Source organism: Niallia yueguangensis (genome assembly GCF_052663115.1).
On sequence record NZ_JBQTCX010000002.1, the window covers coordinates 1 to 57671 of the forward strand.

Annotated in this window: 57 protein-coding genes and 1 pseudogene; 43 read left to right on the forward strand and 15 right to left on the reverse strand. The window is 34.8% G+C overall.

The features are described from left to right. Positions 1–488 precede the first annotated feature (488 nt). Positions 489–764 carry a non-specific DNA-binding protein Hbs gene (gene hbs / locus ACTYA4_RS01655; RefSeq protein WP_443482560.1) on the reverse strand — a complete coding sequence of 92 codons (276 nt, stop codon included), beginning with the start codon at positions 762–764 and terminating at the stop codon, positions 489–491. 755 nt (positions 765–1519) lie between these two features. On the opposite strand from hbs, the gene ACTYA4_RS01660 reads away from it, so the two are divergent. Further along, positions 1520–1900 (forward strand): winged helix-turn-helix transcriptional regulator, encoded by a 381-nt coding sequence (locus ACTYA4_RS01660; RefSeq protein ID WP_443482561.1) that lies wholly within the window; start codon positions 1520–1522, stop codon positions 1898–1900. 39 nt (positions 1901–1939) lie between these two features. Here ACTYA4_RS01660 and ACTYA4_RS01665 read toward each other — a convergent pair whose 3' ends face one another. Next, the gene (locus ACTYA4_RS01665) at positions 1940–3010 is read right to left on the reverse strand and encodes an SDR family oxidoreductase (RefSeq protein ID WP_443482562.1); all 1071 of its coding nucleotides are present in this window, start codon (positions 3008–3010) and stop codon (positions 1940–1942) included. Between the two features lie 397 nt (positions 3011–3407). Further along, positions 3408–4079 carry a hypothetical protein gene (locus ACTYA4_RS01670; RefSeq protein ID WP_443482563.1) on the reverse strand — a complete coding sequence of 224 codons (672 nt, stop codon included), beginning with the start codon at positions 4077–4079 and terminating at the stop codon, positions 3408–3410. A 374-nt stretch (positions 4080–4453) separates the two neighbouring features. Here ACTYA4_RS01670 and ACTYA4_RS01675 point away from each other — a divergent pair, with 374 nt between their 5' ends. Together ACTYA4_RS01675 and ACTYA4_RS01680 are read left to right on the forward strand one after the other, a co-directional pair. After that, positions 4454–5188 (forward strand): DUF2087 domain-containing protein, encoded by a 735-nt coding sequence (locus ACTYA4_RS01675; protein WP_443482564.1) that lies wholly within the window; start codon positions 4454–4456, stop codon positions 5186–5188. Positions 5189–5206: 18 nt separating this feature from the next. Continuing rightward, positions 5207–5548: a GIY-YIG nuclease family protein gene (locus ACTYA4_RS01680; protein ID WP_443482565.1), complete on the forward strand. Its 342-nt coding sequence runs from the start codon at positions 5207–5209 to the stop codon at positions 5546–5548. Positions 5549–5595: 47 nt separating this feature from the next. Here ACTYA4_RS01680 and ACTYA4_RS01685 read toward each other — a convergent pair whose 3' ends face one another. After that, positions 5596–5970, reverse strand: a complete 375-nt coding sequence (locus ACTYA4_RS01685) for a hypothetical protein (protein WP_443482566.1) — start codon at positions 5968–5970, stop codon at positions 5596–5598. A gap of 228 nt (positions 5971–6198) precedes the next feature. On the opposite strand from ACTYA4_RS01685, the gene ACTYA4_RS01690 reads away from it, so the two are divergent. The 3 genes from ACTYA4_RS01690 (at position 6199) to ACTYA4_RS01700 (ending at position 8061) form a co-directional block, all read left to right on the forward strand. Beyond that, entirely contained in the window at positions 6199–6720 is a 522-nt protein-coding gene (locus tag ACTYA4_RS01690; RefSeq protein WP_443482567.1) for a DinB family protein, read from the forward strand. 14 nt (positions 6721–6734) lie between these two features. Next, positions 6735–7313: a GNAT family N-acetyltransferase gene (locus ACTYA4_RS01695; protein WP_443482568.1), complete on the forward strand. Its 579-nt coding sequence runs from the start codon at positions 6735–6737 to the stop codon at positions 7311–7313. A gap of 466 nt (positions 7314–7779) precedes the next feature. Then, entirely contained in the window at positions 7780–8061 is a 282-nt protein-coding gene (locus ACTYA4_RS01700) for a hypothetical protein (RefSeq protein WP_443482569.1), read from the forward strand. A 152-nt stretch (positions 8062–8213) separates the two neighbouring features. On the opposite strand, the gene ACTYA4_RS01705 is transcribed toward ACTYA4_RS01700, so the two are convergent. After that, on the reverse strand, positions 8214–8489 hold the full coding sequence (locus tag ACTYA4_RS01705; RefSeq protein WP_443482570.1) for a hypothetical protein: 276 nt from the start codon (positions 8487–8489) through the stop codon (positions 8214–8216). A 229-nt stretch (positions 8490–8718) separates the two neighbouring features. On the opposite strand from ACTYA4_RS01705, the gene ACTYA4_RS01710 reads away from it, so the two are divergent. The 6 genes from ACTYA4_RS01710 (at position 8719) to ACTYA4_RS01735 (ending at position 12068) form a co-directional block, all read left to right on the forward strand. Further along, a complete protein-coding gene (locus tag ACTYA4_RS01710; RefSeq protein WP_443482571.1) occupies positions 8719–8949 on the forward strand; it encodes a DUF3600 domain-containing protein in 231 nt (76 codons plus the stop codon). A gap of 148 nt (positions 8950–9097) precedes the next feature. Further along, complete coding sequence (locus tag ACTYA4_RS01715; protein WP_443482572.1) at positions 9098–9520, forward strand: aminotransferase yhxA; 423 nt, start codon at positions 9098–9100, stop codon at positions 9518–9520. A 17-nt stretch (positions 9521–9537) separates the two neighbouring features. Beyond that, the gene (locus ACTYA4_RS01720) at positions 9538–9936 is read left to right on the forward strand and encodes a DUF350 domain-containing protein (RefSeq protein WP_443482573.1); all 399 of its coding nucleotides are present in this window, start codon (positions 9538–9540) and stop codon (positions 9934–9936) included. A gap of 75 nt (positions 9937–10011) precedes the next feature. Next, the gene (locus ACTYA4_RS01725) at positions 10012–10470 is read left to right on the forward strand and encodes an RNA helicase (RefSeq protein WP_443482574.1); all 459 of its coding nucleotides are present in this window, start codon (positions 10012–10014) and stop codon (positions 10468–10470) included. Continuing rightward, positions 10470–11684, forward strand: coding sequence for a glutathionylspermidine synthase family protein (locus ACTYA4_RS01730; protein ID WP_443482575.1), 1215 nt, complete (start codon positions 10470–10472; stop codon positions 11682–11684). Before ACTYA4_RS01725 ends, ACTYA4_RS01730 begins: the two co-directional genes overlap by 1 nt. Positions 11685–11732: 48 nt before the next feature. Continuing rightward, complete coding sequence (locus ACTYA4_RS01735) at positions 11733–12068, forward strand: hypothetical protein (protein ID WP_443482576.1); 336 nt, start codon at positions 11733–11735, stop codon at positions 12066–12068. Between the two features lie 77 nt (positions 12069–12145). Here ACTYA4_RS01735 and ACTYA4_RS01740 read toward each other — a convergent pair whose 3' ends face one another. After that, positions 12146–13258, reverse strand: a complete 1113-nt coding sequence (locus ACTYA4_RS01740) for an alpha/beta hydrolase fold domain-containing protein (protein WP_443482577.1) — start codon at positions 13256–13258, stop codon at positions 12146–12148. Between the two features lie 472 nt (positions 13259–13730). Beyond that, positions 13731–14111 (reverse strand): hypothetical protein, encoded by a 381-nt coding sequence (locus ACTYA4_RS01745; RefSeq protein WP_443482578.1) that lies wholly within the window; start codon positions 14109–14111, stop codon positions 13731–13733. Between the two features lie 395 nt (positions 14112–14506). Between ACTYA4_RS01745 and galU (ACTYA4_RS01750) the strand changes: the two genes are divergently transcribed. After that, positions 14507–15403, forward strand: coding sequence for a UTP--glucose-1-phosphate uridylyltransferase GalU (gene galU, locus ACTYA4_RS01750; protein WP_443482579.1), 897 nt, complete (start codon positions 14507–14509; stop codon positions 15401–15403). 104 nt (positions 15404–15507) lie between these two features. Further along, on the forward strand, positions 15508–17328 hold the full coding sequence (locus ACTYA4_RS01755) for an SEC-C metal-binding domain-containing protein (protein WP_443482580.1): 1821 nt from the start codon (positions 15508–15510) through the stop codon (positions 17326–17328). 1026 nt (positions 17329–18354) lie between these two features. Here ACTYA4_RS01755 and ACTYA4_RS01760 read toward each other — a convergent pair. Continuing rightward, positions 18355–20067 carry a methyl-accepting chemotaxis protein gene (locus ACTYA4_RS01760; protein WP_443482581.1) on the reverse strand — a complete coding sequence of 571 codons (1713 nt, stop codon included), beginning with the start codon at positions 20065–20067 and terminating at the stop codon, positions 18355–18357. A gap of 210 nt (positions 20068–20277) precedes the next feature. On the opposite strand from ACTYA4_RS01760, the gene ACTYA4_RS01765 reads away from it, so the two are divergent. Both ACTYA4_RS01765 and ACTYA4_RS01770 read left to right on the forward strand, forming a co-directional pair. Further along, positions 20278–20901, forward strand: a complete 624-nt coding sequence (locus tag ACTYA4_RS01765) for a class I SAM-dependent methyltransferase (RefSeq protein WP_443482582.1) — start codon at positions 20278–20280, stop codon at positions 20899–20901. A gap of 330 nt (positions 20902–21231) precedes the next feature. After that, positions 21232–21615, forward strand: coding sequence for a DUF4064 domain-containing protein (locus ACTYA4_RS01770; protein WP_443482583.1), 384 nt, complete (start codon positions 21232–21234; stop codon positions 21613–21615). Between the two features lie 149 nt (positions 21616–21764). Here the strand turns inward: ACTYA4_RS01770 and ACTYA4_RS01775 are convergent, their stop codons facing one another. Together ACTYA4_RS01775 and ACTYA4_RS01780 are read right to left on the reverse strand one after the other, a co-directional pair. Continuing rightward, positions 21765–22676, reverse strand: coding sequence for a DMT family transporter (locus ACTYA4_RS01775; protein WP_443482584.1), 912 nt, complete (start codon positions 22674–22676; stop codon positions 21765–21767). Then, a complete protein-coding gene (locus ACTYA4_RS01780) occupies positions 22673–23083 on the reverse strand; it encodes a MerR family transcriptional regulator (RefSeq protein ID WP_443482585.1) in 411 nt (136 codons plus the stop codon). Before ACTYA4_RS01780 ends, ACTYA4_RS01775 begins: the two co-directional genes overlap by 4 nt. Positions 23084–23343: 260 nt before the next feature. Between ACTYA4_RS01780 and ACTYA4_RS01785 the strand changes: the two are divergent. The 3 genes and pseudogenes from ACTYA4_RS01785 to ACTYA4_RS01795 all read left to right on the forward strand — a co-directional run. Continuing rightward, positions 23344–23691, forward strand: a pseudogene (locus ACTYA4_RS01785) (LCP family glycopolymer transferase); the annotation flags it as partial. Between the two features lie 127 nt (positions 23692–23818). Further along, on the forward strand, positions 23819–24718 hold the full coding sequence (locus ACTYA4_RS01790; RefSeq protein ID WP_443482586.1) for an ABC transporter ATP-binding protein: 900 nt from the start codon (positions 23819–23821) through the stop codon (positions 24716–24718). Further along, positions 24711–25538: an ABC transporter permease subunit gene (locus ACTYA4_RS01795; protein WP_443482587.1), complete on the forward strand. Its 828-nt coding sequence runs from the start codon at positions 24711–24713 to the stop codon at positions 25536–25538. The genes ACTYA4_RS01790 and ACTYA4_RS01795 overlap by 8 nt, the downstream gene beginning before the upstream one ends. A gap of 71 nt (positions 25539–25609) precedes the next feature. Here ACTYA4_RS01795 and ACTYA4_RS01800 read toward each other — a convergent pair whose 3' ends face one another. After that, the gene (locus tag ACTYA4_RS01800; protein WP_445505417.1) at positions 25610–26689 is read right to left on the reverse strand and encodes a glycoside hydrolase family 55 protein; all 1080 of its coding nucleotides are present in this window, start codon (positions 26687–26689) and stop codon (positions 25610–25612) included. Positions 26690–27168: 479 nt separating this feature from the next. Here ACTYA4_RS01800 and ACTYA4_RS01805 point away from each other — a divergent pair, with 479 nt between their 5' ends. The 15 genes from ACTYA4_RS01805 (at position 27169) to ACTYA4_RS01875 (ending at position 43916) form a co-directional block, all read left to right on the forward strand. After that, positions 27169–27957, forward strand: coding sequence for a YveK family protein (locus tag ACTYA4_RS01805; protein ID WP_443482589.1), 789 nt, complete (start codon positions 27169–27171; stop codon positions 27955–27957). Further along, positions 27938–28651 carry a CpsD/CapB family tyrosine-protein kinase gene (locus tag ACTYA4_RS01810; RefSeq protein ID WP_443482590.1) on the forward strand — a complete coding sequence of 238 codons (714 nt, stop codon included), beginning with the start codon at positions 27938–27940 and terminating at the stop codon, positions 28649–28651. Before ACTYA4_RS01805 ends, ACTYA4_RS01810 begins: the two co-directional genes overlap by 20 nt. Positions 28652–28925: 274 nt before the next feature. Continuing rightward, on the forward strand, positions 28926–29822 hold the full coding sequence (gene galU / locus ACTYA4_RS01815) for a UTP--glucose-1-phosphate uridylyltransferase GalU (RefSeq protein WP_443482591.1): 897 nt from the start codon (positions 28926–28928) through the stop codon (positions 29820–29822). A gap of 8 nt (positions 29823–29830) precedes the next feature. Next, entirely contained in the window at positions 29831–30499 is a 669-nt protein-coding gene (locus ACTYA4_RS01820; protein ID WP_443482592.1) for a sugar transferase, read from the forward strand. Positions 30500–30520: 21 nt separating this feature from the next. After that, complete coding sequence (fcl, locus tag ACTYA4_RS01825) at positions 30521–31462, forward strand: GDP-L-fucose synthase (protein WP_443482663.1); 942 nt, start codon at positions 30521–30523, stop codon at positions 31460–31462. Between the two features lie 18 nt (positions 31463–31480). After that, the gene (gmd, locus tag ACTYA4_RS01830; protein WP_443482593.1) at positions 31481–32458 is read left to right on the forward strand and encodes a GDP-mannose 4,6-dehydratase; all 978 of its coding nucleotides are present in this window, start codon (positions 31481–31483) and stop codon (positions 32456–32458) included. A 107-nt stretch (positions 32459–32565) separates the two neighbouring features. Then, positions 32566–33672 carry a glycosyltransferase gene (locus tag ACTYA4_RS01835; RefSeq protein ID WP_443482594.1) on the forward strand — a complete coding sequence of 369 codons (1107 nt, stop codon included), beginning with the start codon at positions 32566–32568 and terminating at the stop codon, positions 33670–33672. Positions 33673–33676: 4 nt separating this feature from the next. Next, positions 33677–34957, forward strand: a complete 1281-nt coding sequence (locus tag ACTYA4_RS01840; RefSeq protein ID WP_443482595.1) for a glycosyltransferase family 4 protein — start codon at positions 33677–33679, stop codon at positions 34955–34957. Positions 34958–35026: 69 nt separating this feature from the next. Then, a complete protein-coding gene (locus tag ACTYA4_RS01845) occupies positions 35027–36415 on the forward strand; it encodes a sugar phosphate nucleotidyltransferase (protein WP_443482596.1) in 1389 nt (462 codons plus the stop codon). A gap of 66 nt (positions 36416–36481) precedes the next feature. Beyond that, positions 36482–37816 (forward strand): O-antigen ligase family protein, encoded by a 1335-nt coding sequence (locus ACTYA4_RS01850; protein ID WP_445505418.1) that lies wholly within the window; start codon positions 36482–36484, stop codon positions 37814–37816. A gap of 55 nt (positions 37817–37871) precedes the next feature. Further along, a complete protein-coding gene (locus ACTYA4_RS01855) occupies positions 37872–39137 on the forward strand; it encodes a lipopolysaccharide biosynthesis protein (protein ID WP_443482598.1) in 1266 nt (421 codons plus the stop codon). A gap of 44 nt (positions 39138–39181) precedes the next feature. Next, positions 39182–40129, forward strand: a complete 948-nt coding sequence (locus ACTYA4_RS01860; protein WP_445505419.1) for a glycosyltransferase family 2 protein — start codon at positions 39182–39184, stop codon at positions 40127–40129. Positions 40130–40225: 96 nt separating this feature from the next. After that, the gene (locus tag ACTYA4_RS01865) at positions 40226–41320 is read left to right on the forward strand and encodes a glycosyltransferase family 4 protein (protein WP_443482600.1); all 1095 of its coding nucleotides are present in this window, start codon (positions 40226–40228) and stop codon (positions 41318–41320) included. Between the two features lie 42 nt (positions 41321–41362). Beyond that, a complete protein-coding gene (locus ACTYA4_RS01870) occupies positions 41363–42442 on the forward strand; it encodes a polysaccharide pyruvyl transferase family protein (protein WP_443482601.1) in 1080 nt (359 codons plus the stop codon). Between the two features lie 55 nt (positions 42443–42497). Then, the gene (locus ACTYA4_RS01875) at positions 42498–43916 is read left to right on the forward strand and encodes an oligosaccharide flippase family protein (RefSeq protein WP_443482602.1); all 1419 of its coding nucleotides are present in this window, start codon (positions 42498–42500) and stop codon (positions 43914–43916) included. Positions 43917–44084: 168 nt separating this feature from the next. Here the strand turns inward: ACTYA4_RS01875 and ACTYA4_RS01880 are convergent, their stop codons facing one another. Continuing rightward, positions 44085–45899 (reverse strand): ABC transporter ATP-binding protein, encoded by a 1815-nt coding sequence (locus ACTYA4_RS01880; protein WP_445505420.1) that lies wholly within the window; start codon positions 45897–45899, stop codon positions 44085–44087. Between the two features lie 272 nt (positions 45900–46171). Here ACTYA4_RS01880 and ACTYA4_RS01885 point away from each other — a divergent pair, with 272 nt between their 5' ends. From ACTYA4_RS01885 to ACTYA4_RS01920, 8 genes are all read left to right on the forward strand, one after another. Next, positions 46172–48115 (forward strand): asparagine synthase-related protein, encoded by a 1944-nt coding sequence (locus tag ACTYA4_RS01885; RefSeq protein ID WP_443482604.1) that lies wholly within the window; start codon positions 46172–46174, stop codon positions 48113–48115. Between the two features lie 15 nt (positions 48116–48130). Beyond that, positions 48131–48256: a paeninodin family lasso peptide gene (locus tag ACTYA4_RS01890; protein WP_443482664.1), complete on the forward strand. Its 126-nt coding sequence runs from the start codon at positions 48131–48133 to the stop codon at positions 48254–48256. A 172-nt stretch (positions 48257–48428) separates the two neighbouring features. After that, positions 48429–49358: an aldolase gene (locus ACTYA4_RS01895; protein ID WP_445505421.1), complete on the forward strand. Its 930-nt coding sequence runs from the start codon at positions 48429–48431 to the stop codon at positions 49356–49358. A gap of 3 nt (positions 49359–49361) precedes the next feature. Continuing rightward, entirely contained in the window at positions 49362–49658 is a 297-nt protein-coding gene (locus ACTYA4_RS01900) for a lasso peptide biosynthesis PqqD family chaperone (RefSeq protein WP_443482606.1), read from the forward strand. Between the two features lie 30 nt (positions 49659–49688). After that, on the forward strand, positions 49689–50144 hold the full coding sequence (locus tag ACTYA4_RS01905) for a lasso peptide biosynthesis B2 protein (RefSeq protein WP_443482607.1): 456 nt from the start codon (positions 49689–49691) through the stop codon (positions 50142–50144). An 18-nt stretch (positions 50145–50162) separates the two neighbouring features. After that, a complete protein-coding gene (locus ACTYA4_RS01910; protein WP_443482608.1) occupies positions 50163–51335 on the forward strand; it encodes a nucleotidyltransferase domain-containing protein in 1173 nt (390 codons plus the stop codon). A 120-nt stretch (positions 51336–51455) separates the two neighbouring features. Beyond that, the gene (locus tag ACTYA4_RS01915; protein WP_443482609.1) at positions 51456–53006 is read left to right on the forward strand and encodes a glycosyl hydrolase family 28-related protein; all 1551 of its coding nucleotides are present in this window, start codon (positions 51456–51458) and stop codon (positions 53004–53006) included. A 162-nt stretch (positions 53007–53168) separates the two neighbouring features. Further along, entirely contained in the window at positions 53169–53408 is a 240-nt protein-coding gene (locus tag ACTYA4_RS01920) for a helix-turn-helix domain-containing protein (RefSeq protein ID WP_443482610.1), read from the forward strand. A 319-nt stretch (positions 53409–53727) separates the two neighbouring features. Here the strand turns inward: ACTYA4_RS01920 and ACTYA4_RS01925 are convergent, their stop codons facing one another. After that, positions 53728–54537 (reverse strand): glycosyl hydrolase family 28-related protein, encoded by an 810-nt coding sequence (locus tag ACTYA4_RS01925; RefSeq protein WP_445505422.1) that lies wholly within the window; start codon positions 54535–54537, stop codon positions 53728–53730. A 185-nt stretch (positions 54538–54722) separates the two neighbouring features. Here ACTYA4_RS01925 and ACTYA4_RS01930 point away from each other — a divergent pair, with 185 nt between their 5' ends. After that, positions 54723–54947: a helix-turn-helix domain-containing protein gene (locus tag ACTYA4_RS01930; protein WP_443482612.1), complete on the forward strand. Its 225-nt coding sequence runs from the start codon at positions 54723–54725 to the stop codon at positions 54945–54947. Between the two features lie 127 nt (positions 54948–55074). On the opposite strand, the gene ACTYA4_RS01935 is transcribed toward ACTYA4_RS01930, so the two are convergent. Both ACTYA4_RS01935 and ACTYA4_RS01940 read right to left on the reverse strand, forming a co-directional pair. Then, positions 55075–55209, reverse strand: a complete 135-nt coding sequence (locus ACTYA4_RS01935) for an anti-repressor SinI family protein (RefSeq protein ID WP_443482613.1) — start codon at positions 55207–55209, stop codon at positions 55075–55077. A 467-nt stretch (positions 55210–55676) separates the two neighbouring features. Then, on the reverse strand, positions 55677–57452 hold the full coding sequence (locus tag ACTYA4_RS01940; RefSeq protein ID WP_445505423.1) for a glycoside hydrolase family 66 protein: 1776 nt from the start codon (positions 57450–57452) through the stop codon (positions 55677–55679). Positions 57453–57671 lie beyond the last annotated feature (219 nt).

Below are 57671 nucleotides of genomic sequence, written 5' to 3' on the forward strand. Positions count from 1 at the left end.
TTATATGCTTGATTTTCACTATCTATATTTCATAGCATCCACTTTTTCAGTGACCTCAGCACAGCGACGAGGAGGCTCGGCACTCGTCCGCGGAAAGCAAAGTGTATTCATGCTGCGGGTTAAATAACAATTAGGCCTAGGGCTTGGTATTCTTACAATCCGTTAAAACAATATTCTTGTTCCAATGGTTGCTCATTCTCTATGGAATCTGCTTAACACCTTTTATTATTTCTAGTTTTTTCAACAAATAGTTGATAACGTTTTATAAGTAATTTATTCTCCAACTAAACCGGTGCTTTGCTTCCATCATGGAGCAAGACATTTTTTCAGTAAATAAAGTGTGAAGATCAAAGAATCACAATAAATAATTATTCAATATCCTTGAGATAAAGCAGATACATGTCAATTTAGATGCTTGTGAATGAAAGTGGGAGAGCATATAAAAAAGCGCTAAAGATGAAAAGAGTTTCCTTAGCGCTTTTTGTTCGTTATTGTTTAACAGCTTCTTTTAGTTCTTTCCCAGGTTTAAAAGCAGGAACTTTAGAAGCAGCAATCTGAATTTCTTCCCCTGTTTGAGGGTTGCGGCCTGTTCGGGCTGCGCGGTCACGTACTTCAAACGTACCAAATCCAATTAACTGGATCTTTTCTTCTTTAGCAAGAGTAGTAGAGATAGTTTCAAATAATGAATCTATCGTTTTTGAAACATCTTTTTTTGTTAATTCTGTTTGTGCAGCGACAGCATTGATCAATTCTGTTTTATTCATATTAACACACCTCAATTTTAAATTGTTTGTAGAAATGATAGCATAACACAACTAATAGCAGGATTTCCAATTTGATTGATTACTATACATTAATTTAAAAGAAATAGACCTAAACCCTTAAATTTAAATTGCTGCATGTATTGCATGGAAGGATTGAGAAGAAGGGTGATTGTATAGACAAGTTTGATAGATAACTATCACCTATTTTTCCACAGGTTTCTTCCCGCTAATATCACAAAAGATGGTTGGAAATTAGCGAATCTTAAGCAGAATAACGATTAAAATTTAAATTTAAGATTAATAAACCTAACATAAGGAAAGCGCATAAGATATAACTTGGATGGGTATTAAATAGTTAAACAACAAGATGGAACATCATGCAAGCCCCTTACTTTTAAGAAAGAAAGGGGCTATGTTCTTAATCAAATTGGAAATCAAATCACTTGGAGAGATATATTTAATGGGAAATAGAACCAGTAGGAGTACTAAAAGTATCATTCATTTTTATATAGGAATTAGTTAAATTAACGATATTTTAATAAGATGTTAGCCAACATTTTGATGAATAAAACAGCAGCTTCAATATAACAATAACTGAACGAACAAACGTTGTTTTCTTCTTTTGTTTTTTAAATACTTCATCTTTCCGGATTTCTTTAATTTATTTATAGTATGTTATAAATAAAAGTAACATAATCATTAAAGGGAAAACAAAGGAGGACATATGCAAGATTTTGACCAAAGGAGGGAGTACAATGAAGAATTCTTATAAGATTTACAACACTGGAGTGGAGGCTACTTTGGAAGTAATCGGGGGAAAGTGGAAACCTGTGATTCTCTTTCATTTAACATTTGGAAAGAAAAGAAACAGTGAATTGAAAAGCTTGATACCAGCAATAACTCAAAAAATGTTAACACAGCACCTGCGTGAGCTTGAAGATGAAGGGGTCATTTTGCGCATTTCTTATAATCAAGTTCCACCAAAAGTGGAGTATGAGTTGACAGAATACGGATGGAGCTTAAAGGAGGTTCTGCATCTAATGTGTAGATGGGGAGATACGCATATAGAGAGGAAGTATGAGGGGAGAGCTACCATTTTGGCGAATTCACATCTTAAAGACGTAGAAAACATATAAGAAGCCGACCAATTGTATACGAAGGTCGGCTTTTTAATTTTAGGGGATGACTTTGCGTTTGCGGAAATCGTTGAAGATATTAATAAACATTGCTTCGGTATCAACGTATTCGTGAAAACCAAAGCGGCGGGCCTTTGTTCCGTCTGCAAAGAAATCATAATCCCAAGAGAAAACAAAATCACCGAATTGCCAGGAAGATACTTCTTTATACGAATGCCTGGTAAGCCCATGATTCTCGATCATTTTGTTCCAAAGTTGATCTTTGTCGGCCATAACTACATCAAGTGACATCTGTAATGGAGGAGCTATTTCCAATCCAAAGTAGTGAGCGATCTTCGGCCATAATTCATCCCAGCGAAATAAATCACCGTTTGTGATATTGAATGCCTGATTGGCACACCGTTCTTCAGTCGCTGCCCAAACTGTTGCCTTTGCGAGAAGCCCCGCATCCGTCATTTCCAAGAGGCTGGTATATGCACCCGGCTTGCCTGGAAACCGCAGTGGAAGTCCAAGCTCCTTCGAAATGGAGGCATAGATTGCAATAACCATGGCGAGGTTCATAGGGTTACCTAGTGAGAAGCCGCAAACTACAGAAGGACGGATTGCTGACCAAGTCCAAGACTTGCCTTTTTGCCTTTCTTCTAAGAAAACCTGCTGATCAACATTAAATTCGGGCGGCATATGGTTAGCGTCTGTTTCACGGGCTGGTGTCTTGAAAGGACCGAGATGTGCTCCGTATACTTTGTATCCCTGCATCAAGCTGATATGTTTTAACCCCAACGCAATTGGTTCGATTGCATCTACAGTATTCACTAGCATGCTTAGGTTAGGTGGAACAAGTTCTGCCCAAGTTGGTCGGTCCTGATAGGCGGCATAGAAGATGTGTGTTACCTCAGTTAAACCGCTTAGCTTCTTACGTGTGTCTTCTATGTCGAGTAAATCCGCTGCCACATATCGAACACGGCCAACAGATTCTCCACCTCGACGTGATACGCCAATGACGTCCCAATTAGGGAGTGTAACGAGATGATCAATAAGGTTTCGGCCAATGACTCCATTTGCGCCTATCACTAGTGCTACATTGCGTTTGATTTGAGGTATATGATTCATAGTTTTGCAGCTCCTTCTCTAATGTGATTTGTTCCCTGTTATTTTGTATGAAGGAACCAAATTTGAGAAGTACGCACTTTGAAGTGGTATAAGCACTTTTTTGTAATCCAGCAGTGTTTATAAGCAGTTTCCTTTTAATCAAACATTAAAAAACTTAATTCATACCTTGTTTTAAGAGGCGTTAAAAATTTATTATTATGTATTGCTAGTTTTTATAAGTGTACTCAATGAAATGACGGAATTTTTAATAAAATCCCAATCTTTCAGTAACGTAAATGACAGATTGGGATTTTTTATACGGGAGTATCCTTCATTTTATAAATTGCGTTTTGCTAGTGATACCCCTATAAGCTCTTCTTTTTTATATTTTAAATCTTTATTATTTCGAAAACTTTTATCAATCGAAGAATTGAGTGAAAACAGCATCACTTTGACCAGGTGCCTTTTCTTGAAATCCACGCATGATACACATTGGTGCTTCTGCAATGAAATATGTGGTGTATATATCTTTAGGGTGATCAAATCCTATTCGATGAAACCAGGCATGCAATAAAGAACCAGCTAGATTAAGTTTTGTAATTGAAGGATCGTCAAGCAATATTGGATTGATTGTAACGTCTAAAGAAACCTTGAACTGCTTTTTAGCTGTGTTAGCTCGTATGTTGAAATGCTCTCTTGGTTCTGGAATGTAGTAGTTAATTTTTGCTGCAGCAGCATTACCCGTACCATTTTCACTAAAACGTTGCGTTAATGTGTTCATCGCAAGGTTGATAGCTTCTGTTCCACTCGTAATACGAGGTCCTTTAAACCAAAGAGGTGTTAAATTATGGGTTGCGTATTTTTGTGTACATGAATTAAGTTGCGACAGGTAAGGACTGGATTTTTTTAGTTGGAAAAAATGTTGTTGCCAGAACGTAATCACAATAAGAATTAAAGCTCGAATACGATTTGTTTGAGAGGGAGTAAAGCGTGTATCCACATCGAAATAAATAAAAGGCGGTAGAGATGGTCCCACTGGCAGTGCAGGCAGCGCTAACTCAATTCTGCGATAAGAAGGTTTATCACGCATTAGAATTACTCCTTTCTTAAAATTTTAAGTTTCTTTCATCATTTTTTAAGAAGGATATCCCCTATCTATACTATTCAAATTGATAGAAAAAAGGTTGGACAAGTTCATTAATCTATTAAATAAATGGTGAGAAAAATAGTTTGAAACATGTATACCTGAAAGTCGAGTTAACTGGTACGAGCTTGCATGCGTTTCTAATATTTTTTAATTTTATAAACATTAAGGATGTTTGTTTATAAAATTATAAACAAAATAATAAAATGTTTGTTAAATCATTGAATATCCTTGATGTGTGTAATAGTATATATTGTATTACCCAACATATGTTGAAAATATTTGTTTATATATAAACAATAATTTGGAGTGTTTAAAAAATGGAATTTTGGGATGCAGCGGTAGAGGAATTAAAACAAGGCTATATAGAACAAAAAGAGGGGTATGTCTGCTTACTTTGTGGAGAAACCGTCGAAAAAGGCATTATATATCCTCAGGACGATATGTTATATGAAGCAGAGAAATACATGCAAATTCATATTCAGGAAAAGCATCAGTCTGTTTTTGCTTACTTAATAGGCTTAGATAAAAAGCTTACCGGAATGACAGAGCACCAAAATAATTTTCTTTCTCTTTTTTATCAAGGAAAAAGCGATGCGGAGGTGCAGCAGGAGCTTGGCATTGGCAGTGCTTCTACGATTCGCCATCATCGTTTTGTTTTAAAAGAAAAAGAGCGGCAAGCGAAAACATTTTTAGCCTTAATGGAATTGTTAAAAGAAAAAGATCAGCATACTCCTGCATTTGTCCCGGTTCATAAACAAGCGAAAATGGTCGATGAACGGTACAACATAACAGAAGAAGAACAACAAAAAGCGGTTAGTAAATATTTTTCAGAAGGAAAGCTCGAGAAATTTCCGTTAAAGGAAAAACAAAAGCTGATGGTGCTTCGGGAAATAACAAACCGCTTAGATGATGACAAAAAATATACAGAAAACGAATTAAATGATGTGTTAACAGCGATTTATGACGACTATGTGCTGATTCGCAGATATTTAATTGAGTACGGCTTTGTAGACCGCAAAGCAGATGGCAGCAGCTATTGGCTGAAAAAATAAAGAAATAGGTGAATGAAAATGGATCGAAAAAAAGAACTAAAGCAGCTTTATAAAGAAACACCGATTAAAGCAGGCATATACAAAATTCAAAACAAAAAAAACGGTAAAGTGTTTATTGGAAGTACACGAAATATTAAAACATTAAATGGCGTCAAATTTATGTTGAATAAAGGTGGCCATACAAATAGAGAGCTTGCAAAAGAATGGAAACAATTTGGAGAGGATAGCTTCACAGTGGACGTGATTGAGATTTTGAAAAAGAAAAATGATCCTTATTTTAATGAAAAAGAAGAATTGCAGAAATTAGAAGACAAATGGCTAGAGGAATTTCAGCCATATGGAGAACGTGGTTATAACTAAACGATAGAAGGCTGTTTGACGGGGAAAACGTCAAACAGCTGTTTCTATTATTCTAGTTTCGTCAATTCGAAGTAATCTGTGTGAAGTTCTAAATAAATTTGTTGTTTGTCTTTTTGAAATACGTAAGCTTTCCCTTCAAAGTTTTTTTCTTCATTCCACCCTTCTTCTTTAATTTTTTCAAAATAATCAGTAGGATGAATTTCTCCATCTTCTGTTGTTTCCTTTCCAATGCTAATGAGTTCATATTTTTGATAAACGGATTTATCTTTTGTGGCGTTTCCTCGTTTTTCTTTCGCATTAGCAGGAATTGGGAAGTTAGATTGAAGACGAGAATAAGTGAAATCCTCTTTTTCACTATACTCATTCGAGCAGCCAACTAGTAAAAGGAAAAAAACAAACATACAAACATACTTTTTTTTCAAATCTTAACCTCCATTATCGTTTATTTATTATATTGGATACTCAAACCTTATATCCCTTTTATGGTTTTTGTCGAATTTTGTAAAAAAATCGATAAATCTAAAAAAACGAAGATAAAACCAATAAAAACAAAGATAAAATCCAGATTCGACTTTTATTGAAGCAGGATAGCAGACAAAAATGGAGAATAGATTAGTAAACGAGTTTATTACAAAAGGAGAGATGTGCATATGTTCTCAACACCAGTAAAGGGAGAATATCCAGCTTATTTTGAAAATTATATAAATCTTGTCGGGGAAGGAAGCATTATTGAACACCTTGCGAAGCAGATTGATGAAACATCCTCTCTACTTATGAGCTTAACGGATACACAAGCGGACTTTCGTTATGCAGAAGGAAAATGGTCGGTAAAAGAAGTGATTGGACATATTACAGAAACAGAGCGGATTATGCAATATCGGGCATTGCGTATAGCAAGAGGCGATCAAACCTCTCTTGCAGGATACAATGATGAAGAATATGTAAAAGAAGCGATATTTTCTGCCCGTTCCATGGAAGATTTAGTTGAGGAATGTAAAATCGTGAGGCAGTCAACAATTGCGCTTTTAAAAGGATTGCCAGAAGGGACTCCAGCAAGAATGGGCTATGCGAACAACGGAGAAGTATCCGCAAACTCCATCGCATACATTATCGCTGGACATGAATTGCATCATTTAAAAATTCTGAAGGAACGTTATTTCATTTTACAATAACAGAGGAGATTTTTATGGAGATTGATGAAATATACGGTGATTTGCCTACGTTACAAACCGAACGTCTTATTCTTAGAAAAATAACGTTGGAAGATCTAGACGATATGTATGCGTACGGTTCGGACGACGATGTAACAAAATATGTTACGTGGGATACGCACCAAACATTGTCAGATACAAAAGGTTTTTTGCAATTTGTACTCAATCAATATCACAATAAGAAAGTAGCTCCTTTGGGAATCGAATATAAAGAGAGCGGAGAATTAATTGGCACGGTCGATTTTGTTTGGTGGAAGCCATATCATAGAAGTGCGGAAATCGGTTATGTTCTTTCCAAAGATTATTGGGGTAGAGGCATTATGACAGAAGCAGTGAAAGAACTGATCAAATTTGGCTTTGAAAAAATGGATTTAATCCGCATTCAAGCAAGATGTTTTACGGAAAATATCGGATCAGAACGAGTAATGCAAAAAACAGGAATGTCCTTCGAGGGCATCATGAGAAAAGGAATGTTGATTAAAGGAAAACATCAGGATTTAAAGACATATTCTATATTAAGAGAAGAATTCATTAAAACAAGCGCTGGGATATAAGGAAGTCGCTTGTTTTTTTGTTGTTTGGATGGTGAAAACAGGGATTACCGCGTGGAAGTAGAATGAAGTACGTATAAATGAAATAATCGAGAGAAAGATGTTGTCTACCGCGAAAAAAAGTGGAGTACCGCGAGAAAAAAGAAAATGCCGCGAGAAAAAGTGGAGTACCGCGAAAAAAAGGAAAATGCCGCGAGAAAAAGTGGGAGCATCGCGAAAAAAAAGAAATTACCGCGAAAAAAGCATGGCCCCTTAAAAAAATACCGCAGGAAATTATACGATATTAAGTATTCAATAAAAATGTTAATACTAGTTGGCTGTTCTCAACAGATGCAACGTGTGATAAACTGTGGTTGTCATAATTTTCTAATTAATACTCATTCAAGATAATAATTTGGAGGTAATATGTACACTTACGATTTGTTTGAAATATCCGGGTCTTTTACATTATTAAGACCTATTTTCATCAATGTTTATCATTTTTGCTTTGATTCTGTTTGTTATGATTATCTTTCCTAGAACAAGACGAAAATTCATTAATGGGTTTGCTGTTATCAGTTTATCGTTAGTCTCTTTAATCATATCTGCTCAAGTTATATACTATGATGCAATTATTGTCGATGAACTTGGTCTTGGTGGAGATGAGGTTACTACCTTTATGTGTTTAGCAGTTATAGCTTTTAACTTTTTGAATCCAATGGTGTATTTCAGTATTGTTAATCATAAAAAGGATTCAAAGCTGAATCCTTAAAATAGAGAATTTGCGACACCCCGATATAGTAACAGTAACGGGGTGTTTCCTTTAGCCCTCTTGTCTTTTTTATAAAAAATAAGTAAGCTTCATTGAAAGCTCCCGAGAATACCTTTAGAAATGTTTATTTTTATAACCAAATGTCAACTCCCTCAAATTGATTTTTCCTTAATAGTACTCAGCTTAAAATAGGCTAAAGTAGTAATGAAAAGCCCGAATGCTGATAATATGCTTCCAGCAGCTAAAAAATTATTTATATAGCCCTTCAACATAGTATTGTAAGTATTAGGATCGGCTCCACCTTGCTCTACTAACCAATTTTCCGCACGTGACACACCAAATTTCACACTACAAAACAGCATCACAAATCCAATTATGCCAATTAAAGACCCTATGATTAAAGCGCCGATTAAATTCTCTTTTTTCATAAAATTTCCCCCAATCATATGAAATATTGGTAAAATCTGATGATACAAGTTTATCATACATGGGGAACAGACCACGATCCAAATCATTTTTGTACTGGATAAAAGAAAAATAACACGAAGCACTCCATTGTTCTAAAAAATAGAATCACGGGGTGTTTTTTTTGAAAAAATCGAACGAAATCCCGATATCCTACCAATATATAGTATAAAACAACAAGGAGGGATGAGGATGGAGGAGCAGAACGAGTATAATCAGCTCATTACACGTATTTTATCTGGCAGTGAGCAAGCATATACGGAGCTTTATGACAAAACGATTCAATTCGTTTATAAAAATGTTCAAAAGATCGGAATTAATCCAAAAGATATAGAGGGTGATGACATCCCAGCCAATCTAAAAGCAGACTACGAAAAAACAAGTGATTTTATCGAATATGTGAATGAAAAACAAGTACAATAAAGGCAAGAAAAGCTGCAATCTCAATGGGAGGTTGCAGTTTTTTTGCGAAACCCCAAATTCATCTCCTAAAAAATGCTATACTAAAATTCGAATGCTAGAATCTTTTTTATTTATTAATCGTATGTATCTTCTGAAAGGGGTGAAATAAATGGGAAAAACAACGAAAGTAATGACAGGAATTATTTCCACTGCATTTATGTTGAATTTGGCAGCATGCAATAACCAAACGGATGAAGAGTACACAACCACACAAAAAAATCCTGATCCGCCATCTGATGCGAATTGTGATAAGTGGGAATGGGACGACGATGATGGAGTTTGGGAATGTGAGGACCGTCATTCCAGCCATTATGGGCATTATTTTTACGGAGGCAGTTATTATAACTCAAGGTCAGCCTTACATAACAGCAAATATTATAAATCGCCAACTTCTTCTAGTAAAAATTCTTCCGTGAATTCCAGGAACTCAACTAACAGTTCTTCGGTCGATTCAGGAAGTTCAAGTGAAACGAGTAAATCAGTGAAAAGAAGCTCTGGTTTTGGCAGCGGTTCAAAAAGTTACGGAGGATAAAAGAAAGGGAGAATAACATGAACTTATATATCAATTTTGCCTCCTATTTAGGGGTGGCTTTGCTTTTACTAGTAATCGGCATTCTTTTATTTATGTTTAGTACACCGAAATTAAAAGAAATGAAACTGATTGCTGAAAAAAATCTTAGTGCCGCATACGTGCTTGGCGGAAAAGTAATCGGGCTTGCGATTGTGCTTGGAGCAGCAGCGGAATATTCTGTTTCATTAGTTGATATGGCAATTTGGGGAGCTATCGGCATTGTCGTACAAATTGTTGTATTTATTTTAGCAGAAGTAATCACAATCCGTTTCAGCATCCATAAAGCAATTGAGGACGACAATCGTGCAGTAGGCATGATGCTGTTTTCTCTGTCAATTGCAATCGGCTGGATTGTGGCGAAGTGTCTATCTTATTAAGAAAAGCGCAAGCGCCTTGTTCAGCCCCGAAGAAAAATGTTATCTTTCTTATGTTATTAAAAAGGATGAAGACAAATGAAAAAACTCACCTATTTTATTGATAAAGGCAATGACGACTATCAGCCGTTTTACGAATATGAAATTCCGACTGTTGGCGTCGATGAATTATACGCCCGCCAGCTTTGTACGTATTTTATTATGAGAGGGCAGCAATACGAACTCATTTCCAATGAGATGGCAGAAGACGAAGAAATTCTTGTATTGAAAGATATCGGCAGAAATTCATCTGGATTAGATGAGCAAAACTATCGTGGAAAAGGATTACATATCGAGATTCGCAGACATAGGGAAGCGGAGAATTACCGGTTGCTTACGGTGATTCCGTGCAGCGCCCATTTTGATATTATCCGCTATCTATTAAAAGACATCATCGATATTCCTGCTATCGGGCAAAAAGCAGTAACGTCCTCTGAAATTGATGAAGATAGGGGCGTTTATGTCCTGTATGTGAAGGATATTGGGGAGGAGTCATAATGTCTCATTATCAGCAAAAAAGACAGCAATTTTACAGTCGAATCGATTCATTTTGGGCAGATCTTTATAACGAAGAGTATGCCCTTTATGATACCGCCATGATAAAAAAACAACAGTTGCAGCAGCTTCGTATTGCCAGTACACGAATTGGCAGCATTTTTTTCAAAGTGTGCGATTTATTGCGGCAAGTGCCTGATCAAACATTGCTAGAGATGGGATTTCCAGAAGAGACGCTTGCTTTTCTCCGGTTAAAAACATTGCCTGTTGAAAGTGTGATTTCTCGCCTCGACCTCATTCCATCCGGCTCCAGCTATAAATGTATTGAAATAAACAGCGATACACCAACGTTTATTAAAGAACTTTTTTATATAAACGGAAAAGTGTGCAAAGAATTTTCAGTGGAAAATCCGAATGAAGGCATGGATATGTTTCTCGGAGAAGTGATTCGAACGACGATTCAACAACTTCAGCAGCAAACGGTGGTGTTTACTGCCCATGAAGACAATATTGAAGACAGAGAAACGGTTATTTATTTGCAAAAAATCTCCGGGGTGCCATCCAGATTCATCCCCCTTCATAAACTGCAAATCGAAAAAGGGGTCGGTCTTTTTGATGAGGAAGGAAACAAAATTGATGTTTTGTACCGCCAAACGTTTCCGATTGAAAATTTAATCAGCGATGAAGATGAGGATGGCAATAAAATCGGCTTGTGGCTTTTAGAATTAGTGGAAGAGGGGAAACTGAACATTATCAACCCACCGTCTGCGTTTCTTTTGCAAAACAAAGCGGTGCAGGCAGTTATATGGGGACTGCATGCAGAAAACCATGCTTTTTTTACAAAAGAAGAGCATGACTGGATCGAAGAATATTTTCTGCCAACCTTTTTAGAGCCGGATTATTTTCTAGAATCAGGCCTGCCATTTGTGAAAAAGCCAGCATTCGGTAGAGAAGGGGATACGGTCGAAATTTATAATCATGAAGGAAAGCTGGCACATGCAGACAGCCAAACATCATATACCGATTATCTGCCTGTTTACCAGCAATATATCGAGCATCCCGAGATAAGTTTTAACAGTGAAAAAGGAAAACAACAAGGCAAGCTATTGATCGGCAGCTTTTTAGTAAGCGGAAAGGCAGCGGCAGCAGGCTATCGCATCGGCGGAACGATCACGAATAATTTATCTTATTATTTGCCAATGGGATTGGAAGATTAAGCAGGATTTTTTTATAATAAAGGTAAAAATCCAAATCTGGAGGATGCGATGAAATTTGCAGAATTAATAAAACCAACTGTTGCCTGGGAAGAAAGACTGGAAGAAGGCGATGACCTTTTTACAGAGGAAAATTTGGAAGCAACAAATGAAGTGTTGAATGCATTTATTTTACAGCTACAAAACCTTGGCGAAAATACAACAGACGAAGCCGTTATCGCATGTGTAAAAAATGTAGTATTACGCTTAAATGAGATAAACGAAACATTCGAATACTTTATCGAAACGATGGAAAGAGAAGAACTATACGAATTTATAGTCGAAGCTGCAAGCATAGCCGGATTGCAATGGGAAGAAGATATAACAGAAGAATGGCGCGAATGGTAGAGCATGGGTGGCTCGACCATTCGCTTTTTTTGTGGAGGCTATTTGCCCAGTATACCGTTTTATATCCTGGTACCTAGTTAAACCCGGTTAGCAAAAGCCCTGACGTCATGGATTGTTGACAAGTACATGTCCGGCATCGATTTACGGAACATGACCTCTGCGGCGTGACAGACTCCAGTAATACTACGCCCAGTAACATTAACTCCAGCTTGAGCAAGCTTACGATAGTAGCTAAGTCCCTCATCACGGAAGATGTCAAGTTCGTTGACAGTAATAACGTGCGGCGGAAGATCTGCTAGGTCATCACTTGTAGCCCAATATGGCCAGCAAAGAGGGTTATTAGTGTTAATCCCCTCTGGATCATAGACAGAAGCAATCACCTCGTTAAGCGAACAATTAATGAAGTAACCGTCGTTCTCTAACAGCGACGGAAATTCTCTGGCTTTGTCCTCGTCGCTCCATCCGTAAGCCCCCGAGATATAGGGAACAAGAGCGTAGACGCCGTCGATTGCTTTGAGTCGACCATTGCGTTTGGCCTTGATGGTTGTGGCCAGTGCAAGGTTAGCTCCGCCAGATTCACCTGCTAAGATTAGCTTTGAGATGCCAAGTAATTCACGATTTGAATGCACCCATTCTAGTGCAGTGGTACAGTCGTTTAAGCCTGCTGGGAAAGGGTGTGGACCGTGAACACCCGCAGCATTGCGGAACTCGACGCCGATAACTACCATACCGGTTGCTGCCAACTCATCACGCCACCTTGAGTAAACCGGACCTGAAGTGCTAAGCAGAGTCATGCCTCCACCGTGGATATGTAGTACGCCAGGCAGTGCTGCCGTAGATTCGCCTTTTGGGCGGTGGATGTAAAGCATGATATCGTTGCCATCAACACCTGTAATCATCTCAGTCGAGTGCAATATTCCCGGTACAGGCGGCAACTCCGCCATTAAACCGGCAAAGAGAGCTTCGAACCCACTCTCCGCTGCGGCCAAGAACTTAAGGCGATCTTCAAGTGGATCCCTCGGTGACACGGGCGATGGTGCAGTCAAACCGTCTAAGTTGAAAGCGGCCATCGCGGCGACCATTCGAGGATCGGACCGAGGATCCGTACGTAGTTCGAAATTAGGGTTTCCTAAACGTCCAGGTAAAGTTACCAAAGAGTCAGAAACAAGTGAAAACGGTGTTTTCTCCAAATATAAAGCCCCCTTTAATTATAACCTACGACTCTCAAAAAGCTGCTGTTCTTCTAACGGTTACCTACATGCCCATTGATTCAGCTTGAAAGAGTTATTCTTATCGTAATATCTTTTGGAATAATCAGTCAATGAAAAAGGGTTTTCTTTACTTTTTTTCTAAGAAGAGTATCCTCATTGCCGTGCAAACTCATTTTTCTTTTTAATAAAATGAACATTCCGTTTGTAAAAAAGATTTGATTTACTAATTTGGTAAAATCGACAAACCCTCCCCTTCTAAATGTAGGTGGTCACCAATTTCTCTTCTTTTTTTCAACGTTTATCATCGTTTTTTTGGATTTATCTTCTTTTTTGCACAATTTATCTTCGAGTTTCTTTCGTTTATCGATTATTCTGCAAAAAACGACAAAATCCGCTGGTGTCCCATGTAACTGCTTGTTGTGATAAACTGAACCTTATTTCAGCTTTTCCATTATGGCTGATAACCAAACATCACAATCATCAGACAGAACCATAAATAAAGGATGGTTACAGGTAATATACTAATTCCTAATCTGATCTTTGTCTTTTTTTCTTTAGCATGTTTAAACCATAAATAGAAGCAAATGATGAGAATCAAGAGCAGCGGAATGTTGAAAAGTGGCACAAAATGATCCACATAATCCGAATTTTTATCCCATAGCGTTTCAATCGGCTGCGATTGATACTTCTCCTCTAATTTTTGCCTTCCATTGTTAAAAATAGATGAAAGAACAATATAATAAACAAAAGGAATCCATTTTAGCCACCATTTTATATGCTTATGAAAAAGCACCATCACTCCAAAAACAACAATTGCTAAAATAAAAGGCATAACAAATTCCTCCTTTATTGGAATTATACAGGAGAATATGTGTGTTGTGGTAACATTTTGTTATTTTTGTGTAAAATTACTTGCAGTTAACAGATCGATGGGTGGAAAAGGAATAAGGATTGTTGCATTTTCGGTCTATATTGTTGCATTTTTTCCTCACTTTGTTGCATTTTTCACTAGGATTGTTGCATTTTTTTCGATTTAGCTATTATTCGGTAATAATCGACAAAATCCGATCCCCCTTAAATAGTTGCTTTTCGACAAAAATAGTCAAACTTAGCCCCACTCTCATTATTTCCACTTAACAAAATAAATGGTAATATAAATGTACGCTATATAGAACAGTGGTTTTGCAAATAAGTGGTCTTATTTACCTTTCGAATGGAGGAATAACTTTGAAAAAAGTAAAAAAAGCGATTATACCAGCAGCTGGGTTAGGAACGAGATTTTTGCCGGCAACTAAAGCGATGCCAAAGGAAATGCTGCCGATTGTTGACAAACCAACCATTCAGTACATAGTGGAGGAAGCGATTGCTTCTGGAATTGAAGATATAATTATCGTAACTGGAAAAGGAAAACGCGCAATCGAAGACCATTTTGATTATGCTCATGAGCTAGAACATAACTTATTAGAAAAAGAGAAATATGATCTGCTGGAAAAAGTACGCTATTCTTCTAATTTAGCAGATATTCACTATATTCGTCAGAAAGAGCCCAAGGGATTAGGGCATGCTGTTTGGTGTGCAAAAAGCTTTATTGGAAACGAACCGTTTGCCGTCCTATTAGGGGATGATATCGTACAAAGTGATACTCCTTGCTTAAAGCAGCTTATTAACCAATACGAAGAAACGCATTCTTCCGTTATTGGCGTCCAAACAGTTGCGGACCATGAAACAAACCGCTACGGTATTATTGACCCAGGCTTGCAGGAAGGAAGACGTTATCAAGTAAACAGCTTCATTGAGAAGCCGGCACTCGGAACGGCTCCATCTAATTTAGCGATTATGGGCAGATATGTATTAACACCAGAAATCTTTTTATTTTTGGAAAAACAACAAAAAGGGGCAGGCGGCGAAATTCAGCTTACAGATGCGATCCAGCAGCTAAACGAAATTCAACGCGTATTTGCCTATGACTTTGAAGGCAATCGTTACGATGTTGGAGAAAAATTAGGCTTTGTGAAAACAACCTTAGAATTCGCCTTGCAAGATGCCGATTTAAAAGAAGACATGCTAACGTTTATAAAAGAAATGATAAAAGTACATGAGCAAAGTGACATTAAGATAGGATAACGAAGAAAAACCATTGGGAAATCAATTAATTCCAATGGTTTTTTTATATCAGTATATATGCTTTAATAATAGTATTAATTGCAATAAAAGGAGTCAGAGTATAAATGACTATTAATAGAAATGATAAATGTCCTTGCGGCAGTGGCAAAAAGTATAAAAAGTGTTGTTTGAAAAAAGAAAACGTTATTCAACTAGAAACAGTGAAATTAGAGCGCTTTTTACAGCAGAAGCATCAGCTCATCGAAAAATTGAGATTTTTTCTTGAAAAAAATATATCGATCAATGAATTTTACCGAAAAGAAGCAGAGTTTAATAAACGCTCAGCTAGACGAACGACTGCAATAGGGTTCGGTTTCTTTCAATTTTGGTTTTATTTTTTCCATCGTTTTGATAATGGACTTCGCGGTATTGAATGGTTTTATAAAGAAAATCAGCACAAACTTGCAACAGATGAAAAGATTTTGGCTGAGAATTGGGTAAATTTAAAGCCAAGAATTGTCCAAGCAATCGATAGAAAGGGTGATGATATCTTTTTTGAAGATGTCTTGACAAAAGAAACGTTTGCAGTACCTAATGTAAAAGAAAATATCCCTTATTTTTCACCATGGTATGGAACGATTGGATTACTGGAACAAATGGGGGATAGATTTTATTTTAATGGAGTAAGGGCTTTTGAAGGACCAGAAGCTGTTCATCGAATCGCAGAAAAAGTAAAGAAATTAATGAATGAGTCAGGAAGCAGCAGTGAACATGTTTTATTTAACTATTTTCCAGAAATGTTAGCTGATTTATTAGGGAATGACGACATACGAGAAACAAAAATCATTCATTACTATACGCTCAAATATGACATTCAAAATGAACAAGTGTTAATCGATTTCTTATATAATCAAAAAGAAGTCGAATTCGATAAGTGGGACGCTAATGAGAAAAGAGTGAGCTGGGTAAAGGATTGGAAAGTGTTCCAAGATAGTGAAATAAATGGAGCTGTTCATTTCGCTGAAGTAGAGGGCGTAATTTCTGTTGAAAACAATCATATGGAAATTCACTGTTATAAAGCAGAAGCAAAAGAAAAGATAAAAAAGAAAATGGAAGAAATAAATATGGCCGTCACATTTCTGAAGGAAGACGTAAAAGAGACAACCGTTCCTTTTCATATTGAAATTCAAAATTTACTCCTAAACATGGAGGAAGATGTACCAAGATACGCAGCTATATATGCACAAAATAGTTGTAACTTAGATGTTAATGTGAAAATTCTTAAATTTGGTGACTACACCATTGGCCAATTGATCGCGATGAATCGTAAAGAAGATGTCGATATTTGGTTAAAACAAATGGAATACCATCTATATCAAACCGTATATAAGGAATTTGGAGAAGTAGAAGTTACAGCTGATTTTAATACAATTCGAAAACAGCTAGGTTTGTCGTTGTCGCCATTCGTATCAGGACAAGCTGAAAGAAAATCATCTTTACAGTCAACGATACCGCAAAATGCACGACCTATTCGACTAAAAAATGAAGATATCCCATATTTTGAAGACCTAGGCTTTACACCCGATACAATCGATAATTTTTACGCAGTAGACATGGTCACTTTCTTTAAAGAGAAAACAAAGGGAAAATCATCAAACACCGTTAGAAAATATGGATCAAGTTTATTTGATTTAAGGTATTTATTAGAAATGAAATCATTTGATGATTGGGGACAGTGTGATAAGCGCTTCTGGACAAAGGTATTAACAAAAGATCTATTTAACCTCTATGAATTTGTAAGCAAAACGCAGCTTAAAGAATTTATAAGCACCATAAAGGCCTTTATGAAATGGCTTGATAAAAAATATAACACGACGATAGCTCAAAATGTTATTGAAGTCATTGAAAAAAATGAAGAGAAAATGTTTGAATTAGTTGGGTATTGAACACTATCTAGGGGTCGGACCCAATGTCATCAAGCTAGTATTCAAAAAAAGGAAAATAAGCAACTAAGTAGGAAGTAAGGGTTTTGGTCTGTTCTCCGAGGCTTACCGCTCGCTTTCCACGGGGCGAGCGCCGAGCCTCCTCGTCGCTTTGCTCCTGTGGGGTCTCGTCTTTCTCGCTAATCCCGTAGGAGTCGAGCGGACGCCTCTCCAAACAAATTGGGTATTTCTTTTACATAAAGGGTATCCAATAAATAGGATCTTAAAAAGGCAATAGGATGCCCGGGCGGATGAAATATTATTTTTTTACCCTCCCTTGGCATCCTACTTTTTTCTTATAATACCAATTCACGATGGTATCAAATAGTTTGATAAAAGCTTCTGGCTTAATTTTCTTTCTTGCTTCAGAAAAACTTTGTTTACTAATACTTTTCCCCTGAAAAATCACCACACATCGTTGATATACCAAAAAAGGTATCCAAAGCAATTATTGTGGTGTTTTCGAAAAGTTAAGTAGTTTTTTTAAATAAAACATTTTTATGACAGTTTAATCTAATAACATTTTATGGAACCTTAAGTTGATGACATTGGGATCAGACCCGATTAAAAGAACGATACCTAGTCCAAAAGACAAGTATCGTTCTTTTTTGTATTAGCAGTTTTCTCACAGTATGTTGTTTTTACGTAAAAAAATGGGAGAAGAAATACTCAGCAGACTGAATACACGTAGACTCCTGTGGGAATGCAAGAAAGACGAGACTTAAGCAGAGCGTATGCGACGAGGAGGCTCGACGCTCGCTAAACGGACGAAGTGTATTCAGGCTGCGAGTTTAAAAGCAACAAACTATACGAAAACAGCCTAAGCTAAAGAATCTCCTTTCTACAAGAGGTTCTATTATTTTGAAAGCAAGTTATATAAATAAAGACACGAAATAACAGCATTATTTCGTGTCAGTAGGCTTAGCATTTTACATACATGTATAGTAAATAAATGTAGGATATTGCTCAAACCTCTCCTTTATCTAGTTATCATATTTTAAATTTAGCAAGCATCATTTGAAGATCTTCTGCTAACAAAGCCAAAGATTGGGAAGACGCTGCTATCTCTTCCATAGCAGCAAGCTGTTCTTGGGTAGCGGCAGAAACATTTTGTGTACTGGAAGCGGAGGCTTCGGCCACTTCATTTACGACAAGAATAGAAGAATTCACATGCTCTGTTCCTCTTGCCAATTCCTTTAATGTTTCCGATATTTCGCCAATTTGTGCAACAACATCTTTAATAGCAATTTCTATTTTTTGGAATGAGCTTCCGGCTACATCCACTACTTTAAGTCCTGTATGAACTTCTTCTGATGTGTTTTTCATCGATTGAAGTGTATTTTCCGTATCTGTTTGAATAAGTTGAATTAGCTTGGAAATTTGTTCGGTTGATTTTGATGATTCTTCCGCAAGCTTTCTTACTTCATCAGCAACGATGGCAAAACCTTTCCCATGCTCGCCGGCTCTTGCAGCTTCAATCGCTGCATTTAACGCTAATAAATTTGTCTGCGATGAAATAGTAGTAATAACATCGGTGATTTTGCCAATTTCACTGGAACGTTCATCTAAGCTTTTCACCGTTTCGGATAAACGGTTTACATTAGCATTGATAGAATTCATTTGTTTGCTTACTTCGTCGATTGCTTGATTTCCTTCTAATGACATTTGAGAAGCATGATGGGCGCCTTGTGTCATTTTCTGGGTATTTTTTTCGATAGTTTTTGTATAGTGTGTAATATCTGTTATAGCACGAGAACTATTTTCCACTGTTTGTACTTGTTTATCCGAACCGTAAGCTAGCTCTTGGATGGTTAATGTAATATGCTCACTCGCTTTGCTGCTTTCTTCAGCGCTTGCACTTAGTTCCTCAGAAGCTGCTGCTACTTGCTGAGAAGAGTCACTTACAGTAGCAAGAGTAGATTGAAGCTGTGCGGTCATATGATTAAAAGAAGTCATTAACTCGCCAACTTCGTCTTTTGACTGGTAGCTTCCTTTTACCGTAAAATCTCCATTTTCAGCTTTCCCAAGTAAACTTTTTATCTCCCTTATTGGAGTGATAATCATTTTAGCTATTAAAAAGCCAAGTGATAATAAAAGAAGAAGAGCAGCAATAATAACGACCCATACAATAGTAGTCGCTTGTTTTAATCCATCTTGATTTTCCTGATTAATTCGTTCAGCAGTAGAAATATAGGTTTTTTGGATTTCTCTAAGTATGTTTGTTACTGCTAATCGGTTAGTCTCCAATTCCTCTGAATAGAGTGAATAGGCTTCTTCATTTTGATTAGCCATAGCTAATTTTAATACTTTACCTCTAGAAGCTTCTAGCAGCTTTTCCTTTTCAACAAAGTCTTGCATCAATTGTACTTCTTTACTTTCCAGCATACTATTTTGCAGTGTATTAACAATTGTCTTATTTTCATTCAAATTGGTGTCTATTTCCTTGAATAGTTCATCGTTTCTAGTTGAATCTTTTGTAAGCATTAGTTCAAGTGTATACGCATCGTTTGCTCTAGTATTTAATCTGAATTGCATCAGCTGGCTGATAGGCAATAAATTCTCTTTATACATTCTCTCAGAATCCTTTGCCATCTCTTTTATATAATTCAGCCCGACCAATCCCACAATACTAAGCGCTAATGCACTGACACTTATAATTACCAGTAATTTTTTCGTGATTGTAATATTTTTGAGTATTTTCACACATTCTGCTCCTTTTAGTTTAATATAATTATGCTTACACACTAGATATATCGGACGTATAACAATACATATTGAATCGACTTAATAATCCATTAGTACTATTTTTAAAATGTTTTTGGTTGCTTCTTGTTAGTTCTTATTCACTTTAGGAGGAATTTTATCGATAATGATTACATGTAAAAAGAACTTAGATTAGAGGTGGCGGAGAGAATGAATAATACATGGAATAAAGTGATATATAAATTATGGTCTCCTATATACGATATCTTTTTTAATTCAGGCTTGTTTCTTCATGCCCGTAAACAAATATTTCAAGAAATACACTTCAATAGCAATCAAAAAATATTATTTGTCGGCGTAGGAACAGGAGCTGACTTAGAACTAATAAATCACGCGGAATTAAATATTACAGCAATTGATTTTTCACCTGATATGTTGAAAAAAGCAAGAGAGAAATTCAAAACTTCCTCGATTAAATTTTTAGAAATGGATGCTCAAGATATGAGATTTGACAGTAATCAGTTCGACTTGGTTATCGGAAGTCTCATTCTTTCCGTTGTACCTAATGCAGATAAATGCTTTCAGGAGATGACAAGGGTGCTGAAACAAGATGGAGAAATGATTCTATTCGATAAGTTTTCCTCTAAAGAAAACAAGCTGTCATTGCCTAAAAAATTTGTTAGACCTCTTATTAAAGTGTTAGGAACTGACATTGGATTAAATTTTGAAGAATTATATGAAAAATACTCTCAAGCATTAGTTGTAAAAGAAGACAAGCCAGTGATGTTTAATGGTATGTACAGAAAAATAGTAGTGAATAAATCCATTGATTAGTCCTTTAATGTCTAGATATAAACTAATAAGAAGAAATAGGATAGTACCCAAGTTGTTTTTTTTCAATGGCTGTTTTCTTATAGATTGTTGCTTTTAACTCGCAGCCTGAATACACTTCGCTTTCCGTGGGCGAGCGTCGAGCCTCCTCGTCGCATACGCTCCTGTGGATCTCGTCTTTCTCGCATTCCCACAGGAGTCTACGTGTATTCAGTCTGCTGAGTACTTCTTCTCCCATTTTTTTACGTAAAAAACAACCTTTCCAAATTAATGAAACTTAGCACTCATTAAGAACGTATAGAGCATTGGGTATATTTTTTAGGAGGTATTAAATTGAAACGAACAACTGAAATGGTTTTAGGGATTATCGCATTGGTTCTTCAATTACTGGTGATTGTTCTTGGAGTTTCAATAGCCTTTCTTATAGGAAGTCAATTTTCAGAACAGCTGCCACAATCCATTGAATTATGGTATGCCTGGGTTGTATTGGGAATACATATACTGGGGTTTGTTTTAGGAATCATTGCAATGATTATACTAAAGAAGAGTCCAAAGAAATCAGGAATTATATTACTTGCAACTGCTATTCTAATGCTCCTTCTTACTATAGGTGCAACACTAATACAGTCGGTGCTATTCTTTATTGTTGGAATTATGTGTATAGTACGAAAACCTGTATACAAAGATGGGGAAGAACAATTGATGAGTAAAAAATAATCTGATGAAGGGGGGGTCTAGTCCTAAAAAAATTTTCAAGCGGCTTCTATGGCATAGGTTGGACCTTTGCCATGCCGTCTTCATTTTGTTAAAAATAGCCCTTGTCTCAAACAGTAAAAGACATTTTTTGAGACAAGAGAACATGTTTTTTATTTAAAAGCAATGCTGTCCCTGTTTGGAACAGCAATCATCCCCGAAGCAATTAGAACACCGAAAATAACAAAAACAGCACCAATAATTTGCGAGAAAGCAACTGGGGAACCAGCTGCAAAAGAAATAATCATCGCCACCACTGGAACAAGGTTGAAAAATAACGAAGTTTTATTAGCTCCAATGGTTTTTATCCCTTTATTCCACCAAAGGTATCCTAATACACTTGTAAAAATAGCCATAAATATAATGCTGCCCCATGCTTGAAATGGAATGTCTGTCAGGGGAACAGGATTTGGTGTAAATAAAGAAAAAATCATTAAGCAAACCGCACCAAAAATCATGGAATAAGTGGTAGAAGCCAAAGATGTAGCCCCCTTTATGAAGCGTCGTCCTAACACCCCATATAAAGCCCAACAAATATTTCCTCCCATTATAATAATGTCTCCAATAGAAAAGGATAAGTTTCTAATTGTGTCAAAAGAACCTTGCGTAAGCACAAATAGCACACCAATAAAAGCCAAAATAATCCCTGCCATTTGTCTTTTCGTTATCGATTCTTTTAAGATTACTCTCGCAAAAAGGCTTGTTAATAAAGGATTCAATCCCATAATTAATGCTCCGTTAACGGGAGAGGTATATTTTAAGCCAACGAAAAACAACGTGTTAAATCCAAAAATGCCGATTATGCCCAGAAGAAGATAAGGAATACTATTTTTTTGTAGATCGACTTTTTTCATGCCTTCTTTAAAAATTAATACTATTCCCATCACGATAGCTGCAATGCCGAAACGCCATGCTGCAGCAGAGGCAGGAGAGAAATAATCAACTGTATATTTGGCAAGATGAAATGTAGCCCCTGTAAAAACAGCAAAACCAACTAATGGAAGATATAGGTTGAGATACTTCATTTCTTTTTCACATCCTCAAAGGAAATAGAATAATAGTAATCTATTTTTTCTTTTGTCGTAGAGATTACACCATCTAGCTCTTTCTTCTTCTTTTCCATCTTCTCTAGATGCTTCAATAAAATCTCGATTCGTTTATGAATCGATGGTTTAAGTTGAGATGCTTCTATATTTTGTTCTATCTTTTCGACAATGCAGCCATCATTCACCATCTCACGAATCTCTTCTAATAACATCCCTGTTTCTTTTAAACTTTTAAGAAACACCATAAAGGCAATATCCTTCTCTGTATAATAACGAATATTTCCTTCCCTTCGTTTCGGCGAAGGCAAAATGCCAATCTTTTTATAATATCTTAACGTATAAGAAGAAATTCCAGACTTCTCAGCCGCTTCACTAATTGAAAACATACATACCATTCCTTTTCTGTAAACTTGCATTTAGTTTACAACTTAGAGTCAGCTCTAAGTCAAGAAGAATATATGACATTCGGTTGGCAGCTTCCAACCGATCTATTGATGAAAATAGTATTAATGTAAAATATGGATATAAAAGTATGAATTTGAAATAAAAATATGGTATTTTGGAAGAAATAGATAGGTAGAAAGTGAGATTCTAATGAAGAAAAAAATAATCATGACTATTTCCAGCCATTTAGCTTAATGGTCCTCAAGCCCTTGGGTATACCCGTATGAGAAAATTAGATCCACATGGTGATTTTGGAAGAAATGAACGACAAAGAAAAGTAATCACTGCCATTATTGATAAAGGAATGAGCCTATCCTCTGTGACGAAATTTGACGATATACTAGGTACTTTAGGTAAAAATGTGAAAACGAATATTTCATTAAAAGAAATGGGAAGCATCGAAAAAAATTATCGAAATACACGCAATAGTATTCAGCAGTATGAAATAAAAGCAGAAGATGCAAGAATAGATGGAAAAGCCCTTTTAGTAGTGTCCGAAGAAGAAAAGGAGAACGTCCAAAAAATAATTGCGGATAGCTTGATGAATTAAGATGGAAATGATAAAACGGAAATAGGGGGATGACTGCATGTCTTTGTCTCCCTTTTTCCGTTTGTTTATAGCAAATACTGGATAGAAATTGTCTAACAGACGAGTAAACGAAAGGGGAGAGACGCAATTGATTACAGTAAAAAAAGTATCAAAATCTTTTGATGATCAAGCAATATTAAAGGATATCGATTTGTCAGTGGGAAAAGGGGAAATTCTTGGTTTGCTGGGACCGAATGGAGCGGGGAAAACGACGCTGATTCGTTTAATTAATGGCGTGATAAAACCAGATAGCGGTGAGATTTATATCGATGGATTAAATCTTGCGGTCAACAGTGATAGCGTAAGAAAACGGGTTGGCATCGTAACAGAAAGTGCCGGTCTTTATCATGAAATGAGCGGTTATGAGAACTTGGCATTTTTTGCAGCGATTTATGGCGTTCAAGACAAGAGTCGGATAGAAGTACTCCTTAAATTATTTGAATTAAATCAGCATCAGCACCAACGAGTAGGAACATACAGTACAGGCATGAAGAAAAGGTTGGCGTTGGCGAAAGCGCTTTTACATCAGCCGGATCTATTATTTTTAGATGAACCGACAAATGGGCTTGACCCTGAGGGGATTAAAATGGTGCTTTCCTATTTAAAGAAATATCAGGAACAAATGGGAACGACCATCTTTATTTGTTCCCATGTGCTTCATCAATTAGAATCGATTTGCAGTTCTTTTGCTTTTTTAGAAAAAGGAGCCATTATAGAAAAAGGAACACTAGAAGAACTTGCGGACAAATATGTGAAAGAGATGAAGGTGAAAGTTGCTACAAATTTAATAGTAGAAAATGGTTCTTTTGCTGGCTATCGATGTGAACAGCAAGGAAAAAATACAGTAATCTTTACGTTGCAATCAAAAAAACAAATTACTTCTCTTTTGCAGGAGCTGTTGAAAAGCTATTGGGTGGAAGCAGTAGAAGTGATGAATACAGATCTAGAGTCGATTTACTTTCAAGTAAGGAGTGGCTTGCATGAATAATAACGTGATCAAAGCGCTAATCACAAAAGATATCCGAACGATTATTAGAAGCAAAAGCTTGCTAATGGTTCTTATCATTATTCCTATCGTTTTAGGTTTTGTCATACCGACTGCCATCATAGCAAGCATCCGTTTTTTTGCTGTTGAAAGTACGCTGGGACCAGATGTTAAAAAGCTATTGACGAAATTCCTTGCTGAAGTGCCTAATGTCTCGCTCGCACTCGATACATTTAAACAACAAATGATTTATATTTTTGTGAATTATTTATTCGCTTCCTTCTTTTTGCTTGTGCCGATTGTAACTGCCTCTGTCACAGCAGCAAACAGCTTTGTCGGGGAAAAAGAACGTCGTACGTTGGAAAGTTTATTGTTTGCACCGATTACGATAAAGGAGTTATTTGTCGCCAAAATCCTAGCATCCTTTCTGCCATCTTATTTTATTTCTATTGTCAGCTTTATTATGACAGGCATTAGCATTAATATCTTAAGCTACCCTTTATTTCATCAGATTATTTTTCCAACAGGCAATTGGGTCATCCTAATCACCTGTCTTTCACCGATGATTTTGCTGCTTACAATCTTGCTTAATATTCTTATTTCCGCACGCGTACAAACATATCAAGAAGCACAAAATATTGGTGGAATCATCGTCCTTCCAGTTATAGCTATGGTCATTGGGCAGGTTTCCGGATTGTTTCTCATCGGAACGAAGATGATGCTCCTTCTTTCTATAGCACTACTTATTATCAATCTACTACTGATAAAGAAAATTGCCAAAAATAATGATCGGCATGTGTTGTTTGAGAAGCAGATACATTAGATATCAAAGCATTAAAAAACCATTAGAAAAGTTATTTTCCAATGGTTTTTTACGATGTAGCTATTGAACGATCATTTATTATTCTTATCTCCTATAAATTCACTATCAATCACTTTTACTTGATCGCTTACCTTTTTATTATAAAACTTTGAGGATGTAACAGTAACTGTTCCTCCAACGGGTAAATCTGTATTATAGATAGCTAATTTACTGTATTTCATATCCGATTCATAAAAGATGGAGTTTAACACGGTTACTTTTGCATTAGATAATACGGCTATATCTGCTTCCGGATCACCAGGGTAATCGTGGACACCGCTGTTTTTAAAGGTTGAATTCATAATCGTTACTTCAGCAGAAGCTTCAACATGTACACTTTGGCCAGCTATATTATTGAAAGAGCAATTTTTTATCGTAATGTTCTTCGCTTTAATAGCTACACCAATTGCAAATCCGGCATTTTCGGATTTACTCTTGTTGTCTTTGAAAATACAGTTTTCAATTAGCCAGTTTTCGCTTTCAGCATTAATTTCTATATCATCAGATGTATTGTTTTTAAAGAGGCAATTAATAATTTTTACATTGTAACTAGGATTTTGATTAGATAATATCCCGTACCCTGAACCATCAAATAAGCTATTGATAACGGATAAATTATGAACCGTAAAAGAGTTTTGGATACCTTGAATAGAGTTAGTAAACTTACAATCTAGAATGGTGATATTGTCACCAGCTAATAATGTACCAAGCTTACTTTTCAAACCAATACTTTGTATGGTTTGATCCCCTTCAAGCTTTAGGATGCTTTCAACTGCATCATCGGTTCTTTTTAAGGTGGTCGTTGTTTTACCATCACCTATAATAGAAATATTCTTAGGAACGAAAATAGTGGATGTTACTAAATAGGTGCCTTTCTTAAAAAAGATGGTGCCACCCCCTGCTTTACTAGCAGCATGAATAGTGTCATTAATAGCCTCACTATCATCCGTCGTTCCATCACCTTTTGCTCCGAAATCTTCTACTTTAAATACTGCTCCATTAAAATTAACTTCTTGCGCTAAATTATTAGTTGATATACTATGTTGTTTATTTTGCATACTCCATACCCAAAAACCGAGTGCAACAACAACAATAAATAAAAGGACAATCACAGTAGCTTTAGTTCTAATGAAAATAACCTCCTTAACTACTCTCTTATTTTTTATTGCTTAGATTGATTGATTTATTGTGTTTATTCAATCAATGGGATTCACTAGAACAAGACAATAGAAATGGTTTTTAAAGGAAATAATCTTTTTTAATAGTATAATATGTTCTTTATAAAGAATCAATTAAAAAGTTGAGAACAAAAAAAGTGTTCATTATTTAGAATATTTTTTGAAAGCGATACCATTTATAAATTAATAAAAAATAGAAAATCTACTATATAAAAAAGAGAAGTTGCACTAGAATAGAAGGATAATCAAAACTTTAGCCATGAATAACTTAACGAACACAAAAAAATAAAAAAAATAAGAAAAAACTATTTCCAAATGAAAGGAAAAGATGCTAATATAAATGTACGTTATTGAGAACGAAATGGTAGTGATATTTAAAACTATTTATCAAGTAATTGAAATAGGGGGATAGTATGGACGAAACAATTACGATAAAAGAATTTTTTTACACATTAAAAAAAAGGGCGTTATTAATTATCAGTTTGATGTTGATTATGGCAACAATAACTGGTTTTGTATCAAAATATTTTGTCACACCGACATATAAAGCTTCTACTCAACTTCTAATCAATACTTCTAACGAGAAGAAACCTGCGAATAAAAAGAAATCTGCAAAAGAAAAGGTAAATGAAGAAGATAATCAATATACTTCTGATCAGCTAATAACCAATCTTCAATTAATCAAAACTTACAAAGTTATTATTGAGAGTCCAAAAATATTGGACAAAGTGATAAGTGAACTGAACTTAAAAAAATCAGCAGATGAATTAAAAGGAATGCTAGAAATTGAGAATGAAGAAGGATCTCAAGTAATGGTAATAACTGTGACAGATACTAATGCAGAAAATGCAGCAATTATTGCCAACCAGGTAGCAAAAGTATTTAAAAAAGAAAATAAAGATATTATGGACATAGACAATGTGGAAATAATAGCAGAAGCGAAATATTTTTCAAACCAAATACCTATCGGATCACAGCCTATTCAAAATATCATGATAGCTTTAATAGTAGGGTTAATCATAGGCATAGGGTTGTCGCTGATACTCGATTATTTTGATAGTACCGTTAAAACGAAGAAGGATCTAGAAACAGCGTTGCAAATTCCTATACTTGGTGTAGTGCCTCCAATAAAATCGAGAAAAAGAATCATAAAAGAAAATAAAATGAAAACAGAATATAGAGGTGAGACTCTTGGTTCTTAAAAAAATAAGTAAAAAGAAGTTGCAAAATTTCCAAAATAAATTAATCGCAAAGTATGAACCAAAATCGATGGTCTCTGAACATTATCGGAAAATTAGGACGAGCTTAGAATATTGGATGAAGGAGGATGCTAGAATCCTCATGATAACATCCGCAGAACCTAATGAAGGAAAAACTACAACAGTTTCTAATTTAGCTGCTGTATTTGTACAAAAAGGGAAAAAGGTTCTGCTGATTGATGGTGATTTAAGAAAACCAAATATTCATTATTGTTTTGATATAAATAATAATGTTGGTTTGTCAAGCGTTCTACTTAATCAGTGCACTTTAGCAAATGCAATAAAGAAGGATAACGAATATAATAATTTATTTATCTTGCCAAGTGGACCAATTCCGCAAAACCCTTCTGAATTATTAGGATCATCTGAATTAAAAAATCTATTAAAAGATGCTTTAGAACAGTTTGATTTAATCTTAATAGATACACCTCCTATACTAGCAGTTGCAGATGCACAAATATTGTCCAATCAATGTGATGGAACGATTTTAGTAGCAAGAAGCGGTAAAAGTGAAGTGGAACATTTAACGCACGCAAAGGAACTTTTATCAGTGTCTACTACAAAGTTATTTGGGGTTATTTTAAACAACAGCAAAGATACGAAGAGTACTAATAAACATAGAAATTATTATATTTAATAAAACCGCTGAAAAATGAGAATTTTTTTAAATTATCGTTCTTAATTAAGAATGTATTTGTTGTTAATAACGCATAGATAAGATGTACTGAAATTTTACTCAAGATAAAAGTGCATAGGAATGGGAATGTCATCTAACCCTTTATCATTTGAGGCACTCGGCCATGCTGTGGGATAAAAAATCCTTAGACACTAGTCGTCAATGGGATGGTGTGAGGACGGGTTCAATGCCCGAATATTGATATTAATAAGTTCAGCATTAAGGGGGATGTAGATTGAAGAGTGTGAAAAAGGCAATTATTCCAGCTGCTGGTTTAGGGACAAGGTTTTTGCCTGCAACAAAAGCAATGCCTAAAGAAATGTTGCCGATTGTAGATAAACCTACCATTCAATACATTGTGGAAGAAGCAATTGCCTCTGGAATTGAAGATATTATTATTGTTACAGGTAAAGGGAAAAGAGCAATTGAAGACCATTTTGATTCCGCCCATGAACTAGAACATAATTTAATGGAAAAAGAGAAATATGATTTGCTTGAGAAAGTTCAATATGCAACTAGTTTAGCGGATATTCATTATATTCGCCAGAAAGAGCCGAAAGGATTAGGGCATGCAGTTTGGTGTGCAAAAAGCTTCATAGGTGATGAACCGTTTGCCGTCCTTTTAGGGGATGATATTGTTCAAAGTGAAACACCGTGTTTAAAACAGTTAATTACACAATATGAAGAAACACTCTCCTCTGTTATTGGGGTGCAAAAAGTAGAAGAAAATGAAACGGATCGATACGGCATTGTAGATCCAGCATCTGCTGAAGGAAGACTTTATCAAGTATCTAATTATGTAGAAAAACCAAAGCTTGGAACCGCTCCATCCAATTTAGCGATTATGGGCCGATATATATTAACTCCGGAGATTTTTAGGTTTTTGGAAAAACAACAAAAAGGTGCAGGTGGAGAAATACAACTAACAGATGCCATTCAACAATTAAACAAAATACAAAGAGTGTTTGCATATGATTTTCAAGGCAAACGGTATGATGTTGGCGAGAAGCTTGGTTTTGTTAAAACGACTGTAGAGTTTGCGTTGCAGAATAAAGATTTAAAAGAAGAAATGCTTCTTTATTTGCAGGAATTATTGTCCTTAAATCTAGTTGAACATGCGAATAATAGGTAGGTGCTTACATGTCCAATTTAAGTAAAGAGGAAATATTGTATATAAATCTAAAAACTCATGTCAATGAAAAAAGAGGATATTTGTACCAAAAAAGAATACTAGATATATGCTGTGCTCTTATTGGCATCATGCTATTAGGCATTATTTTTATTATCGTCTCCGTTCTAATCAAAGTGGAGGACCCAAAAGGAAGAATTTTCTTTAAACAAACTAGGATTGGAAAAAACGGCAAGGAATTTAATATGTATAAATTCCGTTCCATGGTTCATAACGCAGAAGAACTTTTAAAAGGTCTATTAGATAAAAATGAAATAAGTGGCGCAATGTTTAAAATGAAAGATGATCCACGGATCACAAAGATAGGGAAATTTATTAGAAAGACAAGCATTGATGAACTCCCTCAATTATGGAATGTGCTAAAAGGGGATATGAGTATAGTAGGTCCGCGTCCGCCTTTACCTAGAGAAGTGCAGGAATATACGGAATATGATAAACAGCGGCTGCTTGTAACACCGGGGTGTACAGGGTTATGGCAAGTTAGTGGAAGAAATAGCGTAGGTTTTCATGAAATGGTGGAATTGGATTTAGAATACATGCAAAAACGAAATATTGTATTTGACGTAAAAATAATTGTTAAAACAGTGATTGTCCTGTTTGGATCAAAAAATGCATTTTAGGAAGGAGGCATGTAAGCAATGATGAAAAAGGATGCAAAAATCTATGTTGCTGGTCATAAAGGATTGGTGGGATCAGCAATTTTTAGAAAATTACAAAAAGAGGGGTACACAAATCTAGTGTACAAAACTAGTAAGGAACTAGATTTAAGAGATGCGGTTCAAGTAAATGATTTCTTTTTAAAAGAAAAAATTGAGTATGTTTTTCTAGCAGCTGCAAAAGTTGGTGGGATTGTCGCAAACAATGAATATCGAGCTGATTTTATCCGAGAGAATATCATGATTCAAACAAATGTCATTGATGCTTCCTATCGATATGGTGTAGAAAAGCTCCTTTTTCTTGGAAGTACGTGCATCTACCCGAAATTAGCGCCACAGCCTTTAAAAGAAGAGTATTTGTTAACAGGTCCATTGGAAGAAACGAATGAACCGTATGCAATAGCAAAGATTGCTGGAATCAAAATGTGCGAGTCTTATAATAAACAATATGGGACAAGATTTATTTCAGCCATGCCAACAAATATGTATGGAGAAAATGATAATTTTGATTTAAAAACGTCACATGTATTGCCAGCTCTAATAAGAAAATTTCATGAAGCGAAACAATTAAATGCAGAATTTGTGGAAGTTTGGGGAACAGGAACTCCAAAACGTGAATTCCTTTATTCTGATGATTTGGCAGATGCTTGTATTTTTTTAATGAATCATTATGAGGAAGATGAAATAATCAATGTCGGTGTAGGAGAAGATCTTCCTATTAAAGATCTTGCAGAATTAATCAGCCAAGTAGTTGGCTTTAAAGGAGAAATTAAGTTTGATTCTTCTAAGCCAGATGGAACGCCAAGGAAATTGGTTGATGTCACCAAAATAAATGCTATTGGATGGAAAGCAAAAGTACCGTTGGAAGATGGAATACAAAAGGCATATAACTGGTTTTTACATAAAGAACTTACAAAAATAAACTAAAAATGCAGGAGGAATAAAATGAAGAGAGCATTGATAACTGGGGTAACAGGTCAAGATGGATCTTATTTAGCAGAGTTTCTATTAGAAAAAGGATATAAAGTTTATGCATTGCGCAGAAGAACAAGTACGCCGAATTATGAAAATGCCGAACATGTTAAGGATCAATTAGAATGGATGGATGGAGATTTAAATGACATCGTTTCGTTAATAGAAGCTGTTCGCATAGCGCAGCCGGATGAAGTGTATAATTTAGCTGCACAATCTTTTGTCGCAACATCCTGGTCACAGCCAGTTGCAACAGGAAATATGACTGCAATTGGTGTAACTAATATGCTGGAAGCTGTTCGCATTGCCAAACCAGATGCCCGTTTTTATCAAGCGTCCAGCTCTGAAATGTTTGGAAAAGTACAAGAAACTCCGCAAAAAGAAACAACTCCATTTTATCCAAGAAGTCCATATGGAGTTGCAAAGGTATATGGACATTGGATTACAGTCAATTACCGTGAAAGCTTTAATATGTTTGCATGCTCGGGAATTTTATTTAATCATGAATCTCCGCGTCGCGGCATTGAGTTTGTGACACGCAAAGTGACAGATGCAGTTGCCAGAATCAAGTTGGGCTTGGCAACAGAATTGCGTATGGGAAATCTAGATGCTAAACGAGACTGGGGATTTGCAGGAGATTATGTAAAAGCAATGTGGCTAATGCTGCAGCAGGATCAACCAGATGACTTCGTTATTTCAACAGGGGAAATGCATACGGTTGAAGAGCTAGTAGAAACAGCATTTTCTTATGTGGGACTAGATTGGAGAGATTATGTAGTCATTGATGAAAAATTTGTCCGTCCAGCAGAAGTAGATTTGTTATTGGGCGATTGCTCCAAAGCAAAGAAAAAGTTAGGCTGGGAATTAGATGTAAGCTTTACCGAACTTGTTCATATGATGGTAGATTCAGACATAGAGAAATACTCTAGAAATAAATTAGTGGAAATATAAAAAACAGAAGCTTGGCATAAAGCAACGCCAAGCTTCTTTATTATTTCCTAATTCACCTTAAAAAGATACTACTAATCAAATGATTGAAGGGGAAATAATATAAAAATATGAAAAAAATATTAGTAAATGCGACAGCAAATGATGCTAGAGGTCCATTATCCCTTACAAAAAGCTTTCTGAAAGACTTAGTTGAACATGAAAAGCAACTAGAATCAGAAAATATTTTTATAACTACATTAGTATCTAATAAGGAATTATTAAAATATAATTCGAAACACATTGAAGTGATTTATGATGTGAAACCAAAGGTCAGTTTTTTAGCTAAATTATCATATGAATATCGCTTTCTCCCAGCATTAATGAAAGAGAAGAATTACCGAGCGTATTTATCATTGCAAAATACCGCCATTAAGAAGGGGCCTTGGAAGCAATTTGTCCTTATTCATACCCCGCTGCCGTTTGTAAAGATTAGCTTGGCAGATTTGGAGAAAAAGAATTTTATAAAATATAAAATTTTACTGAGAAATGTCATCGCTAGACAAATTGAACATACAAATGAAATTATTGTCCAAACAAAGTGGATGAAAGATTCGATTAGAAAATTGGGATTTAAAAATCATATTACCATCCATAGACCATCTAGTGGAAATTTTCGAGAATATTGTAATCCACTAACCCCATCCATAGAAGCGAAAATAACAAACGTCGCTAATAAGAATAAAATAAAACTACTCTATCCTACTAACTTGGAAAAATATAAAAATAATAACCGTCTTATTTCCGCAGTGAAAAGATACAATGAAAAGAATGAACACAATCAAGTTGTTCTCTATTTAACACTCGATGGCCAAGATGATACGGATATAAATTATTTAGGAAAAATACCATTTGAATCCATGTATACCCTATATAAAAAAATGGATGCTCTTATTTTCCCGTCCATCGTAGAAACGTTGGGACTGCCATTATTAGAAGCAGAAGAAAGTGGTTTAAATCGTATAGTAGCAGATAGAGAGTATGCCAGAGAAATATGTAAGAACAATGCTTATTACTTTGATCCTTATAGTATAGGGTCCATTATGCAAACAATCGAACAATTTGTTTTCGAATACGATGCCAAAAAAGAAAATAGAGAAGATACAACATTCCCCATCCATATAAATGATTCTGCAAGCTACTATGACTATATAAAAATAATTCAAAATACATGGTGATAAGATGAAAAAAATAACATTTGTCATAAACTATTTTTACCCAGATTTCGATTCAACTGCGCAATTAATGACAGAACTTTGTAAAGAGCTGCAACAAGATTTTCAAATATCGGTAATAGCAGCCCAACCGAAAAATGCAGGTGAAATTGGGAAAAAGAAAAGATTGGAAAAAGGTTATTTAGAAAATATAGAAATTAATTGGATTCGTTTGCCAAAAGTAAATAAGATGTCAAAAATCAGTAGGATAAAATACATTTTTACCTACTTTTTTTATGCAAATTTAGCTCTAATTAGAGAAAAAAATGTGGATATTATTTATACGATTTCCACACCGCCAGTGTTAGGAGGATTAATTGGAACGATTGGAAAATTTATTAAAAGAACGAAGCATGTGTATAATATTCAAGATTTTAACCCAGAACAAGCTGCAGCGGTAAGTTTTACGAAAAATGAGCTAATTTTTAAGGCCGCTAAAACAATCGATAAGCTAAATTGTAAGTTTTCCGATCACATTGTCGTCGTCGGAAATGATATGAGTGAAACATTAAAAAATAGATTCTCTAATAAATCTATTCCAGAACATACGATTATTAATAATTGGACGGATGAAAAGGAAATTATCCCGTTAGAAAAATCCAATGATCAGGTAAAGAATTTTCTCCAGCAATATAATCTCGAGAATAAATTTATCGTGATGTATTCAGGTAACATTGGTCTTTATTATGATTTAGAAAACATCATAAAAATAACCAAGGAGTTTAAGGAATACAAGGATCTTGTCTTTGTTTTTATTGGAGAAGGTGCAGTGAAAAAACAGATGCAGCAATTTATTAAAGAAAATAGGTTGGAAAATACAGCATTTATCCCTTTTCAGCCCAAAGAGTTTATAAAGTACTCGCTAAATGCTGCTGATGTTCATTTTGTCGTAAATCAAAAAGGAATAAAAGGTGTGTCTGTTCCAAGTAAGATTTATGGTGTTTTAGCTGCTGGAAAACCGATAATAGGTGTACTAGAACAAGGTAGTGAAGCACAAAGAATAATTGATGAAAGCAACTCCGGGATAGTGGTAGAGCCGCAAGATTATCAAGGGATAACAGAGGCTATAAAGAAAATGTATGAATTAGATTCAGCTGAAAGAAAAAACCTAGGCATAAATGGAAGGGTTTATTTGGAGCAGCATTTAAAAAGAGAACTTTCTATTGAGAAATATAGAAATCTACTAAAACAAGTATCTGATGAAACGACTATCAGTGTAGAAAATTTTCACTCAAATGCAAAATTATAAGCTTATAAATAGGATAAAACAGACCTCATTAGATATTCATCAGGTCTGTTTTTTTTAGGAGGAAAGCAAATGAAGCTGGTTTTATTATCAGGAGGATCTGGAAAAAGACTTTGGCCTTTATCTAATGACACTCGCTCAAAGCAATTTCTGAAAGTATTGGAAAGTGAAGAGGGAGAAAAGCAATCGATGGTACAGCGCGTATGGGGGCAGTTAGAAGCTACTGGCTTAGCAGAGTCTTCCGTAATAGCGACTTCTAAATTACAGCGGGACATGATTTATAGTCAGGTAGGTCAAGAAGTTCCAGTAATAATAGAACCGGAGCGAAGAGACACTTTCCCTGCGATAGTACTTGCAGCTGCGTATTTATTATCGGAAGCAAATGTGTCGGAAGAGGAAGTAATGGTTGTTTTGCCAGTTGATCCTTATGTTGATGATATGTTTTTTCATAAGGTGAAGCAATTAGAAGAAGTGTTGCATGAATCGGAAGCGGAGTTAGCATTAATAGGTGTTCAACCGACCTATCCATCCTCTAAATATGGCTATATCGTACCTCATGAATTAGAGGAGAAACAGGGGTATTATACAGTTAATCATTTTACAGAAAAGCCAAGCGAAGAAAAAGCGCAAACTTTAATAGATAATCATGCACTTTGGAACTGTGGCGTGTTTGCTTTTAAACTAAAATTTTTAATAGATATCATGGTTTCAAAAGGGCTGCCATTACAGTATGAAAAGCTTCTCCAGCAATATGCGCTGCTGCCCAAAATTAGCTTTGATTATGAAGTGGTTGAAAAAGCAGCAAATATTGTCGCTCTTCCTTATGATGGATATTGGAAAGATCTGGGTACATGGAATACTTTAACAGAAGAAATGACAACTGCGCATATAGGAAAGGGAATATTAACGAAAGATTCGATTAACACGCATCTTGTGAACGAATTAGATATTCCAGTAACGGTAATAGGAGTGAAGGATATTGTCGTTGCTGCAAGTCCAGACGGTATTTTAGTTGCTGATAAAGAGGCTAGTCCAAAAATAAAGGAATTAATAAGTGACTTTGCTGGTCCGCCAATGTATGAAGAACGATTATGGGGATGGTCAAGAGTGCTTGATTATGCGAAATATGAAGGCGGCCAAGAAATGGTTACGAAACGCATCTGTATACATGCTGGCAAAAATTCTACCTATCACTATCATCAATTGCGAGATGAAGTATGGACAATTGTTCGTGGGGAAGGAGAATTGGCACTTGATGATCATATTACGAGAGTAAAAACAGGGGATATCATTCATTTGCCTAAAGAGAAGAAACATGGGATAAAAGCAATATCAGAGCTGGAGTTTGTTGAAGTGCAAACAGGGGTTGGGATAAGCGATTCAGACTTTAAGCGAATTTATTACGAGTGGGAAGATGTAATCAATCACTTCCATAAATCCAAAGCGAAAGTTATTATCTGATAGTAGCAAGGGAGGAAGTTCCCTTGCTACTATCAGAAACAAAAAATGATAAAAAGGACATTAATGATGATGAAACCTAATTATTTAATATATTTAGCCTTCTTTTTTATATCACTAGATAATTTCCCATTAATGTTTGGAACGGCATATAAACCAGTCAGTCTACTGTTTTTAGTTTTGTATTTTGGTATAAAATTACCTGAAATGATCCGCTTAAATTGGAAAAGAATCGAATTGTTTATTTTCTTTCTTATTATGCTAAGCTTTGTTATTAGCGCCACAATAATTAAATTTAATGGTTACAGTTCGGTCGGTTTAATTGACGCTGTATCTTCTTTTCTAGCTGGAATCATTATTTACTTAGCAATTAAACATTTTATGATGAAAAATGATTTGGAAGTGCGTATAAAGGCTCTTGAAATGTTGTTATACGGTTATACCATTCCTGTTTTCATCGGTTTGTTGCAAGTTGTATATATTTATATAGCTCCTTTAGGCTTTATAGAAAACATCACTTCTATATTTGTACAAAGAACGGATTATATTAATACTGGAAGAGTGCACTTTACATTTTCTGAACCTTCCTTTACGTCCATTCATACCAATTTGATTATGATTCCTGCCCTGTTTATACTGAAAAAGTTTAGATCTGTAAATAGATATATAAAAATTGTCGTAATGCTCTTTTTTATTCTTTCCATTTTAACATTATCCGTTCGATATTATATGGATTTAACTTTTGCTTTACTCGTTTATTTCATTATTTTTCTTCAAGTAAAAAATATTTTTAAAATATTTTTCATTGCTCCTGCCTTAATAGGGATCTTATTCTTAGTACTAAATTTTACTGGGAGCTCAAAAGACAGCTACCATGTTCAGAGGTTTATGAAAGTAATGGAGAACCCAGAACAAATAGCTTCTGATCCATCCTTCCAAATCAGAAATACATATTCTGACATTGGATATAACGCATTTCTTGATCATCAATTAATTGGTGTTGGGATTGGAAATTATGTACAGTACTATAAAGGAAATCTGGCTAATGTTAATCCTAACTATAAAAAATATCCAGAACTGGTTGATGCACTTAATCATAGCGAAGTAATTGCACAATACAATATGTATACAAGATTGCTGTCAGAAATGGGAATGATGGGAATGTTAGTTATCCTGATAATGATGATTATATTGATTTCAATGAGGAATAATCGTTATAAACTATTTATTTCCATCTTGTTAATATGGACCTTAATCCAATTTGATTCCTTTGCATTTATCCCAATGTATTTAATTCTATGTCTTAATAGCAGGAACTGGATGAGAAAGAAGCAAACTTTGAGTTCAAAAGGAATATTGCTCCATTATGGAGATAAAGAACAGATATCCTTAGATAGGGACTAAAAGTATAACGATTCATTGAAACTGCAGGAAAAAAATAAATGTTTGGGTAGGGTTAATGATGAAAAAACATCTATTTGGTGTCTTAGAACAAGGGATGGTATCCCTTTTGAATTTTTTAATTATCGTATTATATAGCAGGCAAATGAACAGCAGTGATTTTGCCTTATTTGTCATTATTCTTTCAACCGTTACATTAGCATTCTTGATAGCTACTAATTTTTGTGCAATGCCTATCCAAATATACTTAGAAAACAAATATAAAAAACAAGCAAGAAAATATATTCAATTGCTAATAAAAAATTATCTAATGATAGCTTTCATTACTAACAGTGTTTTCTTATTGCTGTTTGATCTTTTAGTAAGAAATATTAATTGGGAAACTTATTTTTTTAGCATGCTATTCTCTACTGTTTGGGGATTGTATGAAATCATAAGAAAAATATGCTATACACAACAAAAAACAAAAAATATATTTATCGGAAGTATTATTTTGGTTATAGGCTTTTGTTTTAATAGTTACTTTTTGTTTAATAAAGTATCTCTTATTAATAGTTTTATCATTCTTTGTATCTGTTATTCTCTTGCTTGCATCTCAAGTATTTTATTAAATGGAAAGAAAAAAAATAAAAATAATAAATCTCAAGATATATTAAGCCGACAATCGTTTCAAAGAAATGTGTTAAGTACTCATTGGAAAATATCGAAGTGGCCCATCATTGGTACGGTATTTTATTGGATCTCTACCCAGGGATATATGATTTTTCTATCTTATTTTATTTCCGACTTACAATTGGGGGCATTTCGTACAGCGATGAACCTGCTTGGTTTAATAACAATCCTTCTAGTATTCTTTGAAAATATGTATACACCGATTGCTTCAAAAGAATACTTTAATAAAGGCGTAAAAGGAATAGATTCCCTTGTGAAGAGCATCTATATAAAAGCAAGTTTACCCTTAATAGGGATTACTTTTATAGCAACAATTACTAGTTACTTCCTATATGGCATTATCTTTGGTGAAAAGTATGCCAGCTTTTCGTACTTAACAATATTTTTTGGATTTTATCAATTGCTGCAAGGAATAAATAAACCAGCATTAGTAGGACTTGTAGCAATGGAGAATACAAAGCCAGTTTTTATTGGGAATTTGGTGAATGCTGCGATTACGGTTTGTTTTGGATTGCTAATGTCAAAATACTTTCATGTAATTGGATCAGTCATGGGTGTTGTCTTAGCAACATTTATATTATCAATCTATTTGATATCTTGTTATTGGCGAACGAAGAGAAGTATGGAATTGTCAGGAGTTGCCTCTTTGTAGAAGAAGGGAAGAGGATGGTGCATATAAAAGGAAAGGAGAAAAGAATGAAGATTAGTGTGATTATTCCAATATATAATAGCCAAGAAACAATCATTGCTGCAATAGAAAGTGTGGTACAACAAAAAAGGGACCTATTTGAAATAGAAATCATTCTTATAGATGATGGGTCTTATGATAATTCATGCAAAATCATTTCACAGTTTATAGAGAATAATCCGAACAATAAAGTTCAAATCGTATATCAATATCAAGAAAACGAAGGGGTATCGGCTGCTCGAAATGCCGGCTTACGTTTAGCAACTGGTGATTTTATTGCCTTTTTGGATTCAGACGATATATGGCTAGAAGGAAAATTGGAGAAACAAGTAAAAATGTTTATGGAAGATTCATCTTTAGGGATGGTTTATGGCCAGTATATTAATCGTGTAGTGTATACGAATAAAAAGGTAGAGCGATTTGTATTAAAACATTTTTATGAAGGGGATGTTTATATACCTTTATTAAAAGGGAATTTTATTGCAACATCATCCGTTCTAATGACGAGGGAAGTCTTTCATTCTGTCGGTTATTTTGATGAAGAGTTAACTTTAGCCGAAGATTATGATTATTGGCTAAAGATTGCAAAAAAATTCAAATGTTCATATAGTAAAGATCCTTTATTAATAAAGCAATTTACCGGCATAAATAATTTAAGTGGCGGAAGAAGTCTAAAGATGCACCACTTTGCAAGCAAAGTGGTGAATAAAAATCTAGAAGAATCGAATATCTCAGGAAAAAAGAGAAAGGAAATTATCGATTTATTAGATACTAGCTTAGTGTACGACTACATATATGAAGGACAAAGGAAAAATGCATGGCGTTTAATAGGAAGAAAATTACTAATAGATAAAATGATAAATAAGCAGCTGGTTATCTTTTTTCTTCTGACTTTTTTACCTAGAAATACAATGGATCATTTACAAGTTCTCAATTCTAAACTTAAAATATTTTAAACATTTTCTTTGTTTAGAGTACTAGTGGCGAATAGGGTTAATCAGATTCTATTTAAGATGAAAGAGAATGATAAAAATTTTAAAAGGGGTATCTTAATGAAAAAGATTGCAGTAATTGGCCCACTTCCACCCCCTATACACGGGGAAAGCTTAGCTATTCAGTCAATTATAGAATCGGAGAAATTAAATCAGGAATTCATCATTAAACCGATAAATACTAATAGGAAGATGATAAAAAATCCAGGTGGATTTGCCATAGGAAAAGTGATGCAAGACATAGCTATAATACTAAGAATACTATTTATTAATACGGATATTGGATACATTTCTATTTCTCAAACAAAATTAGGCCTATTAAGGGATTTAGTCATTATATATTTGTTGAATATAAAAAAAGTCAAAATTATTACCCATTTGCATGGGAACAGCTTAGGAATAACGATTGAGAATCTGTCGAAATTTTGGAAGAGAATTGTGAAATATGTATTTAAGAGAATTAATATTGGGATTGTGCTTGGGCAAAGTCTATCACATAATTATCAAGGTCTTGTACAGGATTTAAGAGTTGTACAAAATGGAGTTTCGGAAGAATTTTTGTTAAATGAACAAATTGAAAAGGCAATAGAATTAAAGAGTAAAAAGGACTTTGTACAAATTGTATATTTAAGTAATTTAATCGAAAGTAAAGGATTTCTTTTATTGGCCAAATCTTGTGTAGAATTAATTAAAGAAGGTCTTCCCATTCGATTAGTTTTAGCTGGAGCCATTCATAATAAGGATAGTTATGATGAATTAATCGAATTAATAAATAAACAGAACTGTAAGGAGGAAATTACTTATTTAGGTACAGTTTTTGGGAAAGAAAAGCAGCAATTATTATTAGATTCAGATTTGATGGTGCTTCCAACAAAATATAAGACAGAAGGACAACCTCTATCCATTATTGAAGGAATGGCTGCGGCATTGCCGATTATATCCACAAAAGTCGGGTGTATTGAGGATATGATTAACGAAAATGGTATCCTCCTTGAAGATCCAACAGTAGATTCACTGAAAAAAGCGATAAGAAGTTTAGTAAAAGACCCTGAGATTCGGAAAGATTATTCTATAGAAAGCAGAAGGCTTTATAAAAAGGAATATACATTAAAAAAACATATTAATAAGATGGAATCTATTTTTAATGAGATGTAAGGATAGCAACATAAGGAAATAAGTGAAAGGAGAAAGATCATTTTGAAGATTTTAATAGATGCCTATGTAGAAAAAAATTTAGGGGATGATTTGTTTCTGAAAATATTATTTGATCGCTATCCTTCATCTATAGAATGGTTTATCATTTGTAGTTCAGAAGATAAATTAAAAGCATTTGAAAATTATAATATCAAAAAATTCAATAAAAAGATCCATAAATATAAAGATTTTGACGCTGTTATTAATATAGGTGGCTCCATCTTTATGCAAAACGGAAAATGGTGGATGAAACAGCTGCTTATCCGATTGGCGTATGCATTGCCTATGAAGCTTAGAAAAAAGCCATTATTTATAATTGGCTGTAATTATGGACCATCGAATAGTAAATTAATGTATTTCTTTAATCATCTTTTTATTAAGTATTTCGTAACAGATATCTGCTTTAGGGATAAAGAAAGCTTTCATTTATTTAAAAAAATAAAGCAGGCAAGATATGGTGCAGATATTGTTTATGGTTTAGATACAAGCAGCATGGAGGTTGTAAAACGAGGCAATAAAATAGGTATATGCATCATGAGCTTTTCTGATAAGGAAACCAATGAGCAATTCATTAGAAAAACAGTTGAACTAACGAAAGAGTTAATAGCCAAAAGATATGAAGTAGAATATTTATCTTTTTGTGAAGAACAAAATGACAAAGATACATTTAATAAAATTAAAAAATTATTAGATGAATCTTATCAAAACAAAATAACGCATGGTATCTATGATGGAGATATTAACACATATTTGGAGAATTTAAATAAATTAAATTTTATCATAACTCTACGTTTTCACTCCCTTATATTAGCCCAAATATTAGGAATAAACTATTATCCTATAGTTTACAGTAATAAAACTTCCAATATATTGAAGGATCAAAACTTTGGAGGGGAGTATACATTTATTCATGAAATAGGTCAGCTTCAGATTGAAAATGTCATAAAGCAAATAAAAGGGACAAACAATTCAATGAATCTGAAACTTAAAGAAGAGGCAGTCAATCACTTTGTTGAAATAGACCACTATTTGAAGAAAACCAATGTTAATCTGAGAAGTGAATACGAAGAATTAAGGTTATAGAATTATAGAGATGCTTCTCTATTATTAGATAAAACATAGTGAAGAAGGAGATAGTATGAGCCGAGAAGCAACTCTTTTAAAAAATACCATCATATTTGCTATTGGAAATTTTTCTTCCAAATTTTTGGGATTTCTTATCCTTCCATTATATACTGCATATCTTAATTCTTCTGAATATGGATATTATGACCTGATTGTCAGTACAGCAAGTTTATTGTTGCCAATCATAAGTTTTCAAATATATGATGGATTATACAGGAATTTGTTAGAGGTAGAGGAATTAGAAGAAAAAAAGAAAAATATTAGCGCCACTATTTATATTATTGTAAGAAACTTAGTAATATTTAATGTCCTTTATTTATTGGTGGATATTCTCCTTCCATTTAAAAATAGTAGCTTAATATTGCTATTTATAAACGTATTTATTATTTATACTGCTTATTTACAAATTGCAAGAGGATTTAAGCAGAATGCTGTTTTTTCGATAGCTGGAATTATTAATACAGTATTGGTTGTATTGTTTTCTCTCTATTTTATTATTTTATTAAATCTAAAGGTCTCCGGGTTGCTGCTTTCGATGATTCTTTCTTATTTCATATGTATCGTATATCTTGAAGTGAAGTTGAAGGTTATTAGATATATCCGTTTTTCTAAGGGAGATAAGAAAGTAGGGAGTCTTCTAATCGCTTATTCACTACCACTAATACCTAACACTATTAGCTGGTGGATCATGAATGTATCAGATCGGTATTTATTAACACACTTTGCAGGGGTTGAGGCGAATGGTTTATATGCGATTGCAAATAAATTTCCAGCTATACTTTTAGCGATTAATAGTGTGTTTTATCTATCCTGGCAGGAGAGTTCCATTACTGAATATGAGGCAAAAGATCGAAATGAATTCTATACGAAAATGTTTAATAATCTAGTAGTGTTTCAGTTTTCTTTTGTACTCGTTCTAATTGCTTTTACAAAGCCAATGATGCAGCTGCTTGTGAATGCAGAATTCTATGCTGCATGGAAATATGTCCCTGCATTATATATCGGTGCAGTTTTTTTTGCATTCTCTTCTTTTTACGGCACTGGCTTTTTAAGTACAAAGAAAACAAAGGGTGCATTTTATAGTTCTGTTTTTGGCTCCATCGCGAATATTCTCTTAAATATCATATTAATCCCTTTTATTGGTATTCAAGGTGCAGCAATTTCAACTATGTTAGCATTTATTATAATGTGGATTATAAGAATGAAGCAAACGAAAACATTCTTTCAAATAACTATTAAGAAAATTCCATTTCTTATATTAGTGAGTCTTATATTATTGGAAATAATCGGTTATTATCTAGACTATTTAGTACTGGATTATATTTTAATGATCGCATCACTGATTTCCTTTTTACTATTGAATAAAAATTTGATTGTTGGAGTGTTGGGAAAAACTTCGAGAAAATGGATAAAAAGACAAAGAGTATCATAGTGGCATAAATAGACATATTATTTTTCTTTAAGTGGAAGCTAAGGAAAGATATCATAAAAAAGCCTCTTGTAATGTTTGTTCCAACAAACTTACAAGAGGCTTTTTTAATATGCCATTAAATTTGGTAACGAGCCATTGCAATGGTCCCCTTTTTTACAGCAGCGATTACTAATCGATCATTGATAATGCAGCTTCCTTCTCTTCTACAGTATCCCCCTGTTTAAAATATAAATCTTTATAAACTCCACCTTGTTTTATTAATTCCTCATGTTTTCCGGACTGGACAATTTTCCCGTTATTCATCACAATAATTTTGTCTGCTTGTTTAATAGTAGATAAGCGATGAGCGATAATAATGGTAGTTCTATTGCCTTTTAACTTTTCTAGTGCATGTTTTATTTTGTATTCTGTTTCACTGTCGAGCGAAGCGGTGGACTCATCCATTAAGATAATAGGAGCCTCTTTTAGTATTCCTCGAGCTATAGCCAACCGTTGTTTTTGCCCTCCAGACAATTTTGCTCCTCTTTCACCAATTTCTGTATCATATCCATGCGGCAAAGATTCTATAAAGTCGTGAATTTCTGCTAATTTGGCAGCTTTGACTATTTTATTTTCTGTAGTGTTAGGGTTAGAGTACATTAGATTTTCTTTTATCGTTCCATTAAAAAGATAGGTTTCCTGTGGTACGTAGGCGATATAACTTCTTAAATCAGAAGGAGATAAGTCTTTAATTGAAACGCCATCTAGAAAAATGTTTCCATTATTCACTTTATAAAATCCTAGCAGCAATTGAAATAATGTAGTTTTTCCTGTACCGCTCACCCCTACAATACCTATCGTTTTCCCAGCTGGGATTTCTAGGTTAAAGTCTTTTAAAATAACATGATTCGGATCATAGCCAAAAGTAATATTTTGAAAGACAATTTCCCTTTTTAATGGTTTCTTTGGAGTAAATATTGGGAAGTTATTTGTTTCTGTTGCATGTTTAAACACAACAGAAAGTCTTTCAACTGCTGCGGCAGATCGTTGGAAAGCGGCCCATTGGCCAGCAAGGCCATTTAAAGGGTACACAAGATGATTGATAAGATTAACAAAAGTCAATAAAGCTCCGACAGTAAGTGTTCCTTTAGAAATAAAAACAGCGCCAAAGCTAAGGCTGATTAAATAAGCTATTAATCCAATTCCGTTTCCTCCAGCATTATACAAACCGCGCATTTTTCCATTGGAAAGTTCCAGAGAATATAGTTTTTTATTTTGGCTAGTATATTTCTTAGATAAAATCTTTTCTAATAGAAAAGATCGTACAACATTAGTTCCTTGGAAAATATCACTCAGTTGATTATTCATTTTTCCAATTATTTGATGAATTTTTCGGCTGTTCTTACGTAATATCATACCAAATAATACCCCGCTAACTAGAGCAATAGGGGCTATACAAATACTGATGATAGAAAGCTGCCAGCTAAGATGAAATAAGTAAATAAAAACCGTAATAGACATTAAAGGCAATTTGACGAAATTAAATAGATTCTTGCCAATCATAGCATCAATGCTATTAATATCATTCGTAAAATGAGCTAATAATTCACCAGTTTGAAAGCCAGCTGTTTTATTTACTGGCAGACGTAATAGATGGCTTAATAAATCCTCTCTAAGATCATTTTTTATAGCATTTGTTGCCTTTGAATCTAGATACGTATTAAAAAAAGTATTTGACAGATTAACGAAAACAATGACAGCTCCTAATGGAATTAATTGCTTAATTTTCTGTAATTCACTGTTGATAGCTGCATTCGTAATTTCACCTAAAAACCAAGCGAAGATAATGGTAATAAATATATCAAGAATAATAGAGAACATTAAAGAAAGATATATTTTCCAATGTTTTAAAATATAGGGTTTAAGTAATGAGGAAGTTTTCCTCTTAGGAAGTAGTTTAGTTTTAAGTTTTAATAAATGTGGAACCTGAGTATAATTATCCATTACATCACTCCAGAAAATAAAATAGTAAAATTTTCTCTATTGGTTCATTATAAAGAACGTTAAGGGAAAAGTAAACCTAAGTAATAAATCATGATAAATAAATTTAACGAAATAAAAAATAAGTATATTTTTGCTTATTTAATAGCTTTTTTTATATTGAAAGCAAAAGTAATTGGAATATTATAGTTGACATCAAAGAACGCTGCTTGTAATATTATTCTTAATAAAGAACGATTTTGAAGCGGACAATCATGAGGAGAAAGGTGGATGCAATGAGCGCAATTATAGGTATTCTTCACCAAAATCAGGAACCTATATCCATCGAACAGGGATTTACTATGATGAAATCATTACAAAAATATCCTGCTGATGACATGCACACTTGGAATGATGATCGCATTTTTCTAGGTTGTCATTCCCAGTGGATCACACCTGAATCTATTGGTGAACAAATCCCCTGTTATGATTCTGCATCTGAAATAGTCATAAACGCCGATGCAATTATTGATAATCGTGCAGAACTATTTGACATGCTGCAAGTGTGCAATACAGAGAAAAAAACGATGAAAGATAGTGAATTAATAATATTAGCATACAAAAAATGGGGAAAAGAGGCGCCTAAGTATTTAATCGGAGATTTTGCTTTTATCATATGGGATAAGAGAGAGCAGCTTCTATTTGGAGCAAGAGACTTTTCTGGAAACCGAACACTCTATTATTATCGCAATAATCAGAGATTTGCTTTCAGCACGATCATGGAGCCATTATTTTCTTTGCCTTATATTGAGAAAGAACTGAATGAACAATGGCTTGCTGAATTTTTAGTTATACCAGATAGAGTGGAAACAACAGACCCTTTTTCAACAGTATATAAACATATTGAACAGATTCCACCAGCTCACACTATTTCAGTAAAAGAAGGCAAAATAACCTTTTCACAATATTGTACATTACCGGAAGGAGAAGTATTAAAACTAAAGTCTAATAAAGAATATGAAGAAGCATTTCGAGACGTTTATGACAAAGCAGTGACATCCAGACTAAGAACTCAATACGAAGTAGGAGCTCATTTAAGCGGAGGATTAGATTCTGGTTCCGTTGTTAGTTTTGCTGCTAACGCCTTAAAAAAGGATAATAAATGGTTGCATACGTTTAGCTATATTCCTGAAGATGGTTTTACAGATTGGACACCGCGGAATCGAATGGCGGATGAACGCCCATACATCGAATCAACGGTAAAGTATGTAGGCAATATTAATGATACTTACTTGGATTTTAAAGGGAAAAGTCCTTTATCTGAAGTGGATGATTGGTTGGAAATAATGGAGATGCCATATAAATTTTTTGAGAATTCTTTTTGGATGAATGGAATATATGAACAGGCTAAGCAAAAAGGAATACGTGTGTTATTAAATGGAGCGAGAGGCAATTGGACAGTATCTTGGGGACCAGTATTAGACTATCAAGCCTTGCTAATAAAAAAGCTGAAATGGCTGCAGCTCTATCAGGAATTGCTTTTATACAGTCGAAGCATCGGCGTAAAAAGATCGAAAATATTATCTATAGCAGGGAGAAAAGCATACCCATTTTTAAGCAGGTTACATCCATCTAATATAGATAGAAACTCAGCTTTGTTAATAAATTCTGAGTTTGCAAATAGGACAAGAATCCTTAATAGATTAGAGGAACAAGGAATCCACAGGAATCATGCAGCTATCCGAAATGCATATGAAGAAAGAAAAAATCACTTTCAACAATCCTATTCTTGGAACATTAATGGTGTAGTTGGAACAAAAATGTCACTTCGACATTCTATCTGGGAACGTGATCCAACCAATGATTTGCGAGTTGTTCGTTTTTGTTTATCTATTCCAGAAGAGCAATGCGTACAAAATGGGTTAGGTAGATCTCTTATTCGAAGATCAACAAAAGGGCTGCTGCCAGATAAAGTGCGGTTAAATCAACAAGTACGTGGAATACAAGGAGCCGATGGAATCCATCGAATGCGTCCTCATTGGAGATCGTTTATAGAAGAGCTGCATTATCTATGTGAAGATCAAAAAATGGCTGAATACTTTAATATATCCTTAATAAAAGAAGCGATTTCAAGAATTGAGGCAGATCCCCAGGAAGAGATGATATATGGGGATGAGTTAAAGACTGTAATGAGAAGTTTTATTGTCTATCGATTCTTAAAAAATATTGAAAGGGGGTGAAACAGAATGAAACATGTGAAACAAGAATGGGAAACACCAGTATTGGAAGTATTAAATATCAATATGACTATGGCAGGTCCTGGATTAACTATTCCAGATTTAATCCAAGGAGATCCAGATGAAATGGTTCACCATAGCTGATTTTTTAGCGGATTGAAATAGTACTTGCCACATATTTTTGATGATGCGAACAGAATAACATTCTTATTATGTTCATACATCAACAAAAATAATAGACTTCTGGAGTACTTAAGCAAGTATCTCCAGAAGATTTATAGGATGCATTTTACTTTGCCATTTGGGGTGAAAAAAGATGATAGGAACTGCAAGAAAAGGTTTTTATAAAGCATTCGGATTAGTTATGGTGAGTGATATAATCCTGCCAGAACTGCCATTATGTAATGAAAATGAGCATCAATTCGATTTAATTATTTCAATAAAAGATTTATCTGACTTATGGGCAAGTGTATCAAGTGATACATCAAGTCATGTAATAGCGAAAGAAAACTTCGTCATTTTTGAAGTTCCAGATACTGCGATTTTTTGCATTCGGGATGGAAAAGAAATCATCGTTTCCCCAATCAAGGAATCAGCAGAAGATAAAATCCGGCTCTATATACTTGGTACTTGTATGGGGGCTGTATTGCTGCAAAGAAAAATTATTACCTTGCATGGAAGTTGCATTGCGATAAATGGTAAAGCATATGCTTTTATTGGCGAATCGGGCGCTGGGAAATCAACATTGGCTTCTGCTTTTTTAAAAGAGAATTATGCGCTTCTTAGTGATGATGTGATCGCCGTTTCCTTTTCGGAAAATCAAATACCGCTTGCATTTCCTTCTTACCCACAACAAAAGCTATGGGAAGAAAGCTTAAATCAATTTGGGATGGAAAGCAATCATTATCAGCCTTTATTTGAAAGAGAAACAAAATTTGCTGTTCCTGTTCCATCTCGATTTGGCGTAAATCCATTGCCCCTTGCTGGTATATTTGAAATTGCGAAAACGGAGAACGAAGATATTAAGGTTAAACAGATAAAAAATTTGGAAAGATTTCCTATTCTATATCGCCATACATATAGAAGCTTTTTGATTCAAAGATTAAATTTAATCGATTGGCATTTTATGAGCACGGCAAAAATGTTAAGTCATATAAACTTATATAAAATAGAACGTCCAGTTTCCAGATTTACGGCAAATGAGTTAGTTCCCCTCATATTAAAAATCATAAACAAGGAGTTGTAAAAAATGTTAAAAAAGCTTGCCATTTCATTAGAAAGTTGTGTCTCGCAAAGTCAAGGGAATATTGTCAGCGACATGGATGGAGAAACAGTGATGATGAGCATAAGCAATGGAAAATACTATAACCTAGGAAAAATAGGCGGGAAAGTATGGGGCTTAATGAGCCAAGAAACGACTGTCTCACAAATAGTGCTTACATTGCAAGCGCAATTTAATATTGAGCAGAAGGAATGTGAAGAACAAGTTATTTCCTTTTTAAATCAAATGTTGAAGGAAAATTTAGTTCAAGTGAAAAGCAATTAGCAGACTTTCATTCTACTAAGAGAAAGGAATATGAAAATGGGTAGAAAGATAAGAAGGTATCTGATGTTAAATAATAAAGTGAAGCTGTTGTATATAGAAGCTCTTCTATATTTAGGGTATGCTCGTATTCTTGTTTTTCTACCATTTTCAAAAGTGGCGCCTTTTTTAGGTAGACAAATGACAGAAACTCCCTATATTCAGTCCAATATAGATCTACTTCAAGTAAAAAGAATTTCTAATGCAGTAAATAGTGTCAGTCGCCACACCTTCTGGGAAAGCAAGTGTCTCGTAAGAGCTATTGCTGGAATGAAAATGCTAGAAAGAAGAAAGATAGACTCTACTTTATATTTAGGCACAGGTAAAGATAGCAACGGAAAAATGATCGCTCATGCCTGGCTGCGTACAGGTGATATATATATAACTGGTGCAGATGTAATGAATCAGTTCACTGTAGTAGGTAAATTTGCAAAGATTAATGAAACATAAATACAAAGGAGCTGCTTTATGGGAGTGGAAGTGGAACGTCGTATTTCTGAATTTACACTAGAATTACAGCTATTAGTAAGTCTATTAAAATTAGTAGATTCACAAGAAGATATACCACGTATAAAGGAACAATATTCAGCAGTTGATTGGGATAAATTTTTACAATTAGCTATCCACCACCGTGTCTATCCTTCCATCTATAAGAAATTAAGTAATATGGATAACGATTGGATTCCTTCCCATGTTTTGCAGACATTGCGTAATAAATACCAATTTAATACGTTTCAAATGCTGCAATTAAGTGCAGAAATGGGACATGTCATCAAACAATTGTCAGCAAGGAATATTCCATCACTTGTATTAAAAGGACCTATTCTAGCCGCGGATTTATATGGAGATATTTCTTTAAGAACTTCAAAGGATCTGGATATTCTTATACCTTTTGAGCATTTAGAGAGTGCGCATGAGATTCTCCGCATGGAAGGTTATATTAGTGACGAATACCCAATTATATTAAAAGAGTGGAAATGGAAAACCCACCATTTTTCCTATACCCATTCACAAAAAAAAATAAATATTGAACTGCACTGGAGGCTGCATAATCCACCTGATAAGGAACCAAGTTTTCATTCTTTATGGGAGCGGAAAAGAGTAAGCAGACTTACTGATTTTCCTATCTATTATTTAGGGAATGAGGATATGTACTTATACCTTATCACTCATGGAGCAAGACATGGGTGGTTTCGTCTGCGGTGGCTGCAGGATATAGACCGAATTTCTAGACAAGAATTCGATTGGAAGCTGCTAAACCAGTTAATTAAAATAAATAAATATCAATTATTGGTTGGACAAGCAGTGATGCTAGCTTCTCTACTATTTAATACACCAAAACAACAAGACCTTCGATTCGTTTCGTATAACAAGAGTGTAAGTTCAATAACTAAACATGCGTTATCTTTTATTACTAATAGTGGGAAGTATCACCTTGCTCCAGAAGCTATAGAGGATGATTTGAAAATTTATGCGTTTTCACTTCAACCTGGATTTATGCAAAAAATGAAGTATATACTCGTTCGGTTATATCCTACCCATATAGATGCCGAAACGCTGCCGCTTCCTAAGGGGCTGCATTTTCTATACTTTCCACTTCGGCCGGTATTATGGATTTTGCGAAAAAAAACTAGCATTTAATCAAAAAATGTATGGTAGCCATTCGCACTAATTTAGGTACTTGCTAGTTTCATTTACATTCACCACTGCATATATTGATAATAGAAATATATCTGTATAAATTAAGGTGGTGGCTTTATTTTGGCCGATTCATTAATCAATGTAAAAGATTATGGGGCGGTTGGAGATGGAATAAATAACGATAAGCCAGCAATTACACAAGCTATTACAACGTCCAACACGCTTAAAGTAAGAAAAATTGTCTTTCCACAAGGCTCGTATTATTATAACGGTACTTTGACAATTTCTAATTCTGTAAAATTAAAAGGGGAAGGAGACGCCGCTCTTCTTTTCAAAAATGCTGCTAGTTCGCAAGATATACCGATTACAAGTGATAATGTTTCGCTAGAAGGCATAAATATATCATCAGCATCAAATGTACAAGCAGTAGCTACTGCTGCAGCTGGTGTAAATAATTTATCCATTGTAGATGCAAAGATAGACAGCGTTGGACATGGAATCCTTTTGAATCATGCTCAGACTACAGATGTGCATCTTATCAACAGCGACGTACATGCCCAAAATGGATACGGATACCTATTAAATCTTAATGCCACGCAAGGGAGAAACTTCTCTCTCGTTAACAATAAAATTATTTCAGATAAAGCAGATGCAATTGAAATTAACACACCTAATAATAGTGATATTGCAGCAAGCGGCATACGCATTATTGGCAATGAAATTATAGCCGGGAATGGTATAACCAACACTACTGCTGGGTTTGCTGTCGGAATAGCTCAAGGCAAAGACATTACGGTAATTGGGAATACGATAAAGGAAAGTAGAAGAGATGCACTGCATATCGAGGATGCCAGTGAAAATGTTACAGTTGTAGGAAATGTCTTTGCTGGATGTCGAGGAGATGGCTGTGTCGTAATAAATAGAAGCAAGTCCGCTACTCTTTATGCAAAATCCCCTATTATAACAGGAAATCATTTTAAAAAGCTGGATAATGTAAAAACGGGAAATGGAATGTGGCGTGTATATGATGGGAATGGGACGTTAGATTTTAATTTTGCCAATAATCGAATTGAAGGCTTCGATAAAGCTATGTTTATAGACGGAAGAGGATATATCCATGCGGATGGAACATTTATTGAAAACTGCAACATTGGCATAATGGCATCTGCCTCCAGTATTTTTGGTACCGTTTATTTGAAAGATACGCCAACGCTAGTACATTTTAAAAAAGATACTTTTATTGACAGAATAGTCAGTTATACGAAATTAGATCCTGCCAGCATGTTTACTCATAGTTTAGTGAAAAACCAAGTAGCTACATTAAAGTCTGCCTATTATAAACTAAACGATTATAAGACTTTCGTTGGATTGAATAAAATACCGATCATAAAAGCACCTGTATATGGAGAAGGATCGATAAAAATATCTATGTTAAAATATGGCCGTTCGGATAAGGTGGATCTATATTTCCATTTTGAAGTATCCTCTGGGAATATAACTGCAAGCTTAAAATTGGTAAACCAAGCGAGCATTGTCTTCTCTAATTATTCTCTTATCTTAGAGGATGGATTTATTAAACTATCATTCAATGCAAGTTCGATTGAAACCTTCACCCCTTTTACTATTGATTTAGATGGAACCTATATTTTAAATGAATCCGTTTTAAAATAAGCTGATAGGTTGGTAATAGCCCTTATTTTTTATTTGTTATAAGGGCTATTTTATTAAAAGATAGAATTGTTTAAATAACAATGATATACACCATACATACCGAACTATATTTTTTCAAAAATCAATAGTGGGGAGAGAATCTATATAAAGAGGAGGACTAAAATGATCGGAGAACGTATTCGCTATTTAAGACAAAAAAAAGGATACTCCATTTCAAGACTAGCAAGAGAAGCAGGAGTATCCAAAACGTATTTAAGCAATTTAGACCGTGGTCTCCAAAACAACCCATCTATACACTTTCTTGAAAAAGTAGTGAAGGTATTAGGGATAAGCGTTGACTATCTGATTAGTGAAGAATTTCAGAAAGAACAGGACGTACAAGATGAAGAGAAAAAACATTAGGCAGTCATTCAAACCATTTTATTATAGTAATATTTATTATCGCCATTTAAGGTAAATGGTTCAAAAATCACCATATCCTTTGTTTTTTCTATTCAGTCAGTTTCATTAATTAATAAATTTACTCTTCTTCACTTGTACTTGTTTTGCTACTTTTTTATGATGAAATTTAGATTTTTTAATAATAGCCGTACCACCAATTGGCTTATCCGTATTAAATATTGCTAGAGTGCTATATCCTGAATCAGATTGATAAAATGTACAATTATCAACAGTTGCTTTTGCATTTGATAAAACTGTAATGTCGGCTTCAGGATCTCCTTTATAAAGTATGATGAACGTTATTTTTAAAGGTTGAATCCAGAATACTTACTTCTGCAACACCTTGTCCAACAATATTTTTAAATTTACTATTCTTAATAGTGATTTCTTTTGCTTTTACCGCTGCACCAACACCAAATCCTGACCATTCAGATTGACTTTTATTATGTTCAAAAATACAGTTCTCTATTAGCCATCGTCTACTTGGAGCATTAATTTCGATATCATCTGCAGTATTATTTCTAAAACGAGAATTAGTAATTTTAACGTCATAGCTCGGATTTATATTAGATAAGATTCCGTAGCCGGAGCCATCAAATAGACAATGATCGACAATAAGACGATAAACGGTATTAGAATTTTGTATACCTTGTACAGTGCTGGAGAATTTAACATTTTTAATAGTGACATCATCTCCGTTTATCATCACACCAATTTTTGATTTAAAACCAACACCCTCTAGCGTTTGATTTCCCATAAGAGATAAAACTCTTTCCACTGTTTCTTCGTTTCTGATAAGCGTAACTTTTTCTTTTCCTGCTCCTTTAATGGATACTTTTTTAGGGACATCAATAAAACCTTTTATTAAATATTGTCCATTGTTAAAGTATACGGTTCCGCCACCTTCTTTTTTGGCAGCCTCTATTGCTTTTAGAATGGCACTAGTATCATTTGTAGTGCCATTTCCTTTTGCACCGTAATCTTTCACCTTAAAGCTTGGATTCTCAGCTGCTAAAGCATTTTGATTTGAAATATGTAATCCAAGTGCTAAAAAAATAGTAGATAACACAAAAACTAAACATTTCTTCATGTAATCTCCCCTGTTCATTCTAGAAGAAAATCAAAATATTTTTTCAGATTATATCTTTTCGTCGACATCCGTCTCTTTGCATAATAGCATAATTTTTTAGTCAAGTGACACCCCGGAAGTATTGTATTTCTATGGAAAAAAATTTGATAGAGGTGAGAGAATCTAGATAAAGAGGAGGATACACAATGATTGGAGAACGTATTCGCTATTTAAGACAAAAAAAAGGATACTCCATTTCAAGGCTGGCAAAGGAAGCAGGAGTATCAAAAACGTATTTAAGCAATTTAGACCGTGGTCTCCAAAACACCTCATCTATTCACTTTCTTGAAAAAGTAGTGAAAATATTGGGTACAAGCGTTGATTATCTAATTAGTGAAGAATTTAAAAAAGAAAATGACGTAAATGAATAAATAAGTATAAGATAAAAACAAAAAAATAGGATGCACATTAAAAACTTTATGGATTCTCCAAACAGAAAGTTATGTATTGGAAATAGGAAGATTTATATAATTAAGGAGTATAAGTAAATAAACTTTGTTAGATTCTGTTCTTTTCTTTATTTAGGAACGCTCTAATCTCCTCTATTGACAATCCCATTTCATGTGCATGTAAGATCAGTTCCATCCATTCCGTGTCTAAACCTAACTCCTCAGTATGTATTATATTAAGCATAAAGTCCTCCTTAAAAAAGTATTAGGAATATTTTATAATAAATTTTTTATAGTAAATAGTGAATATTAGATAAATTTTTACAAAAGAGGAATTAAGTAATAAACTACTACGACTATTAACCTGGTTCACAGGAAGGAAAACGTTACCAAGGAAACATCTTTATATAAAACCAGTATTTGGAACTATTCTATCCTACTTGATAATTATGGATATATATGTAATTTATACTAAAGAGCTGGAGGGCAGCACCCTCTTTGAAAAACGCGGAATTTTACTTGTAAATTTCGCAAATCTCGCTTTATTCCCATATTTCTCTATATCGCGAAAAAATAACGAGGGTATCCCTGCTCTATTCTGCAGAATTACCTATTTTTCGCTAAATCTATAGCAGGCTATAGGACTCTTCTTCATTCACTAACAACAAAAAACGATACTCTAAGTCCAAAAGACGAGTATCGTTCATTGTGTCATTCCCCATATTCCAACACCACCATATCCCAATACTTCAAACTTGGCAGTGTAAAAGAAATCTTGCCATCTTTCTGCTCAAAGGAAACTGAAATCGGAACACTTTGCCCTTTATCTGGAGAGGCCATCCATATTTTTTTAACAGGTCGACTTTCCTCTAACTGAATCGCTAGTTCTTTTTGTTCCTGTGGTTCTGCCTGATTTCCGTCGGTATCCCGCCATTCTAAACTAGCAGCATCAACAAAATTAATCAGGTGAAGTACTTTTTGACTGTCTTTTTGTTTAGCAAAACTCCATATTTTTCCTAACTCTGGCTCCGTTGAGAAATGTTCCCCATCAATAGAGACAGAAGCATCCTCGACACCATCTCGCAGCAAGTTTTCATAAGCAACTAAAAAATCATAATAATTTTCCATACTTTCCTGTAAAGCAGGGCTCATATTTAAGTTATGATGAGGAAAATATTCCTTCGATAACATATGCTCCCCAAGCTCTAAGTGAGAGCCTCCTGATGCAAAAATCACACTGTTGGCGAGTAGAATGCCAGCAGGGTTAAATTCTCCTGGTTGATTGGAAGCATTGTAATTCATATAGGCAGCTAATACGCTATTTTTCCCTGAAGAAAATTGCTTATTATCATCAATGATTCGCTTTAAGTCTTGATAATATTTGAAGTCATCCCAAACCTCTGTGTATAAAAAGTCAACGGGTGTGCTGCCAATTTGCCTTTGTCCGTATTGATTGACGGCATTCATGACGATGCTTTTATCTGGCATTGATGATTTGGCACGGTCAAGAAAAGACAAAAATGTTTCATCTAAGGTGACTGTATTGCCATTTGCATCATATACATTTCCTCGTGGACCAAGCTGATCGATATGCCATCCATCAAACGGCAGGGCGTTATAGACCATTTTTTGCTGATTAAATAAATAGTCTTGCCACTGAAGATTTCCCGGATTCACTAAAAACACGTCGCTTTTCCAGTTATCAGGAAGGGGATGGAAATCTTGGGCATTCCTTTGCTGGTCTTTAAATAACCGCCATTCTGTTTGGACGCCATCATTTTCTGCTTCTGCAAATGCGCCATATAAGAGATTATAGGCCATCGTTTTCATATTGCGCTTATGTGCTAAATCAAGATAGGACCTGATCGTTTCAAAAGTAGTTGGTCGATTTGCGATATCCTCCCAGTGGGACGCTGGTTCGTTGTTTTCCATTTTCAGCGGCTGATGATGCTTATAATGCCAATCATAAAATTGGATCCCATTAATATGATGACGATTTAAAAAAGAAATGGCACCCTTTCTCTCCTCTAAAGGCATATCAGGAAAGCTGGATAAAAATCCGTACCGAGGAAATTTGGACCAATCACTAGAAACGTCCACCCCAATGGTCTCCTCGTCTTCCTCGGATTTTACACGAACAAGATATCCTTTATAATCGTCTGTCGGCGGATTCCAAGTCCACTTTACAACATTCGAATCTACCTTTATTTCTTGCTGGCCAATCTCTTCATTTAAGTGAAAATAAGAGACGATTAAACGCCCGTTTGCAACGTTATCTGCTAGTTTTAGAGAAAATGAAACAGGATCATTTGGATGATAGAAAGCTTTATCTGTTTCCAGCGTTTGAATCAAATCTGCCTGCTGCAGGGGTTTGTTTCTTTTTACTTGTTTTGGTATTTTCTTCGTTGTAGTGATGGCGATTCCTAATCCTATTGCTATTAGTAAAATAATGCTTGCAATGATGATGAATTTTTTCTTTGAAAACATTTATTTACTCCTTACATGTTAATATTTAAAAGGCTCTGTTAACTTGCCTGTTGATTTCCGCTTCAGGCGTTCGCTTTCCGCGGGCGGTCCGGGAGCCTCCTCGGCGCTGTGCGCCTGTGGGGTCTCCCTCTGACTCGCTTTTCCCGCAGGAGTCTCACGCCTGAAATCAGAATCAACATCGTGCTGAAATTAACAATTAGCTTTAACATAGCCATTTGA

Bases quoted from the DNA above. Each gene is read 5' to 3' on its own strand.
- ACTYA4_RS01905 (WP_443482607.1), top strand. From the start codon at position 49,689: ATGAAAATGGGTAGAAAGATAAGAAGGTATCTGATGTTAAATAATAAA.
- ACTYA4_RS01735 (WP_443482576.1), top strand. From the start codon at position 11,733: ATGAAATTTGCAGAATTAATAAAACCAACTGTTGCCTGGGAAGAAAGA.
- ACTYA4_RS01675 (WP_443482564.1), top strand. From the start codon at position 4,454: ATGGAATTTTGGGATGCAGCGGTAGAGGAATTAAAACAAGGCTATATA.
- ACTYA4_RS01875 (WP_443482602.1), top strand. From the start codon at position 42,498: ATGAGCCGAGAAGCAACTCTTTTAAAAAATACCATCATATTTGCTATT.
- ACTYA4_RS01805 (WP_443482589.1), top strand. From the start codon at position 27,169: ATGGACGAAACAATTACGATAAAAGAATTTTTTTACACATTAAAAAAA.
- ACTYA4_RS01695 (WP_443482568.1), top strand. From the start codon at position 6,735: ATGGAGATTGATGAAATATACGGTGATTTGCCTACGTTACAAACCGAA.
- ACTYA4_RS01690 (WP_443482567.1), top strand. From the start codon at position 6,199: ATGTTCTCAACACCAGTAAAGGGAGAATATCCAGCTTATTTTGAAAAT.
- ACTYA4_RS01745 (WP_443482578.1), bottom strand. From the start codon at position 14,111: ATGCCTTTTATTTTAGCAATTGTTGTTTTTGGAGTGATGGTGCTTTTT.
- ACTYA4_RS01845 (WP_443482596.1), top strand. From the start codon at position 35,027: ATGAAGCTGGTTTTATTATCAGGAGGATCTGGAAAAAGACTTTGGCCT.
- ACTYA4_RS01660 (WP_443482561.1), top strand. From the start codon at position 1,520: ATGAAGAATTCTTATAAGATTTACAACACTGGAGTGGAGGCTACTTTG.
- ACTYA4_RS01860 (WP_445505419.1), top strand. From the start codon at position 39,182: ATGAAGATTAGTGTGATTATTCCAATATATAATAGCCAAGAAACAATC.
- ACTYA4_RS01725 (WP_443482574.1), top strand. From the start codon at position 10,012: ATGAAAAAACTCACCTATTTTATTGATAAAGGCAATGACGACTATCAG.
- ACTYA4_RS01710 (WP_443482571.1), top strand. From the start codon at position 8,719: ATGGAGGAGCAGAACGAGTATAATCAGCTCATTACACGTATTTTATCT.
- gmd (WP_443482593.1), top strand. From the start codon at position 31,481: ATGAAGAGAGCATTGATAACTGGGGTAACAGGTCAAGATGGATCTTAT.
- ACTYA4_RS01715 (WP_443482572.1), top strand. From the start codon at position 9,098: ATGGGAAAAACAACGAAAGTAATGACAGGAATTATTTCCACTGCATTT.
- ACTYA4_RS01835 (WP_443482594.1), top strand. From the start codon at position 32,566: ATGAAAAAAATATTAGTAAATGCGACAGCAAATGATGCTAGAGGTCCA.
- ACTYA4_RS01680 (WP_443482565.1), top strand. From the start codon at position 5,207: ATGGATCGAAAAAAAGAACTAAAGCAGCTTTATAAAGAAACACCGATT.
- ACTYA4_RS01780 (WP_443482585.1), bottom strand. From the start codon at position 23,083: ATGTTTTCAATTAGTGAAGCGGCTGAGAAGTCTGGAATTTCTTCTTAT.
- ACTYA4_RS01765 (WP_443482582.1), top strand. From the start codon at position 20,278: ATGAATAATACATGGAATAAAGTGATATATAAATTATGGTCTCCTATA.
- ACTYA4_RS01930 (WP_443482612.1), top strand. From the start codon at position 54,723: ATGATTGGAGAACGTATTCGCTATTTAAGACAAAAAAAAGGATACTCC.
- ACTYA4_RS01795 (WP_443482587.1), top strand. From the start codon at position 24,711: ATGAATAATAACGTGATCAAAGCGCTAATCACAAAAGATATCCGAACG.
- ACTYA4_RS01775 (WP_443482584.1), bottom strand. From the start codon at position 22,676: ATGAAGTATCTCAACCTATATCTTCCATTAGTTGGTTTTGCTGTTTTT.
- ACTYA4_RS01940 (WP_445505423.1), bottom strand. From the start codon at position 57,452: ATGTTTTCAAAGAAAAAATTCATCATCATTGCAAGCATTATTTTACTA.
- ACTYA4_RS01910 (WP_443482608.1), top strand. From the start codon at position 50,163: ATGGGAGTGGAAGTGGAACGTCGTATTTCTGAATTTACACTAGAATTA.
- ACTYA4_RS01885 (WP_443482604.1), top strand. From the start codon at position 46,172: ATGAGCGCAATTATAGGTATTCTTCACCAAAATCAGGAACCTATATCC.
- ACTYA4_RS01920 (WP_443482610.1), top strand. From the start codon at position 53,169: ATGATCGGAGAACGTATTCGCTATTTAAGACAAAAAAAAGGATACTCC.
- ACTYA4_RS01900 (WP_443482606.1), top strand. From the start codon at position 49,362: ATGTTAAAAAAGCTTGCCATTTCATTAGAAAGTTGTGTCTCGCAAAGT.
- ACTYA4_RS01865 (WP_443482600.1), top strand. From the start codon at position 40,226: ATGAAAAAGATTGCAGTAATTGGCCCACTTCCACCCCCTATACACGGG.
- ACTYA4_RS01850 (WP_445505418.1), top strand. From the start codon at position 36,482: ATGATGAAACCTAATTATTTAATATATTTAGCCTTCTTTTTTATATCA.
- ACTYA4_RS01840 (WP_443482595.1), top strand. From the start codon at position 33,677: ATGAAAAAAATAACATTTGTCATAAACTATTTTTACCCAGATTTCGAT.
- ACTYA4_RS01730 (WP_443482575.1), top strand. From the start codon at position 10,470: ATGTCTCATTATCAGCAAAAAAGACAGCAATTTTACAGTCGAATCGAT.
- ACTYA4_RS01720 (WP_443482573.1), top strand. From the start codon at position 9,538: ATGAACTTATATATCAATTTTGCCTCCTATTTAGGGGTGGCTTTGCTT.
- ACTYA4_RS01705 (WP_443482570.1), bottom strand. From the start codon at position 8,489: ATGAAAAAAGAGAATTTAATCGGCGCTTTAATCATAGGGTCTTTAATT.
- ACTYA4_RS01855 (WP_443482598.1), top strand. From the start codon at position 37,872: ATGATGAAAAAACATCTATTTGGTGTCTTAGAACAAGGGATGGTATCC.
- ACTYA4_RS01925 (WP_445505422.1), bottom strand. From the start codon at position 54,537: ATGAAGAAATGTTTAGTTTTTGTGTTATCTACTATTTTTTTAGCACTT.
- ACTYA4_RS01755 (WP_443482580.1), top strand. From the start codon at position 15,508: ATGACTATTAATAGAAATGATAAATGTCCTTGCGGCAGTGGCAAAAAG.
- ACTYA4_RS01700 (WP_443482569.1), top strand. From the start codon at position 7,780: ATGTTTATCATTTTTGCTTTGATTCTGTTTGTTATGATTATCTTTCCT.
- ACTYA4_RS01895 (WP_445505421.1), top strand. From the start codon at position 48,429: ATGATAGGAACTGCAAGAAAAGGTTTTTATAAAGCATTCGGATTAGTT.
- ACTYA4_RS01665 (WP_443482562.1), bottom strand. From the start codon at position 3,010: ATGAATCATATACCTCAAATCAAACGCAATGTAGCACTAGTGATAGGC.
- ACTYA4_RS01880 (WP_445505420.1), bottom strand. From the start codon at position 45,899: ATGGATAATTATACTCAGGTTCCACATTTATTAAAACTTAAAACTAAA.
- ACTYA4_RS01935 (WP_443482613.1), bottom strand. From the start codon at position 55,209: ATGCTTAATATAATACATACTGAGGAGTTAGGTTTAGACACGGAATGG.
- ACTYA4_RS01670 (WP_443482563.1), bottom strand. From the start codon at position 4,079: ATGCGTGATAAACCTTCTTATCGCAGAATTGAGTTAGCGCTGCCTGCA.
- fcl (WP_443482663.1), top strand. From the start codon at position 30,521: ATGAAAAAGGATGCAAAAATCTATGTTGCTGGTCATAAAGGATTGGTG.
- hbs (WP_443482560.1), bottom strand. From the start codon at position 764: ATGAATAAAACAGAATTGATCAATGCTGTCGCTGCACAAACAGAATTA.
- ACTYA4_RS01820 (WP_443482592.1), top strand. From the start codon at position 29,831: ATGTCCAATTTAAGTAAAGAGGAAATATTGTATATAAATCTAAAAACT.